43 protein-coding genes (1 of these 43 running past the window's edge) are annotated in these 57671 nt (G+C 49.2%); 26 read left to right on the top strand and 17 right to left on the bottom strand.

Annotation, left to right across the window (positions count from 1 at the left end; all coding sequences use genetic code 11):
- Window positions 1-155: 155 nt before the first annotated feature.
- Entirely contained in the window at window positions 156-3020 is a 2865-nt protein-coding gene (locus ACO4R2_RS03735) for a M16 family metallopeptidase (RefSeq protein ID WP_484769226.1), read from the bottom strand.
- Between the two features lie 793 nt (window positions 3021-3813).
- Here ACO4R2_RS03735 and ACO4R2_RS03740 point away from each other — a divergent pair.
- From ACO4R2_RS03740 to ACO4R2_RS03765, 6 genes are all read left to right on the top strand, one after another.
- Window positions 3814-5322: a GH3 auxin-responsive promoter family protein gene (locus ACO4R2_RS03740; protein WP_484769227.1), complete on the top strand. Its 1509-nt coding sequence runs from the start codon at window positions 3814-3816 to the stop codon at window positions 5320-5322.
- An 82-nt stretch (window positions 5323-5404) separates the two neighbouring features.
- Entirely contained in the window at window positions 5405-7330 is a 1926-nt protein-coding gene (locus ACO4R2_RS03745; RefSeq protein ID WP_484769228.1) for an Ig-like domain-containing protein, read from the top strand.
- A gap of 60 nt (window positions 7331-7390) precedes the next feature.
- A complete protein-coding gene (locus tag ACO4R2_RS03750) occupies window positions 7391-8209 on the top strand; it encodes a DUF3108 domain-containing protein (RefSeq protein WP_484769229.1) in 819 nt (272 codons plus the stop codon).
- 24 nt (window positions 8210-8233) lie between these two features.
- Window positions 8234-9262: a 4-phosphoerythronate dehydrogenase gene (locus ACO4R2_RS03755; protein WP_484769230.1), complete on the top strand. Its 1029-nt coding sequence runs from the start codon at window positions 8234-8236 to the stop codon at window positions 9260-9262.
- A 122-nt stretch (window positions 9263-9384) separates the two neighbouring features.
- Window positions 9385-10872, top strand: a complete 1488-nt coding sequence (gene cysS / locus ACO4R2_RS03760; protein ID WP_484769231.1) for a cysteine--tRNA ligase — start codon at window positions 9385-9387, stop codon at window positions 10870-10872.
- A gap of 128 nt (window positions 10873-11000) precedes the next feature.
- Window positions 11001-12389: a DNA/RNA non-specific endonuclease gene (locus ACO4R2_RS03765; RefSeq protein ID WP_484769232.1), complete on the top strand. Its 1389-nt coding sequence runs from the start codon at window positions 11001-11003 to the stop codon at window positions 12387-12389.
- A gap of 149 nt (window positions 12390-12538) precedes the next feature.
- Here the strand turns inward: ACO4R2_RS03765 and bamJ (ACO4R2_RS03770) are convergent, their stop codons facing one another.
- The 3 genes from bamJ (ACO4R2_RS03770) to bamJ (ACO4R2_RS03780) form a co-directional block, all read right to left on the bottom strand.
- On the bottom strand, window positions 12539-13441 hold the full coding sequence (bamJ, locus tag ACO4R2_RS03770; RefSeq protein ID WP_484769233.1) for a BamJ family beta-barrel-assembly machinery protein: 903 nt from the start codon (window positions 13439-13441) through the stop codon (window positions 12539-12541).
- Window positions 13442-13558: 117 nt separating this feature from the next.
- Window positions 13559-14449 carry a BamJ family beta-barrel-assembly machinery protein gene (bamJ, locus tag ACO4R2_RS03775; protein WP_484769234.1) on the bottom strand — a complete coding sequence of 297 codons (891 nt, stop codon included), beginning with the start codon at window positions 14447-14449 and terminating at the stop codon, window positions 13559-13561.
- An 8-nt stretch (window positions 14450-14457) separates the two neighbouring features.
- Window positions 14458-15042 carry a BamJ family beta-barrel-assembly machinery protein gene (gene bamJ, locus ACO4R2_RS03780; RefSeq protein WP_347719498.1) on the bottom strand — a complete coding sequence of 195 codons (585 nt, stop codon included), beginning with the start codon at window positions 15040-15042 and terminating at the stop codon, window positions 14458-14460.
- Between the two features lie 211 nt (window positions 15043-15253).
- On the opposite strand from bamJ (ACO4R2_RS03780), the gene ACO4R2_RS03785 reads away from it, so the two are divergent.
- Window positions 15254-15967, top strand: coding sequence for an SIR2 family NAD-dependent protein deacylase (locus tag ACO4R2_RS03785; protein WP_484769235.1), 714 nt, complete (start codon window positions 15254-15256; stop codon window positions 15965-15967).
- Window positions 15968-16640: 673 nt separating this feature from the next.
- Entirely contained in the window at window positions 16641-18455 is a 1815-nt protein-coding gene (locus ACO4R2_RS03790) for a phosphoethanolamine transferase (protein WP_484769236.1), read from the top strand.
- A gap of 74 nt (window positions 18456-18529) precedes the next feature.
- Here ACO4R2_RS03790 and ACO4R2_RS03795 read toward each other — a convergent pair whose 3' ends face one another.
- The gene (locus ACO4R2_RS03795; RefSeq protein WP_484769237.1) at window positions 18530-20884 is read right to left on the bottom strand and encodes a TonB-dependent receptor; all 2355 of its coding nucleotides are present in this window, start codon (window positions 20882-20884) and stop codon (window positions 18530-18532) included.
- Window positions 20885-21280: 396 nt separating this feature from the next.
- On the opposite strand from ACO4R2_RS03795, the gene ACO4R2_RS03800 reads away from it, so the two are divergent.
- From ACO4R2_RS03800 to ACO4R2_RS03810, 3 genes are all read left to right on the top strand, one after another.
- Entirely contained in the window at window positions 21281-21520 is a 240-nt protein-coding gene (locus tag ACO4R2_RS03800) for a hypothetical protein (RefSeq protein ID WP_484769238.1), read from the top strand.
- A gap of 62 nt (window positions 21521-21582) precedes the next feature.
- Window positions 21583-23625, top strand: a complete 2043-nt coding sequence (gene metG / locus ACO4R2_RS03805; protein ID WP_484769239.1) for a methionine--tRNA ligase — start codon at window positions 21583-21585, stop codon at window positions 23623-23625.
- Between the two features lie 210 nt (window positions 23626-23835).
- Window positions 23836-24954, top strand: a complete 1119-nt coding sequence (locus ACO4R2_RS03810) for a glycosyltransferase (RefSeq protein ID WP_484769240.1) — start codon at window positions 23836-23838, stop codon at window positions 24952-24954.
- A gap of 519 nt (window positions 24955-25473) precedes the next feature.
- Here ACO4R2_RS03810 and ACO4R2_RS03815 read toward each other — a convergent pair.
- Window positions 25474-27552 carry a GDSL-type esterase/lipase family protein gene (locus ACO4R2_RS03815; RefSeq protein ID WP_484769241.1) on the bottom strand — a complete coding sequence of 693 codons (2079 nt, stop codon included), beginning with the start codon at window positions 27550-27552 and terminating at the stop codon, window positions 25474-25476.
- A 318-nt stretch (window positions 27553-27870) separates the two neighbouring features.
- On the opposite strand from ACO4R2_RS03815, the gene ACO4R2_RS03820 reads away from it, so the two are divergent.
- The 8 genes from ACO4R2_RS03820 to ACO4R2_RS03855 all read left to right on the top strand — a co-directional run bounded on the left by ACO4R2_RS03820 (window position 27871) and on the right by ACO4R2_RS03855 (window position 37986).
- Window positions 27871-29244: a hypothetical protein gene (locus ACO4R2_RS03820; RefSeq protein ID WP_484769242.1), complete on the top strand. Its 1374-nt coding sequence runs from the start codon at window positions 27871-27873 to the stop codon at window positions 29242-29244.
- Between the two features lie 24 nt (window positions 29245-29268).
- Window positions 29269-31368: a leucine-rich repeat protein gene (locus ACO4R2_RS03825; protein ID WP_484769243.1), complete on the top strand. Its 2100-nt coding sequence runs from the start codon at window positions 29269-29271 to the stop codon at window positions 31366-31368.
- A gap of 764 nt (window positions 31369-32132) precedes the next feature.
- Window positions 32133-33440, top strand: a complete 1308-nt coding sequence (locus ACO4R2_RS03830; protein WP_484769244.1) for a Na+/H+ antiporter NhaC family protein — start codon at window positions 32133-32135, stop codon at window positions 33438-33440.
- Window positions 33441-33687: 247 nt separating this feature from the next.
- Window positions 33688-34227, top strand: a complete 540-nt coding sequence (locus tag ACO4R2_RS03835) for an Lrp/AsnC ligand binding domain-containing protein (RefSeq protein ID WP_311490835.1) — start codon at window positions 33688-33690, stop codon at window positions 34225-34227.
- A gap of 10 nt (window positions 34228-34237) precedes the next feature.
- A complete protein-coding gene (locus tag ACO4R2_RS03840) occupies window positions 34238-34525 on the top strand; it encodes a DUF4491 family protein (protein ID WP_311490836.1) in 288 nt (95 codons plus the stop codon).
- Between the two features lie 152 nt (window positions 34526-34677).
- Window positions 34678-36426, top strand: a complete 1749-nt coding sequence (locus tag ACO4R2_RS03845) for a membrane dipeptidase (RefSeq protein ID WP_484769245.1) — start codon at window positions 34678-34680, stop codon at window positions 36424-36426.
- Between the two features lie 118 nt (window positions 36427-36544).
- Window positions 36545-37528, top strand: a complete 984-nt coding sequence (locus ACO4R2_RS03850) for a M28 family peptidase (RefSeq protein ID WP_484769246.1) — start codon at window positions 36545-36547, stop codon at window positions 37526-37528.
- Between the two features lie 38 nt (window positions 37529-37566).
- The gene (locus ACO4R2_RS03855) at window positions 37567-37986 is read left to right on the top strand and encodes a SufE family protein (protein WP_347719510.1); all 420 of its coding nucleotides are present in this window, start codon (window positions 37567-37569) and stop codon (window positions 37984-37986) included.
- Between the two features lie 580 nt (window positions 37987-38566).
- Here ACO4R2_RS03855 and ACO4R2_RS03860 read toward each other — a convergent pair.
- Both ACO4R2_RS03860 and xerA read right to left on the bottom strand, forming a co-directional pair.
- Entirely contained in the window at window positions 38567-39103 is a 537-nt protein-coding gene (locus ACO4R2_RS03860; RefSeq protein WP_347719511.1) for an RNA methyltransferase, read from the bottom strand.
- A gap of 541 nt (window positions 39104-39644) precedes the next feature.
- Window positions 39645-40541: a site-specific tyrosine recombinase/integron integrase gene (gene xerA, locus ACO4R2_RS03865; RefSeq protein WP_484769247.1), complete on the bottom strand. Its 897-nt coding sequence runs from the start codon at window positions 40539-40541 to the stop codon at window positions 39645-39647.
- Between the two features lie 98 nt (window positions 40542-40639).
- Here xerA and ACO4R2_RS03870 point away from each other — a divergent pair, with 98 nt between their 5' ends.
- The 5 genes from ACO4R2_RS03870 to ACO4R2_RS03890 all read left to right on the top strand — a co-directional run bounded on the left by ACO4R2_RS03870 (window position 40640) and on the right by ACO4R2_RS03890 (window position 44912).
- Window positions 40640-41062 carry a type II 3-dehydroquinate dehydratase gene (locus tag ACO4R2_RS03870; RefSeq protein WP_484769248.1) on the top strand — a complete coding sequence of 141 codons (423 nt, stop codon included), beginning with the start codon at window positions 40640-40642 and terminating at the stop codon, window positions 41060-41062.
- A 30-nt stretch (window positions 41063-41092) separates the two neighbouring features.
- Window positions 41093-42538 carry a pyruvate kinase gene (gene pyk / locus ACO4R2_RS03875; RefSeq protein WP_484769249.1) on the top strand — a complete coding sequence of 482 codons (1446 nt, stop codon included), beginning with the start codon at window positions 41093-41095 and terminating at the stop codon, window positions 42536-42538.
- Between the two features lie 132 nt (window positions 42539-42670).
- The gene (locus ACO4R2_RS03880; protein ID WP_484769314.1) at window positions 42671-43318 is read left to right on the top strand and encodes an O-methyltransferase; all 648 of its coding nucleotides are present in this window, start codon (window positions 42671-42673) and stop codon (window positions 43316-43318) included.
- A gap of 7 nt (window positions 43319-43325) precedes the next feature.
- A complete protein-coding gene (gene rbfA, locus ACO4R2_RS03885; RefSeq protein WP_009347810.1) occupies window positions 43326-43664 on the top strand; it encodes a 30S ribosome-binding factor RbfA in 339 nt (112 codons plus the stop codon).
- A gap of 12 nt (window positions 43665-43676) precedes the next feature.
- The gene (locus tag ACO4R2_RS03890; protein WP_484769250.1) at window positions 43677-44912 is read left to right on the top strand and encodes an FtsX-like permease family protein; all 1236 of its coding nucleotides are present in this window, start codon (window positions 43677-43679) and stop codon (window positions 44910-44912) included.
- A gap of 24 nt (window positions 44913-44936) precedes the next feature.
- On the opposite strand, the gene ACO4R2_RS03895 is transcribed toward ACO4R2_RS03890, so the two are convergent.
- From ACO4R2_RS03895 to ACO4R2_RS03915, 5 genes are all read right to left on the bottom strand, one after another.
- Window positions 44937-45302 carry a hypothetical protein gene (locus ACO4R2_RS03895; RefSeq protein WP_484769251.1) on the bottom strand — a complete coding sequence of 122 codons (366 nt, stop codon included), beginning with the start codon at window positions 45300-45302 and terminating at the stop codon, window positions 44937-44939.
- A gap of 97 nt (window positions 45303-45399) precedes the next feature.
- Entirely contained in the window at window positions 45400-46002 is a 603-nt protein-coding gene (locus ACO4R2_RS03900) for a hypothetical protein (protein WP_484769252.1), read from the bottom strand.
- A 70-nt stretch (window positions 46003-46072) separates the two neighbouring features.
- The gene (locus ACO4R2_RS03905; protein WP_484769253.1) at window positions 46073-46264 is read right to left on the bottom strand and encodes a hypothetical protein; all 192 of its coding nucleotides are present in this window, start codon (window positions 46262-46264) and stop codon (window positions 46073-46075) included.
- Between the two features lie 529 nt (window positions 46265-46793).
- A complete protein-coding gene (locus tag ACO4R2_RS03910; protein WP_484769254.1) occupies window positions 46794-50555 on the bottom strand; it encodes an AAA family ATPase in 3762 nt (1253 codons plus the stop codon).
- Window positions 50556-50574: 19 nt separating this feature from the next.
- Complete coding sequence (locus ACO4R2_RS03915; RefSeq protein ID WP_484769255.1) at window positions 50575-51804, bottom strand: exonuclease SbcCD subunit D; 1230 nt, start codon at window positions 51802-51804, stop codon at window positions 50575-50577.
- A gap of 215 nt (window positions 51805-52019) precedes the next feature.
- On the opposite strand from ACO4R2_RS03915, the gene ACO4R2_RS03920 reads away from it, so the two are divergent.
- Window positions 52020-52331 (top strand): hypothetical protein, encoded by a 312-nt coding sequence (locus tag ACO4R2_RS03920; protein ID WP_484769256.1) that lies wholly within the window; start codon window positions 52020-52022, stop codon window positions 52329-52331.
- 334 nt (window positions 52332-52665) lie between these two features.
- Here ACO4R2_RS03920 and ACO4R2_RS03925 read toward each other — a convergent pair whose 3' ends face one another.
- The 4 genes from ACO4R2_RS03925 to dut are packed head-to-tail and all read right to left on the bottom strand — an operon-like array spanning window position 52666 to window position 57365.
- Complete coding sequence (locus ACO4R2_RS03925; RefSeq protein ID WP_484769257.1) at window positions 52666-54210, bottom strand: murein hydrolase activator EnvC family protein; 1545 nt, start codon at window positions 54208-54210, stop codon at window positions 52666-52668.
- A 37-nt stretch (window positions 54211-54247) separates the two neighbouring features.
- Window positions 54248-55081, bottom strand: coding sequence for a lipoprotein insertase outer membrane protein LolB1 (lolB1, locus tag ACO4R2_RS03930; protein WP_484769258.1), 834 nt, complete (start codon window positions 55079-55081; stop codon window positions 54248-54250).
- A gap of 29 nt (window positions 55082-55110) precedes the next feature.
- Window positions 55111-56934, bottom strand: coding sequence for a tetratricopeptide repeat protein (locus tag ACO4R2_RS03935; protein WP_484769259.1), 1824 nt, complete (start codon window positions 56932-56934; stop codon window positions 55111-55113).
- Complete coding sequence (gene dut / locus ACO4R2_RS03940; RefSeq protein ID WP_009347817.1) at window positions 56931-57365, bottom strand: dUTP diphosphatase; 435 nt, start codon at window positions 57363-57365, stop codon at window positions 56931-56933. The genes ACO4R2_RS03935 and dut overlap by 4 nt, the downstream gene beginning before the upstream one ends.
- 148 nt (window positions 57366-57513) lie before the next feature.
- On the opposite strand from dut, the gene dgt reads away from it, so the two are divergent.
- Window positions 57514-57671, top strand: partial view of a dGTP triphosphohydrolase gene (dgt, locus tag ACO4R2_RS03945; protein ID WP_484769260.1) — the beginning only. It continues 1174 nt past the right edge of the window; 158 of the gene's 1332 nt are visible here — the first part of the coding sequence; its start codon is at window positions 57514-57516; its stop codon lies beyond the right edge, outside the window.

The raw sequence follows: 57671 nt of genomic DNA on the forward strand, positions 1-57671 counted from the left end.
AAGTGGTAGCCGAGCACTCCCCCTCATGGGGGAGATGGAGGGGGCTTTCTCATCAATCCCTCTTCCCTCTCGTCTCTCCACACAAAAAGGCCACCCAACACTGCGTTGGATGGCCTTTGAAAAATGTAGGGCCTGATGACCCATTTGAGGTTTGCTTATTCAGTTTCGTGCAAGCTCTCCGGCATCATGATAATGGTGCACTTGTTATTCTGCTTGAGAAGCACGTTTTTAGCAAAGTTCTGAATGTCTTGGCTTGTTACGCCGTTCACTGCAGCCTCGTAGCCTGTGCGGCCGTCTTGGTTCCAGAAAGTTTTGGCAGAGATAAGACCTTGCCAGTAGCCATTATTCTTTTGGCTTTCCTGGTATTCCTTAATCTCAAACTTCTTCACCTTGTCGAGTTCTTCGGCGGTCACGCCCTTTTCTGCAATCTCCTTGATAGCCTCATTCATGAGCTGAAGCGCCTGGTCCACATTGGCAGGCTTCACAGGGCAGTAGAGCTGAACCGAATACTGCGGGCGGAAACCATAGCTTGCGTTAGCACCAGCCTGCGTACTGTAGGCGATGCTGGCCTTTTCGCGAACGCTCTGGAGTACGCGGTCGTCGAGCACAGAACCAAAGGCGTTGATGATTTGCGCCTCTTTGAGTGAGTAGGGGTGGTTACCGTGGTAGAGGATCACGATGTTAGCCTTCGGCGTTTCCATAGAGCGTACAAACTTGTTGGTCACCTGACCATTGACAAGTTCAAGCTTCGGATCGCGGCGTACTTCCTTCTTCTTAGCTGCTGGGATAGACGCGAGATAAAGTTCGCAGAACTGTTTCAGAGAATCAACATTGATGTTACCCGTAAAGAAGAACGTGAAATCAGACGGGCTGTTGAAACGCTCACGATAAATCTTCTGCATCGTCTGATAGTCATAGAGAGCGAAGTCAGCCTTTTTCTGTTCCGTCGTGCGGATGCGCGCGTCGTGACCATAAATGGTTGTGCGAATAGAGTCAGAGAAAGCCGTTTCGGGAACCTTTTCAGCGTTCTCCAACTGCGTCTTCATGCTCAGCAAGGTATTGTTGTAGGATTCGGGATCGTTACCAATAGCCGTAAACTTGAGGTAGAGCATCTCGAAGAGCGTACGCAAATCCTTCGGAGTAGAGCTTCCGCCGAGACTTTCAGTATCGTTGTTGATGGATGAGCTAAGGCTCACTTGCTTGCCAGCCAAAGCTTTTTCCAGCTCCGTCTGCTTGAAGTTGCCCAGACCCGTACCGTCCACGATGTCGGCAGCCATCTGTGCGTTGACAAGAGTCTTGGTGTCCTTGATGTTCAGTTCGTTCAAACCACCCGCACTTTGTGCGCTCATGATTATCTGGCTCTCGTTGAAGTCCGTCTTCTTGAAATAGACCACTGCACCGTTAGAGAGTGTCCATTTAGTGTAGCCGAAGTCAGCAGCCTCCTGCTTCTCCACGCTGCCAGCCTTGGGCAGTTTAGTGATGAGCGGTTCGTTCTTCACATTGTCTACATAGGCAGTAACATTTTCAGCCATACCTGCTGCAACGGCCGCCTTCATCTGTGCTTCAGTAGGCACAACAACGCCGTCCTTTTCAGGATACATAGCGAGGAACACGAAGTTCGTGTCGGTACGTGCCGTCAGTCCAGCCACCATCTCGCTAACCATAGGAGAGAGCTGCTTAGAGCTGCGGAGCTGCTGTGAAATCATCTTGTAGAGGTTATACTCTGTTTCGATGCTGGGGATAGCGTTACCCTCGAGGAAGTGGCGGTAGTACTGCGGGATGTAGTAGCTACTCTTCTGCTTGTCGCGGTTGTTGTAAACGGCCTCCAAGTTGCTAAGGAATTCATCATCTGCGCGCATCAGCTCAGTCTCTGTAATACCGAATTTGTTAGCGCGTTTGATTTCTGCCATAACAGCCTTGACAGCTTCAGCGTCCTTACCGGGCTTCGGAACGATGTAAACGGACAATGCGTCACACGTCTTGGAGAGCAGATAAGTGCCATAGTCCACTCCTGCCTGAACAAATGGGCAGTCGGGCTTTTGTGTCATTTCGCTGAAACGTTGGTTCAGAGCCGAAGTGGCCAGTGCGGTGAAATAGTTCTGCATCAGGAAATATTGTGAGCCACGCATATTGCGGTCCATCGTTTCCGTTTTGAACATGATTTCGATCACGCCCACGGTTTGTTCCTTGTCCTTGTCGATAACATAGATAGGTTCGTTGTTGTCAGGCACAGGATAGCTCTCATATTTAGCTTCGTTCTTCGGGTTGGGCAGGTCAGAGAAGAGTTTCTTAACCTTAGCCTCCATTTCAGCAGCGTCGAAGTCGCCCACCACTACTATGCCCTGCAAGTCGGGGCGATACCATTTGCGGTAGTAGGCTTTGAGCTCCTCGGGCTTAAAGTTGTCCACCACGCTCATCAAACCAATCGGCATGCGCTTGCCGTAGCGTGAACCCGGATAGAGCTTCTCGAGGTTGCGGTTCAAGATGCGCTGACTGGCGCTTGAGCGCAAACGCCACTCTTCGTGGATGATGCCGCGCTGCTTCTTGATTTCTTCCGGTGTGAGGAGCAAGTCGTGGCTCCAGTCGTGAAGAATGAGCAAGCAGCTGTCAAGGTTAGCCGGCGTCACGGGTACGTTGTCGATGTTATACACCGTTTCGTCCGTGCTGGTGTAGGCGTTGAGGTTCTCGCCAAACTTCACGCCGATTCTTTGCGTGTAGTTGATGATGCCGCTACCAGGGAAGTTGGTGGTTCCGCCAAAGGCCATGTGCTCCAAGAAGTGAGCCAGACCGCGCTGCGATTCCTCCTCCTGCACAGAACCCACCTTCTGCACGATGTAGAAGAAAGCCTGCTTCTCAGGAAGATTGTTGTGACGGATGTAATAGGTCATGCCATTGGGCAGGACACCCATGCGAACTGCCGGATCAATAGGCAGCTGCGGGATTTGCTGTGCAAAAACCTGCATCGCGGGCAAGAGAGCCAGCGTCAGCAGGAATAGCAAGGTTTTTTTGAACTGTTTCATCAGTCGTTGGATTTATGAATAAAAAAAATTGTATTGTATCTATTACAGTATTGCATTATGCAAATGTAAGACATATTCCGCATATCTACACATATTAGCCATAAATTTTAAGCAACAATAAATGCAAAGAAAAACTCACGCATCAGCACAAACGAAGCAGCCTTTTCCGTTGGCCGCGAGAAGAAAGCTATCAATAGGGGGCTTTTAGAGAAATTTATAACCGCTCATTTTATCGCCGATTTCTTTACATTCATCATTTCGCATCTACACTCTCATTCTTCATCATCTTTGAGAAACGGCCGTTTCCTTCAAAAAATATTGGCCAACGCCATCGCAAAAATTCTCCGTTTTCTCCTGCGGAGTTGTCAGTTTCTCCTTTTTACTAAAAATTTCGAGCTGATTTATGCATTTTTAGCCCAAGGAAACTCGTCGATAAAATAAGGCTATCGGTGGGCAGAATAAGGCTATCGGCCGATACAATAAGGATGCTGACGGACAGCCTTATTGCATCGACGAGCAGAAGGCACGCTCCGCTACTCACATACGGAAGCGCACTCAATTTTGAGCCACTGGCGGAGGAATAGAGTAAGAATCCATTTGACAAAAACTAAGATATTCATCCCGCTCTGTAAGCTACGGTTAAATTCCCCTAAGATGGGGGCGAGGAAGAAGGGTGGGGTTATTGCTCTGTGCAGGCTGGGGAATATTAAGTGTTACTAAAAGGGCGGAATGCTTTTGCATTCCCCGTCGTAAGGGTTATCTTTGCTTTCTTAAAGCAAGAAAATAGAACGGAATGAGTATAACAAAATTGGCGCGCCCGTTTTTCCTACACCGTTTGAAAGCGATAGCGCGCTATGCCACAGATGCGGAAGAAATCCAAAGAAAGGTGCTGGCGCGCTTGCTGCGCGAAGCGGCCCAGACAGCTTATGGGCGTGACCATGGGTTTGGCGAAATCCGTTCCTACGAGGAGTTTTCTCGCACCGTTCCAGTGAACACCTATGAGGAACTCAAAGGCTTCATCGACCGCATGCGCCATGGTGAGCGCGATGTGCTTTGGAAGGGGCGTATGGAATGGTATGCCAAATCGAGTGGTACTACCAATGACAAATCGAAGTTTATTCCTGTTTCCTCCGCAGGACTTCACGACACGCACTATGCAGGTGGCACTGATGCAGTGGCACTCTATCTGCACAGCCATCCCGAGAGCCGACTCTTTGATGGGCGCGCCCTCATCTTGGGCGGTAGCCATCAGCCGAACTATAACCTCCCCGGCTCGCTCGTTGGGGACTTGAGCGCCATTCTGATTGAGAACATCAATCCCGTGGTTAATCTTTTCCGTGTCCCCAAGAAGCGCGTGGCACTGCTCAGCGACTTTGAGGAGAAGCGCGACCTCATCGCGCGCGAGGCACTACGGAAGAACGTGACGAATTTGTCGGGTGTGCCGTCGTGGATGATGGGTGTCATCACGCGCGTCCTCGAACTCAGCGGCAAACAGTATCTCGACGAGGTGTGGCCCAATCTGGAAGTGTTCTTCCACGGCGGTATTGCCTTCACGCCCTACCGCGAGCTATACCACAGTTTGATACGCAACCCGCGGATGCAATATATGGAAACCTACAACGCCTCCGAGGGCTTCTTCGGTTTGCAAAGCGATTTGGCCGATCCAGCTATGTTGCTGATGCTCGACTACGGTGTGTTCTACGAGTTCATACCGCTGGAGGAGGTCGGGAAGGAACAGCCGCAGGTTGTGCCCCTTTGGGAGGTGGAAACAAACCGCAATTACGCCATCGTCATAACCACGAGCTGCGGCTTGTGGCGCTACCAGATTGGCGACACCGTGCGCTTCACGCAGACAAGGCCCTACAAATTCGTCATCTCTGGCCGCACCAAAAGTTTCATCAATGCCTTTGGCGAGGAACTCATTGTGGACAACGCCGAACAAGGACTGGCCGAAGCCTGCCAGCAGACAGGCGCACAGGTGAGAGAATACACGGCCGCCCCGGTCTTTATGGACGAAACGGGCAAATGCCGCCACCAGTGGGTCATAGAGTTTGCGAAGATGCCCACCAATGTTGGGGAGTTTGCCACCATACTCGACCGCACGCTTCAAAACGTGAACAGCGACTACGAAGCCAAGCGACACAAGGACATCACCCTCCAACCTCTGGAAATCATTGTGGGGCGCACAAATCTCTTCCACGACTGGCTCAGTTCGAGAGGCAAACTCGGCGGGCAGCACAAGGTGCCGCGCCTGGCCAATAACCGCGCCATCATTGAAGAAGTGATAGCGTTGAACAAGTGACCTGGAGTGTTGATTGTCTCAGGCAGCTCTGATTCATCCCACCAGTCGGCATACAGATACAAATACAAGAACCTACAAGCGTATGAATATATCGCGCAACATCCTCCCTTTCTTCCTGCTGCTCGCCTTAGCGGCAGGACTGGCCTCTTGCGCCAATCCAGGCTCAGGGCCCGATGGCGGCCCGTATGATGAGACCCCGCCCAGTGTGCTCCAAATGTCGCCACAATTAGGAGAGAGCAACGTGAAGAAAGCTAAGAAAATCACGCTGACATTCAGCGAGAATGTGAAGCTGGAAAATGCGTCCGAAAAGGTGGTAGTATCACCGCCACAGCTGGAAGTGCCAGAGATAAAAGTCAGCGGACGACAGGTGAGCATAGAACTGATGGACAAACTCCGCCCTAATACAACCTACACGGTAGATTTCTCCAATGCTATCACAGATGCCACAGAGGGCAATCCGTTAGGGCAATTCACCTACTATTTCTCTACGGGAGAAAGCGTCGACACAATGGAAGTGGGCGGCACAGTGCTTGATGCGAGCAATCTGACCCCTGTGTCGGGCATCCTCGTAGGCCTCCATTCGAATCTGAACGATACGGCTTTCACCAACACCCCATTGGAGCGCGTGGCGCGTACGGACAGCCGCGGCCGCTTCAGCATCAAAGGCGTTGCCCCCGGCACATATCGCGTCTTTGCCCTGCAAGACATGGACGGCGACTTTAAGTATACCCGTGGCGAGAAGTTGGCATTCACCACCAAGTCCTATGTGCCATCCTCCTACCCCGATGTGCGCTACGACACCGTATGGGCCGATACGATTCATTATGATTCTATCCGCACCATCAATTATACCCATTTCACGCCCGACGATATTGTTCTGCTGGCGTTTCAAGAAACGTCGGTGATTCATTCCCTTCTGAAAATGCAGCGCGATATTCCTACGCGCTTCACGGCTTATTTCACCGCGCCAAATGATAAACGTCCCGTGGTGCGCGGTTTGAACTTCGATGCCTCCAAGGCGCTCATCGAGGACCACTCCGCACACAGCGACACCATCACTTATTGGATTCAGCAACCCGATGTGGCCCACAACGACACACTCCGCTTCCTTTACAGCTACCAAGCCACGAACGACTCAACACATCAGCTCTACGAGCGGACAGACACCATGGAGATGGTGCCGCGACTGAGCAACGCTCGCCTCGATAAGGAACGGGCGGAGAAAGAAGCCCGCTGGCAAAAGCAGCTGGAGAAGAGACACAAGCGCGGAGACTACACACAGGAGCGTATGCCTGTGGAAGCGCTCAAGATGAGCACACAAACGGCGAGTCCCTTCACACCTATCGACAATGTTAACTTTTCCCTCGAAGAGCCCGTCCTATCTGTGGACTCACAGAAGTTTCATCTCTTCCAAAAAGTGGACAGCACCGAAACGGCGGTTCCCTTCCGCATAGAGCGCACAAGCTTACTGAAGTTCCGACTCATAGGAGAATGGCGACCCGGACAGAAGTATCGGCTCGCCGTAGACAGTGCCGCAGTGGTAGGTATGTCGGGCTTGGTCAATAAGTCTACTACGCTCGACATCAGCATTGCCACAGCCGAGGAGGTAGGCTCTCTCTTCATCACCATCCCCGATGCCGACAGCACGGCCATAGTGCAGTTGCTCTCCAGCGATACGAAAGTGGAGCGACAACTCAAAGTGAAAAACCACCGCGCCGACTTCTTCTATGTCCGCCCTGGCACCTACTACGTTCGCTGCTTCTTGGACAGCAACGGCAATGGTAAGTGGGACGTGGGCGAGTATGCAACGCAGCGCCAGGCCGAGGAGGTTTTCTATCTGCCCACGCCGATAACCGTTCGCGCCAATTGGGATGTTGACCAAAACTGGACACTTCGCGCACTGCCGCTCACGGAGCAGAAACCAGCAAATCTCTCCAAAGTGAAGACCGACAGCAAACGCGAATCGGCACATCAAAAAAACTTGAACAGAAAGCGGGAGACCAAATAAGTTGGCCTAACAGCGACAACGGTTTTGTCTCTCGAAATTCGTCACACATAACTAACACTTATGAAACATCTTAGAATACTCATCCTGACAATCGTTCTGAGCAGCGTTGCAGGCCTTGTCCGTGCGCAGTGCTCCGCTTCAAACACAGCTTTCCAAAGCGGAGAAACGCTCGCTTTTGATCTCTACTTCAATTGGAAGTTTATCTGGATAAAAGTGGGCAATGCCACTTGGAGCGTTTCGCAGACACAATACAACGGAAATCCCGCCTATCGCACGCGACTCATAACGCGCGGTTCGGAAAGAGCAGACAAATACTTCGTCATGCGCGACACGCTGACGGCCTACTCAAGTTTGAACCTCTCTCCGCTCTACTACGAGAAAAATGCAAAGGAGGGCGGACAGTATAGAAAAGAGCGCGTGTGGTACACATACCCCAACGGGCAGTGTCACCTAAAGATGTTCTACAAAAGAGATGACAAAACAGCACATTGGAAGCAGTTTCAGTCGAAATACTGTGCTTTCGACATGCTTAGCATGATGATGCGTGCCCGCTCCTTTAATCCAGAAAATTATAGTCCTGGTCATCGCCAGAGCTTTCTTATGGCTGAGGGTAAACGCGCGGAATGGAAAACGCTCTTATATAGAGGAAAAGACAACGTGAAGATGGAGGGACGCACCACCACCTACCGCTGCCTCGTGTTCGACTACCTGGAAAAGGAGGACGGAAAGGAGAAGCGCATCGTTACGTTCTATGTGACGGACGACGCAAACCACCTACCTGTCCGTCTGGATATGTACCTGAATTTTGGAACGGCTAAAGCCTTCCTCAGCGGCTGCCGAGGACTGCGTAATCCTATGGGAGCTTTGGTGAAGAAGTAGATATTTCGTTATTCATCTATCGCATTGAAACTTATCATTGACAACGCCATTCCTTTTATAAAGGGAGAGGCGGAGAAACTGGGCGAAACCGTGTACAAATGCGGGGCCGACATTACGGCAACCGATGTGCGCGATGCCGACGTACTGATAGTGAGGACGCGCACCCGCTGCGACCGCGCTCTGCTTGAGGGGTCGAAGGTTCGCCTTGTTGTGACGGCCACCATAGGCTTCGACCACATCGACACAGCTTGGTTGGCCGAAGCGGGCATTCGGTGGACAAATTGCCCAGGTTGCAATGCCGCGAGCGTGGGGCAGTATGTGGCGTGCTGCTTGTTAAGATTGCAGCAAGAGAAAATGCTTGAGGTGAGAAATCTCACTATTGGCGTGGTCGGTGTGGGGCACGTGGGCACAGAAGTAGTGGCAGCTGTCGAGCGATTGGGCTGTCGTGTTTTGCAGTGCGACCCTTTCCGCGCCGAAGCCGGCGAAGAAGGTTTCGTGGAGCTCAAGACCATTGCCGAACAGGCCGATGTTGTCACTTTCCACACGCCGCTGACCACGGACGGCCCTTATCCTACGCATCATTTGGCCAATGCTGATTTTTTCTCCGCTTGTCGGGCGAAGCAGCCACTCATTATCAATGCTGCACGCGGAGGAGTTGTGGATGAACAAGCCCTACTGGCGGCTATCGACCATAAGCACGTGAGGGGGGTCATTATAGATACGTGGGAACATGAGCCACAAATCGATCAACGCCTCTTGGAAAAGGCCATCTTTGCTACTCCTCACATCGCGGGCTATAGTGCCGACGGAAAGACGAACGGCACACGGATGTCGCTACAAGCCGTGGCCGATTTTTTCGGACTGGACATAGCATTCAACATCCTTCCACCTGCTCTTCCGAACAATTATCGTTACAATCCGTTCGAGCAGCCTGCCTGTGAGCAACTAAGACGCTACGATCCGTTAGTGGACAGTATGTCGCTAAAGAAGTATCCGATGCTTTTCGAGCAACTTCGTGGCAACTATCCGCTGCGCAGAGAGTGCTCGTTTTGAGCCACGAAAGAGAGATTGCAAGCCATCTCTTCATCGCTTGCAACCTCGCGCCATTCCGCCACATACTTGTGACTTTCAACACTTTCAAGTAAATTTGCAACAAAATATACACAATAAATAATATGACAGATCATAAACTTTACATCTACAATACGCTGACGCGTACCAAGGAGCTATTCAAACCTATCCATGAGGGGCGTGTCGGTATGTATGTATGCGGCCCTACCGTTTACGGCGATCCCCATTTGGGACATGCGCGTCCAGCCATCACCTTCGATATTCTGTTCCGCTATCTCAAGCACCTGGGCTACAAAGTGCGCTATGTGCGCAACATTACAGACGTAGGCCATCTCGAACACGATGCAGATGACGGTGACGACAAAATAGCTAAGAAAGCAAAGCTCGAACAACTCGAACCGATGGAAGTAGCGCAATTCTACACAAACCGCTACCATCGAGCAATGGATGTACTCAACGTGTTGCCTCCCAGTATTGAGCCGCACGCCACGGGCCACATCATCGAGCAAGAAGAACTTGTAAAGGAGATTATGAGCAATGGTTTTGCCTACGAGGCTAATGGCTCTATCTATTTCGATGTAGAAAAGTACAATCAGAAGTATCACTACGGTGTGTTGTCGGGACGTAATCTCGACGACATCATTAACCACAGTCGCGATCTGGCTGGCACTGACGAAAAGCGTAATCAAGTGGACTTCGCCCTTTGGAAGAAAGCCCAGCCCGAGCACATTATGCGCTGGCCCAGCCCTTGGAGCAATGGTTTTCCTGGTTGGCACTGTGAATGCACGGCGATGGGCCGAAAATACCTCGGCACAGAGTTCGACATACATGGAGGAGGAATGGACCTCGTGTTCCCTCACCACGAGTGCGAGATAGCGCAAGCTGTGGCTTCGCAAGGGAAGCCGATGGTTCACTACTGGATGCACAACAACATGATAACCATCGAAGGCAAGAAGATGGGGAAAAGTTTGGGCAACTTTATCACGCTGTTCGAGTTCTTTACGGGAGAACACGAGAAATTAGACCAAGCTTACAGCCCGATGACTATACGCTTCTTCATCTTGCAGGCGCAATACCGCTCCACTGTTGATTTCGGCAACGAAGCTCTCCAAGCCAGCAAGAAAGGCCTCGACCGCTTGATGGAAACTATTGCAAACTTAGAGCGCATTGAGCCAACGGCCAACGGGAGTATTACGCTGGACTACGCCAAGGAGCTGGAGGCGAAATGCTATGAGGCAATGGACGACGACCTTAATACGCCGATCGTTATCAGCCACCTGTTCGACGCTTGTCGCGTTGTGAATCAGCTCATAGATAAGAAGCAGACCATCACCCCCGATGCACTGGCCAAGCTGAAAGAGGTGTTCCACACTTTCTCCTTCGACATCCTCGGTCTGAAAGCCGAAACCGACGGCAATGCCGCACGTGAAGAGAGTTTTGGTAAGGCCATCGATCTCCTTCTTGAGGTTCGCGCCAAGGCCAAGGCTGCTAAGGATTGGAGCACCAGTGATCAGATTCGAGACGAACTTGCTGCCTACGGATTTGAAGTAAAAGACACCAAGGACGGTGCCACTTGGAAACTGAATAAATAAGTCGACAGCAGGAGACAAGGGACAAGATGCCAAACGCAGCCTTTGGGCTGAAGCGTAGAACCATCCTCCCTCGTCTCCTGTTTGTTCTATTTTTTACTCCCCAACTTGTATCTAATAACATTTTTAATATGAATAAAATTATCAGGACACTGTTGCTTCTGACCTTTATGGCAGGCTACGGCCACATGCAGGCGCAGGACGTAATGGTTATCAGCAAGACCAACGGAAAGGACGTACGCTTCAACGCAAACAATGTCGATTCCGTTTTTTATGAATCTGTCTATTCTCTTCCTTATTCTAACGCTCTGAATGGGGAACAAGGCAATTTCTCAGTGCTGAACAAAACGATGCCGGCAGGCTTCGCTTCGGTTTGGAAAGGCGACAGCAGATACGCATGTATGAAGGCGTCGGGCTATGCCAATAGTGAAAAGCACGCTACAGAAAGCTGGCTCATCTCTCCGAAAGTCGAACTGCTCAACACAACCTCTGCTACACTCACTTTCGAGCACGCAGGGAAGTATTTCCAAGACATCACGCAGGAAGTCTTTGTTTACGTCAGAGGCGACAACGGTGTGTGGGAGCAGCAGACTATCAGCACCTACCCCACGAGCTACACGTTCAAAAGAGTCTCTATCGATCTCTCCAAGTACCTTGGGCAAGCCGTAGAGGTGGCCTTTGTCTACACCAGCACCTCTGCTTCTGCTGGTACATGGGAGGTAAAGAACGTGTCGATAACGGGTTCTTCCAATCCATCAACCAATCCTGACACGCCACCAACGGGAGTTAACGGCTACGTGGAAGTACCTTTCATCACCGACACCCAGCGTGCGAAAGAAGAACTCAAATATATTCAGCACAGCTTCAACTATGGCGGTAAGGAAGTACGCTCCTATGAAATGCTCTACGATACAACGCTGAAAATGGCCTATTGGGTGGCGTATCCCCTCTGCGCTTTCTACACGAAGAAGAACGGCGAACGCACCAACGCGTGGGGCTATGATCCCAAACTTCCTGAGTCTAAACAATCAACCATGAAGAAAGGTCTCGGTCATGGTTATGATCGCGGTCACCAGATACCGAGTGCCGACCGCTTGGTTACGGAGGAATCTAACAACCAAACGTTCTACTACACCAACATGACCCCGCAATTGTCGGGTCTGAACCAAAGAACGTGGCAGCAATTAGAGACTGCGTTGCGCTCAAAGTATATGCCCACCACTGACACCCTCTACGTGGTGACTGGAGCTATGCCGACCACAGCGGAAAATACTACAATTACATATATGAAGGACAACAAAGGTGTCGATATAGCCATACCGAAGTACTACTTTAAGGCCATCTGCGCTCTCAACCGCACAACGGGCGAAGCAAAGACCTTAGCTTTCAAGATAGACCACAAAGCCACCAACGACAACTATATGAACTACGTTATCTCTGTTGCCGAATTGGAACGCCTTACGGGATTCACCTTCTTCCCCAGCATCGATCCAAAATACAAGAAATCCACTTCGTGGTAACTCATACAGAGGCTTCTCTCACCTTATGGGGAGAAGCCTCTTCTCTTTCTTCTCGTTCCAGCTCTTTGAGGCCTTGGTTGAGAAGAGCATACAAAAAAGCTGGACTCTTTAGCAGAAGTCCAGCTTTTATTATAGGAAAAAATGCGCTATTATTTGCGCGGTTTAGCAGAAGCATTGGCTTTGAGCAATTCCACCTTGAAAATCAACGTAGAGTTGGCCGGAATTTGCTGCTGATTATTGGAGCCGTAAGCGAGTTCAGCAGGGATGTAAAGTTCCAAAGTGCTGCCCTCGGGCATGTGGGTGAGAGCCTCAACCCAACCTTTGATAACTTGGTTGGCCTTAAACTGAGCCGGCTGGTTGCGGCGGTAGCTGCTGTCGAAGACAGTACCATCGATGAGCTTGCCCTCGTAGTTCACCTCCACAGTAGAAGTGTCGGCAGGCACAGCTCCCGTACCCTTCACGAGCACCTTGTATTGCAAGCCGCTCTTTGTTGTAACAACTCCCGGCTTCTTTGCGTTGGCCTGCAGCCAATCCTGGTTGGCCTGCTTGTAGACGTTCTGCGTGTAGGCAGCCTGCTGCTCGATGAGCTTCTGGGCTGAATCAACGGTCAGCGTAGTGGGCTCGCCCAACACAGCCTGCGAAAGTCCGCGTACATACTCTGCAGCATCCACATAGTTTGCATCGCTCTTACCCGCAGCTTCTTTGTTGATAGCTGGGATAATGCGATCTGTGTTCATCTTAGCAATCTTCAAACCAGCGGCATAGGCCATAGCTTTCTTAGCCTCAACAGAATTGCCGTCGGCATTGAAACCGCGAACGGCATCACTGATATATGCTGAATCAACGCCTTCGCGCTGGATGAGATAGTCCTTCAAACTACCGCCCTGAATCACACCGAAAGCATAAGAAAAGACCTTTGCATCAACAGGTTTGAGCTGTTGAGCAGGAACAAGCTGAGTTGCTTTCACAGTCTTGGGTTGTTTCTTCTTCTGAGCCACTGCCGGCACCATCAGTGCTGCCAGAGCAAGGGTAAATATGGTTCTGATTTTCATTTTCTTTGAATAATGATGGATGATTTATAAGAAACGAATTACGAGGTACGAGAGAGAAACTGCTCAACAGTAGCCTACTGCATCGCACATCTTCTCCATCGTACCTCGTAGCTATATTTACTGACCGATACCTTCAAGTTGTACCTTGAAAATCAGCGGAGAGAACGGAGGAATAGGACCTTGTCCAGCTTCGCCATAAGCCTGGTCGTAAGCGATATAGATTTCCCAGATAGAGCCTACGGGCATGTGGCTCAAAGCTGCCTTGAAACCAGGGATTGACTGGCCTACGTTCATCGGTACAGCCTTGCCGCCATTGTTGCGCGCCGTTGAGTCGAAAACTTGACCATTTGGAAGTTTGCCTTCATACTGAACGCGCACCACGGAAGTATCGGAGGGGACAGCGCCAGTTCCTTCCTTGATAACCTTATAATAAACGCCGTCGGCAAGTTTCTTAACACCCGGCTGCTTAGCCATCTTCAAGATGAAATCTTGCGCAGTTTTGCGCTGTGGGCCATACTGTTCTTCCATGGCTTTTGAACGCAAAGTTTGGAAACGCTTATTGGCATCTTCGCCAGCTTGTTCCGGACCGATTTCAACACCATTGATTTTGAGCGCAGACTTATGGCGCACACCAGCCGTGAAGCCAGCCAGATAGTTGCGCAAAGAGAGTTTCTTCGTGCTATCGTTGCCAAAGATCATTCGCTCAATACCTGGGAACATCTGGGTCTTCATCTGCACACCAGCTTGTACGCCGGCGTAGTAAGCCTGCTTCTTCTTGTCGTCGCCAGCCAGCGCACCGTCCTTCACACCACGGAGGAAGTCGTCGATATAAGCCGAGTCGATACCAGACTGTTGGAAATAGTTCTCGATGCCCGCTGTTTGGCTCAAACCAATCTCATAGCTGAGCGTGTCGACATCGTTCTTCATGCTTGCTTTCGGGCTTCCGTTGTTGCAGGAAGCAAAGAGCGTGGCTGCTGCAATAACAGCCAAGGATAAAATCTTCTTCATATAAAGAATTACATTACTTTGATTAGTTCAACATCGAAAACAAGAGCAGCGTAGGGAGGAATTGAATTGCCAGCTCCGCGCTCTCCGTAGGCCAGGTTATAGGGGATGAAGAAGCGGTACTTTGCGCCTTCCTTCATCAGCTGTACGCCTTCCGTCCAGCCGGCAATCACGCCGTTGAGGGGGAATACGGCAGGCTCACCGCGCTGGTAGCTGCTGTCGAATACAGTTTCATCTATCAAGCGGCCTTCATAGTGACACTTCACCTGATCCGTAGCCTTTGGTTGCGCACCTGTGCCTTCAGTCAGCACTGTGTACTGCAAACCGCTGGGCAACACCACAACGCCATCCTTCTTAGCGTTTTCGGCCAAGAAGTCCTCGCCTGCTTTGCGCATGAATTTGCTGCGTTCTGCTTCCTGCTTCTGCATAAACTCCTGAACGGTTGTTTGTGCTTCAATCGGCGTGAGTTCTGTGCTCTTTCCTGCAAGAACGTCAGCAACAGCCTTCGCAAAGTCGGTCGTGTCCACATTGTTTGCGCCCAAACCTTTGAGGTTTTCGGCAATCACCATACCAAGGGCATAGCTAAGTTTGTCCATACTAAATTTTCTTTTTTATTATATGTATTGATATTTCGCGCAAAAATACAACAATTTTCCATAAGTCTACCTACTTTTTTGCGCCATCTATAGGAGAATAACCTACACTTTTAGGTATTTTTGCGAAAACTACCTACTCTTTTCTCCTTCATGCTCACGGATGAAGCCCTTCCGCGCTGCCAGAAGAGGGAGAGAGCCTGATTTAAGACCTATGATTATGAAGAAGAAACTCGTTGTATTGACCGGTGCGGGCATCAGTGCCGAGAGTGGTTTTGAAACGTTCCGCGATACAGGCGGACTGTGGGAGAAATACCCCGTGGAGCAAGTGGCCACGCCCGAGGGATGGCTGCGCGACCCCGATTTGGTGACAGATTTCTACAATGATCTGCGCAAGCAGTTGCCCACGGCTCAGCCCAACGCTGGGCACTTGGTGCTGGCTGAAATGGAGCAGGACTACGATGTAACGGTGATCACGCAGAATGTGGACGACCTGCACGAGCGCGCGGGCAGTCATCGCGTCATCCATCTCCATGGTGAACTCATGCGCGTTTGTTCGAGTCGCGACCCCGATAATCCGCGCTGCTGGGAGACCCTCACTGCCGACCGCCTCGAGGTTCGCCACGGCGAGAAGGCCAAAGATGGTTCGCTGCTTCGCCCGTGGATCGTATGGTTTGGCGAAGCTGTGCCCAATCTCGACTTAGCTGCACGCGAAGTGGAGCAGGCCGATATTTTTGCGGTTATAGGCAGTTCGCTCAACGTCTACCCCGCAGCGGGCCTCATCCGCTATGCGCCGGCCGACAGTCCTATTTTCCTGATCGACCCGAAGCCGGTGCGCGTGCCCACACGCCGCGAAGTGGAGGTGATACAGGAGGTGGCATCCAAGGGAGTACCGCTCTTGCGCGACCGACTGAAACAACTGGATTGAGTCCTTATTCTCCCGACTGACATATACGGAAGCAGTGTTCAACAAACCTCATGTTGCGCACTGCTTTCTTATGCCAAAAAAGTAAGAGATTATTTTACAATCCGATTTCTCATTTTAGCGCACGAAAAGAGGGAATCTGCCAAAATTTTTCTTTAGAGAAAGATTTTGCAGGATAGTTTTGGGGAAGATTTTCCGGTTTTTCTGGTTTTTCACCTCAAAAACCGCACTTTTTCTCATTTTTCTGCTCGTTTTCGGCCTTATCCTACCCGTCAGTTTCCTTATTGTGTCGGCTGGCTTCTTTATTCTGTCAGCTGATGCAATAAGGGAATCCGCCGACAGCCTTATTGTATCGGCGCGCAGGAAGGCTGGATGGGTCGCTCTCTCCCTTTCGTGGAGGATTTTGTGGCTTTCGTGGGAGGGGGAAAGTAGGAAGATTGTTGATATTTTTAAGCCCCCTCCACCTCCCCCATGAGGGGGAGTGCTCAGCTTTGGTTCTCGGACGGGTCAGACTGGTCCGACTGGTCGGAGAACCAAAGCTGAGAAAGCGAAAATCCAAGAAGCCGTTGAAGAATCCTGCTGCAAGTGGCAGCCGAGCACTCCCCCTTATGGGGGAGATGGAGGGGGCTTTTTATTTTCATATAATCTTCTTAACTTCGCGCCAAACTCTGAAATCATGCAATACTTCTTTTTGATAACAGGTGCGCTCTTGCTGGCTTATATCGTGTATTTCTCATGCAACAAAGGTATGGCGCGGAACGCTCGCGGGCAGCAAACGCGGCGCTTGGGCGTAGCGGCTGTGCTGGCCTGTATTCCGCTGACGGTGGCGCAAGTTCCGGTGACAACTCCGAGCCTGCTGCTGGTGGCGGGGATAAGTGGGTTGTGGATGCTGACCTATCCGCTGCTCTATCATCTCACTCATCGCAAATCGTCGCCCGATTATGAAAACTATATGGATATAGATTTCGGTCTCTATCTCTTTGGCGGTCTTTCAGGTCTGCTGGCTCTGCTGACGGCTTTCTTACCGGACAGCAGGATGGTGAGCACCTTTGTGGCGACAGCTGAAGTGGTACTGGTGTTTATCCCTTTGTTTCAAATCATCTATTATTTGACCTATCGGGTATGTATCGACTCAACGGGGATGAAGACTATTCAAGAGACGGACAGGAATGAGATTATCGAATTTTTCCGCTCGTTTGCTTGGTGGCAGAACTTAGCGGCTGTTGTGCCTGTGGTGGCGGCTGTGGCGGGCGTATGCTTCGTTAATTTTGCATATCCCGTTCCCGCACCAGCGTTTGGGCGATTGGAGAATGCGGAAGCTTGGGTGCGCCTGACGATAGTGGGCGGACTGACGATTTTCTTACTCGTCTACACTTGGAAACGCCATCACGGCGTGTTTGGGCGCACGGGAATCGCCACGCTCTATGCAGATGTGAAAGAATACATTGAGGGCTATCGCCACTATGCGGCCTCTACCGAAAAGCGCGTGAGCACCCTCGAAGCGGAAGCCTTGGGACAGCCAACAGAGAAGCCGGGGACGGTGGTGCTCGTGATAGGCGAATCGGGCTGCCGCGACTTTATGAGTGCTTTTCATGAGGACTTGCCCGAGGACACAACACCGTGGCTCCGTGCGTGCAAAAAGGATAGTGAACATTTTGTGCTCTTTCCAAACGCCTACTCTTGTTCGATGCAAACAGTGCCTTCGTTGGAACGTGCCTTGACGGAGTTTAACCAATACAATGATAAGGATTTTTCAGAATCCTGTTCAGTGGTTGACATGGCCCATAAGTTGGGCTATCGCGTGCATTGGTATAGCAATCAAGGACATTTGGGCACTTTCGACACACCTATTTCCCTCGTGGCCGAGACGGCAGATGTGGCAAAATGGACGCATCAGGAAGTGGGGAAGGTGCAGTACGACGCGTCGCTACTCGACTTCCTCGATGAGGTAGATCCTACGAAGAATAATTTTGTTGTGCTCCATCTGATTGGTAGCCACTTCAATTTCATCAACCGCTACCCGCAAGAATTTACGCGCTGGGGGAAACCGGGCGTTCAGGATAATGTGGTGAACTACAAGAACTCACTGGCTTATACGGACATGGTATTGGAGAAAGTGTTCGATTATGCGCGCCAACGGCTCAACCTGCGCGCCATGGTGTATTGCAGCGACCACGCCACAGAACCTGGGCGACGCCGCAAGCCAAACTTCGACGGATTTCAGATGACACGTATTCCGCTCTTTGCTTACCTCTCATCGGAATATCGCTCGCTGCATCCTGGCCGCATGGAGGCCTTGCAGAGCAATGCGGAGAAATATGTGACCAACGACTTGCTCTATGACCTCATCTGCGGCATCTTTGATGTTCGTTCCAACTGCTTTGATGAGAGTCAGTCGCTGGCTTCTTTCAGCTATCGCTTCAAGCGCGAAGAACTGCTCACCTATGAGGGCAAAAAACACATCAAGGACGACGATGAGAGCGACAGATGAAGAGAAAAATACAGAGACTTTGGTGAACAATAAAAAAGGCGAGAACGTAAGGTTCTCGCCTTTTCTGAAAAATATCAGAAGTCGATTGGTATATTCAACTTGATATTGAATGAACGGCCCATACTGAAGATGCCGCGACGTCCCGTGACGGGATTTTCATCAGCATACTTCAGACGACTAAGATGGTTCTGGTAAGCACGATCAAAGAGATTGTGAACCGTCAGCACGAGAGAGCCGAATTTACGACCGTTGATGCGAATGTCTGTACCAGCGGAGAGATTGACAAGCGTATAGGACGGAGTGGCAGTTTCGGTGCCGCCTTCAGCATAGAAATGGTTCTGGCGCAGGTTCACCTCGCCACCAACAGCAGCATAAGCGTTGTTGAACACGCGACCGTCGCGGATAAAATCATAACGAACATCGAAATTCCAACGCGGGGCGGGCGTGAAAGGCAGATACTTGGACTCTCTGGGCTGATGGAGCTGCACACTATTGACATAAGAGAAGGTGTTGGAGATATGGAGCTGTTCGAGGGGATGAACGTCGACCATCAATTCTCCTCCCATCAAGCGAGCGTCGCCACTCTGGTGCTGATAAACTTCGTGATCGTCCTTGATGAGCGGTTTGCCCAGAGCATCGAGCTGACGTACTGAATAGACGTAGTTCTTAATGAGGAGGTTGGCAAAGAGGGAGAGCTGAGCTGAAACGATAGGGGAGGAGAAATCTGCACCCATATCGAGCTGCCAACTTGTTTCGGGCTTGAGCGAAGAGTTGCCCTTCTCGTAGCGAAGAGAACCTTCATGGACACCATTGGCAGCCAGTTCGCTGATGGTAGGAGCACGGAAACCGCGAGCTATATTGGCGCGCAGAAGGAATTGTTCGTTGGCCTTATAAGTAGCACCTACACTTCCCGAAACGCCAAAGAAGTTTTTGCGGAGAGCTTCGAAACGTTGCACGCCATCATCAACAAGGGCATCGCTACTGATATGGCGGCGGTCGATACGAAGACCACCATTCAAACTCAGACGGCCGAAGTCATGGCTCGTAGTAGCAAAGAGACCGAAATCAAAGAGACGATAGTCGGGGATTAGGAATTCTTCGCCCTTATTCTTCTCGCGCTGGAGCATACCATTGATGCCCGTCACAACTTTCCAGCCCGAAAGCTCAGGCAGCGTATAGCGTGCATCGTAGTTCAGCGTCTGCAAGAAGAGATAAAGGCCGGGAACATTGGGATGAGCCACTTCCTCGTATTCTTTACGTTGGTTCTGCTGAAGACCTAAGATAAAATTGAGCGTACCTTTGGGCAAGATGAAGAAGTTATCGCTGACGAGCTTGGTATGATAAACGTGCTGATAGGGAAGTCCGTGGCGATAAGAGAGAAAATCGTTGTGCGTAGCTTTTTTCCCGTCGGGACGAAGGAAAGAACCATCGGCCGCGCGCTCACCTTCGGCAATGTCGGGCATAATATGATAGCGTTCGAATGTCAGATGGCTGTAGCCCCAACCACGATTAAGACCCAGCATGACAGAAGCCGCACGCTCTTGGAAACCTGTACCATAGACATAGCCGTCATACTTGTTCTTGTAGTCGTGCGCATATTTATCACTGAAACGTCCGTTCCAGACAAAGCCTTTCTTATTGCCGGCAAAGTTGAGTGAATAGTTCAGCAAGCCGTTATTACTCTGGTACTCGGAAGATACTTCGGAGTGCATGGTACCTTCGGCCAATGTGGGAGCTTCATGGAAAATTACGACGCCAGCTAAAGCATCTGAGCCGTACATCAAGCTGGCCGGACCTTTAAGAACCTCGACCGAATGAACACTCTGCGGATCTATCTCGATACCATGCTCGTCGCCCCACTGTTGTCCTTCCTGGCGAATACCATCATTAACAACCACGATGCGATTATAACCCAAACCGCGAATCACTGGCTTGGAGATACCGCTACCCGTAGTGATCTGTGAAATACCTGGCTCGTGTGCCAAAGCATCTATGATGTTGGTAGAGGAAATACCGCGCAATTTGTCGTTAGAAAGGAGCGTTACAGGCGTAGAGAGTTTCTGGAGACGAGTTTCTCCCGTCACACCCGTGACAACTGCTTCGCCCAGACGAGCATCACGCTCTAAGAGAACGAAATCTTTGTGTGTGTTTTGAGTAAGATTGATTTGCTCAACGATAGTTTGGTGACCTTCGTAAGAAACTTCAATCTGTGTGCGAACACTTGGTAGACCCTCGAAGTGGTAATTACCTTCGGAATTGGTTACTGCCGAGAGTTTCAGTGCAGGAAGCTGAACGCGAACGCCAAAAAGGGGCTGTCCGTCGGGACCATCTGTCACGCGGCCGTCCAGACGGGCTGTCTTGTTCTGCGCGCTTAAGGAAGTGGCGCACAGGAGTATGAGAAATGTAAATAAGATATGTAATCTTTTCATTTTTATTTATTGTATATATGAATAGCTTGTTGCAAGACACGCAGAAGTGTCCAGCAATTTGCAAAACTTATTATTAAAAGTAGATGGAGATTTGAGATGCAGAACGATAGCCCAAAGCCAATGATCCACAACTCATAGAGACACAAAGACAGAACACATCTGTGCGAAAACACATCCGCACACAATGAGAAATACCTTGTATCTATTCAGAAAAAACTAAATGAAAACGGGCGGTGCTCTTGGGATAATAAATGACAGAACGCCCAGAGCGCGGCGTTGGTCCAACCGAGGTGTGAATAAAACAAAGAGAGCAATAGGCACTATAAAGGCTGGTGCAGCTCCCTGAAGGAAAGGCAGCGACGCTAACTCGCAAAGCAAGCACGGCTGCAATGAAAAATGCTCTGCAGACCAGTGGCCACTGTGCCGAATATGGCTGATGCAGAGTTCGCAGGAGCTGTCTACGCTCTTCACCTCTGGGTGGCGGTGGAGCATAGTGAAAGCCAGCATCGTGAGGAACAAAGTCAACAACAGACGGGCTATACGACGGCGGCGAAGGTTAATTTTACTCATCTTTCGCCTACAAAGGTAGCGAATACTTATTGTGTCGGACAAGAAAAGAAAGCAAAATTTTCATAGTTTCCTCATATTGAAGTAATTTTGCACACATAAATAGAATTATAATAAGAGAAAGAAATAATATGGAAAAGAAAGACTTCAAGCGCACCCTTGTGACGGCCGCTCTGCCCTATGCCAACGGCGGTGTTCATATCGGACACTTGGCGGGAGTTTATGTGCCGGCCGACATCTATGTGCGCTATCTGCGCCTTCGCGGACGTGATGTTCTCTTTATCTGTGGTTCCGACGAACACGGAGTACCTATCACCATCCGTGCTAAGAAAGAAGGCGTCACTCCGCAAGATGTCTGCGACCGCTACCATAAACTCATCAAAGAATCTTTTGAGAAATTCGGAATAAGCTTTAGTATTTATAGCCGTACTACTTCGGACGTACACGCAAAGACCGCGACCGAATTCTTTGAAAAGCTCTACGAAAAAGGAGAATTTATCGAGCAAGAAAGCGAACAGTACTTCGACGAGGAGGCAAAGACTTTCTTGGCCGACCGCTATATTAAAGGTGAGTGTCCCCACTGCGGAAATCCCGACGCATACGGCGACCAGTGTGAGAAGTGCGGTAAGGATCTTTCCCCCACCGAACTTATCAATCCGCACAGCACCATCAGCGGTTCAAAACCAGTATTGCGCACAACAAAGCATTGGTACTTGCCGCTCGACAAAGCCCAGCCCTGGCTGGAGAAGTGGATACTTGCTGACCACTCCGATTGGCGTTCCAACGTGGTGGGCCAATGTAAGAGTTGGTTTGATATGGGCCTGAAACCGCGCGCCGTGACCCGCGATTTGGACTGGGGCATCCCCGTACCAGTGGAAGGCGCAGAGGGAAAAGTAATGTATGTCTGGTTCGACGCCCCCATTGGGTACATCTCCAACACGCGGGAGCTGCTGCCCAACGACTGGGAGAAATGGTGGAAGAGCCAAGACACGCGCCTCGTCCACTTTATCGGAAAAGACAACATCGTATTCCACTGCATCGTTTTCCCTGCTATGCTCAAGGCTGAAGGCTCATATATTTTGCCGGACAACGTTCCTGCCAACGAGTTTCTCAATCTGGAAGACGACAAGATCTCTACCTCTCGCAACTGGGCGGTTTGGCTCCACGAATATGTGGAGGAATTCCCTGGAAAACAAGACGTGCTTCGCTACGTACTTACCGCCAATGCGCCGGAGACTAAGGACAACAACTTCACTTGGAAGGACTTCCAGGCGCGCAACAATAACGAACTCGTGGCTGTCTACGGCAATTTCGTCAACCGCGCCCTTGTGCTGACACAGAAGTACTTCGGAGGCAAAGTTCCGCCTTGCGGAGAGCTCACTGAACAGGACAAAGAAATCATTGCAGAGTTCCGCGACGTCAAGACAAAGGTGGAAGAGCTGCTTGAGAAGTTCCGCTTCCGCGACGCACAAAAGGAAGCGATGAACTTAGCCCGCATCGGCAACAAATACTTAGCCGACTCTGAGCCTTGGAAGGTCTTCAAGACCGATCCGAAGCGCGTGGAGACGATTCTGAACCTTTCGTTGCAGCTGGTGGCTAATCTGGCCATCGCTTTCGAGCCTTTCTTGCCGTTTAGCTCTGAGAAACTTCGCAACATGATAAATATGCCCGACCTCAAGTGGGACAATCTCGGTCAGACCGACCTACTTGCTGCTGGACATGAGCTGAACAAGCCAGAACTACTCTTCGAGAAAATCGAGGACGAAGTAGTGGAAGCGCAAATCAAGAAGCTCGAAGAAACGAAGAAAGCCAACGAAGCGGCCAACTACAAGGCTGCGCCCATCCGCGCAGACGTTGACATTGAAGAGTTCTCAAAGATGGATCTCCGCGTGGGCACTGTGTTGGAATGCGAAAAGGTTCCCAAGGCCGACAAGTTACTCCGATTCCTCATCGACGATGGTTTGGAGAAGCGCCAGATACTGAGCGGCATCGCTAAGTACTACAAGCCCGAGGAGCTCCTTGGGAAGCAGGTGGTTTTCATAGCCAACCTCCCCGCTCGTAAGCTCCGCGGCCTCGACAGCCAAGGTATGATTCTCAGCGCCGTTAACAACGACGGCAGTCTCTCTGTTATCACCGTCGACCGCCCTGTTAAACCCGGATCGGAAGTAGGATAAACCTACCAATAGGATAGGAAGCCCCCTCCATCTCCCCCATAAGGGGGAGTGCTCAGATGCCTCTTGCAAGCAGACAGAGCCCTCCCCTCTACGGGAGAAATAGAGGGGGCTTTTTCCGCTCCTATACGTATTATTTCTCAGAACAGTCGGCCGGCTCGCCTCTTCTGATGTTTTCTCCCTTATCCTTTATCTGTTAAACACCCCAATAATATGTCCCGCCTTCTTATCTTTCATCCTGCTCTTGCCCCTTATCGGCTCGATTTCTTCAATGCGCTGGGGAAGATTTTCGACTGTAAAGTCGTTTTCTTGCAGCGGCAGAACGACGACTTGCTCATTCAGCAGCAAGAACTGCTCAAGAATGCCACCTTCCGCTACGAATATCTCGACCAACACTTCAAACTCTTTGGGCGCGACATCAATGTGGGCTATTGGCAAACCATTCGTGCTTTCCAACCCGACGTGGTGCTTTGTTGCGAATATACTTTATCGCTCTGGGCAGCTCTGGCCTATCGCACGCTCCACCGCAGCAAATTTCGCCTATATACTATGACCGACGACAGCCAAGACATGGCCGAAGCGCGGCAAGGCGGAAAACGACACCGACAAATGTATCTGTTGCGCCACATAGATGGTCTGGTAACGATTAGTCCCGAAATGGCCGATTGGTATGAGCAGAACAGTCCGGTGCGCCGCCTATTCAGTTTTCCCATCATCCGCGACGAGGAACGTTTCCGTGCAGAACAATCGCTCATCACTCCCTTTGCCGCCACACACGTGAGCCGCTGGCAGTTGGAGGGTAAGAAGGTGTGCCTCTTTGTGGGGCGTTTCGTGGCGCTCAAAAACCTCCGGGCACTCATCGAAGCCTTTGCTGCTGTGGTCAGAAAGGAAGAGGAAAAGGACAGCCTGCGCCTGGTGCTCGTTGGGCAAGGCGAAGAAAAGGACAACTTACTGAAAACGGCTGAGGAAAACGGAGTGGCCGACAAAGTCCTGTTTCCAGGAGCTTACGGCGGGCACGAACTGATGGCTTGGTACCGCACGGCGAGCGTCTTCGTCCTTGGAAGTTGGCAGGAAGCCTTCGGAGCTGTCACCAACGAGGCTCTGCTCTCCGGTTGCCGTGTCATGGTGAGCCGCTACGCTGGTTCGCGCTCCCTCGTAACGCCCGAAAACGGCCGCGTCTTTGACAGCCTCAACGCCGACGACTTCCAACAGACCCTTGCGTCCCTCCTCGCCACGGCCACGCCCACACCTGCCGATGGTTTTGAGCGGCCAAGCCTGATGCCCGTCAGCTTTCAGGAAAGGATACGAGCCTTGTCGGAGTTTCTACAATAAAACCGCTATATTGCCGAGTAACGTTACTCGGCATTTTCTTTACACCTGACTTTTCTCTTCTACGCTCTGATTTTTCAGCATCTTTGAAAAACTGGGATTTTCCTCAAAGATTTTCTTCGTTCAAAATATAAAAACGCCTCATTTTTTCCATTAAACTCTCCGTTTTCTCCTTTTCTCTGAAATTTTGGAGCATATTTTCCATTTTTTAGGCCAAAGCTATGCGTGGATACAATAAGGCTGTCGGTCGGCATCCTTATTGCGTCAAGTGATAGCCTTATTCTGTCAGCTGACAGCCTTATTCTATCGACGAACAGAAAGCTTTCTCCCACTCACCCACCAGAGAAAGATTCAGATTCGAGCCACTCTCGATGGCGTAGAATAAGAATTTTATTGACTACAACGGCTTTATCATCTTCCCCCATATCCGAAGATAAGAACAAAGCCATACCAAAGAAATGAAAAAAGGTTCTCCGTCACAACTATGTGCAGAGAACCTTTTTTGGTTGTCAAAGGTAGCCGCTATTTGGCAGGCGCGGCCGTTGCTTCAAACGTGCTGCAAGGAAGTGCAGCACTATTGACGAGATTGGCACGCGTGAAGGGCTGCCAGGCGTAACGCACAGAGACAGGATTCTTTACGGCATTGCTCTTCACCACCACTGTTGTACCTTCGATTTGGGCCATAGCTGCATGGTAAACGCCGTCTTCTCCGGCCACCTCGAAGCCTATCAATCGTGGCCCATTAGCCGCCAATCCGTTGGCATGACTGAAACGCAGGCGGAGCGCATCGGCCTGCACACTGACACCTACACACACAGGGCCTTCGGCCTCAAGCGTGTGACCATAAGTGTGGGAGAGAGCCAAGCGCGCCAAGCGTTCGCCAACAGGTTGCTTGAGGGTGTAGTGCACATCGAGGGAGTCGCCCAAATCCGTTGTTACAGCCATCCACGTTTGAGGTAATTGCGCGGCCAAACGGCGTTGAGAGTCGCGGAAATGCGGCCAAGAGGGGCGGTTGAGACTCGAGAGTTGGACAACATAGAAAGGCAGTTGCGGACGGCCAAAGAAGTTGCGCCAACTCTTTTCTAAGAGCGGGAAAAGGCGCTCATGCAGCTCCACGTTGTGAGCATTGGACTCGCCCTGATACCAAGCCACACCGCGGAGAGCATAATTGGCCAACGGACGCATACCTGCCTCAAACATGTAGGCAGGTTCGTAGGGGTGGCGCTGCAAGGGGTTCTTGCTCTCGCCGATGTTCTGCAACGCGCGTTGGCGCGCCCAAGGCATTCCGAAATCGCCCCGATACCAGTCGCGCAAAATCAAAGGAAAGTCCCACTCCAAGGTATGTCGGTCTATCCAGGATTCAGTTGTCGTGCCGCCCACGGCATTGCAGATGATGCCCACGGGAACTTTCAAACTATCGGCCAAAGCTGCTCCAAAATGGTAGGCAACGGCCGAAAAACCTTTCAGACTTTCGCGTGAACATTTCTGCCACGGCCCGAGGCGGAGATACTGATGGCGATTGACAGAATCGCAGGCAGTGGCCGACCACTTTACGGCATTCGTGGCGTAGATAGCGGGCATATTGAAGAAGTGGAGCAGCGTTCGGCTGTCGGCTTGAGCTAAATCGGCATCTCTGCTGGACACTGAAGAAACGGGTAGTTCCATATTCGACTGCCCCGAACAGAGCCACACCTCTCCTATATATATATTGTCAATAACTATGCGGCGGCTCGGAGCGGATAAGGTTGCTTTGTAAGGGCCGCCGGCCGTTTGAGCGGGAAAGGTGAGTGCCCACTGTCCCGCGGCATCTGCCCGACAGGAAAGCGTGCGGCCGCAAAAACTAACCTTGACTTGTTCGCCAGCATTCGCCATGCCGCGAAAAACAACTGGTTCATTTCGCTGCATCACCATACCGTCCGTGTAGAGCGGCGGGAGTTGCAAACCGCCGTAATTACCCGTCAGACCGCTATATACGGTCTGAGCGATGATTGCAGCCCCTTCCGCGCTGGGATGGATGGCATCTGCAAAAAGATCGGGACGGGAATAGAGCGGCGCGTGTAGGTCAATCAGCCCAACGTTTGCAGCTTTGGCCACCTGCCGAATATGTTGCTGGATGGCTGCATGCCAATCGCGCGTTCCACTACAAAAGCGGGCGTGGCGGTCGAATATGGGCGACATCAGACATACCCATATCCGCGCTTTGGGATTGGCCGCGCGGAATTGGCTGATAAGGCGCAAATAGTCGGCGTTAAAGTCCTCGCTATAATTCGGCCAATTCCGCGGATCGGTATCATTGAGGCCGAGATGGATTACTACCATGTCGGCCTTGAAAGCTAAAGCCTCTTCATACTCTTTCTGCTTCACATAGGGCCTATGTCCTTTCTCGAGAAGCGTAGTTCCCGAATGTCCGAAGTTGCGCACCTCGTAGCCATCGCCCAGCAGGCGTTGCAATTGCGCCGGATAGCACTGAGTTTCGCGTTCGGGCAATCCGTAGCCCCACGTCACACTATTGCCCACGCACGCCACCTTTATCTTGCTCGCTGCAAAGGAGGTGAGGGTCGACAGCAATAGGCTGCACAATAATATGATTTTTCTTGTCATAAATATAAAAGATGAGTTTCTTCTCATAAAGCGCGGGCCGTTCAGCTCCCTGCTCCCCCGCGCGGCTGCAATTTTCGGAAAATTCCCCGAGATAAGCAAGCAATTCAGTACTTACATGAATAACAATCGCTTAAAAGCAGACAGTGACGGAGGGAATTATAGGAAGGAAAAATAAATATGCTATAAAACATATTTCCAACATAGTGACTCATGGAAATTATAAATCTTTCTGATTTTTTGTCATATCTATTGGTGCATCTCTCCTTTTTTCTGTAGATTAGAGGCCGACAATATGTCATCACTTAAATTATATCATCTATGAGACGAAACTTTACTGCTTTATCAGTGTGCTTCTGCTTGTGCCTACCTTTGTTGCAGGCAAGAGCACAAGTGTTGAAGAGTGTTGCGTGTAAGCCCAAAGCAGAGCTACGAGCTGCACAAGCAATCACCACAACAGATGCACAGTATGCTTTGCCAGTCCCGTTGCGAAACATTGCTACAATCAAGCAAGAGGACAATGCAGTGTGCAATCTGTTAGTTAGGCACAAAGCCATCAATGGCGGGGCTTGGCTCTTGGCTTCAAAGGAGCGAAATGTGGTTTTCAAGGATGCATCAAAAAATGGACCTACAGCGTGGAAGTGGACATTACCCGGAGCCACCGTTAGCTCCCAGCAAACTCAGGACGCCTCAGCGAAGTATGCCGTTGAAGGCCTTTTCGACTTCCCCACACTTGAGGTGACGACAAGCAAAGGCGTAAGCACTTATAAACCTGACTTGAAAATCAAAGCGGGCGGTACTGCTGAAATCACAACGATCGATATGCGCAAGTGGGGATCTACTTACCAGCTGGCCCTACTTCCCTTCAGCGAAGGACTGGAAGTAGGCGGCTGTTTGGGAGGTACTAACAACAAGGGAATTGTTGGAGTAGGAAATTTATTTATGATGGGAAGCGATGATATGTACCTCGATGGTGTCAATGTATACCTCCATCATAAACCCAAGAAATATAAGGAAGATGCCACACTTGTACTGAAAGTTTGGATGGTGAAACTTCCTGAGGGCGGCGAACTTAAGTTTACCACGCTGCCCGTTGAAGTTCAAACGATGAAGATGAAGGATATCAAAGCAGACGGCGAGGACGGCGCATGGGCACCCGTAGAGGGCGGCGCAGTAGCAGCCTTCCGTTTTGATGTACCTTTGGATCTCTATGGCAAAGGTTTGTTCTTCATATCAATAGAAGGCTTTAGCAACGACCCAAGTACAGAGGACTTCTGCATTCTGACAGACCAAATCGGCGTTCCCCTTTCTGAAGCTGACGCTAACAACCGCTTAGCGCACAATTCCTTTGCGCGACTGAAGGGCGAGACCGACTACTTGCGCCCCATCAGTATGTACGGCGGCGGCACGGGCAGCTTTGCCATTTGTCCGCTGGTTCGCGTTCCGCTCGAAACTACGGGTATCGCTTCGCTAAGAAATTCTGACAACGCTTCCTTCAAGGCTGTTGTTGCCCACGACCAACTTCAAATCACAACATCTCAAGCAGGTCGCGTGAGAGTATTGGACTTAGCGGGGAAAACCATTAAGAGCCTCACGGTAAAAGCTGGTATGACCTCACTTCCTATAAGCCAACTGAACCGCGGCCTATACATCGTGGAAGGTCCGCGCGGCGAAAGTTGCAAAGTTATATTCTAATTTATCAGCAAAACATTTAGAGTCATGAATACATTTATCAAAGGTACGTTGGCGTCTTTATGCGCAATGTTTTTCATTGGTGGAGCGAACGCTCAAACCCACCAATGGCAGTTTGTCACTACTGGCGAGGGCAGCACATACGCTATTGAGAAAGACGGCTCCCTTTGGGCCTGGGGCTGGAACGAGAGTGGCCAGCTGGGCATAGGAGGTGGCGCACAAAAGGTATCCGTGCCCACACAGGTAGGTACTGAAAACACATGGAAATATGCCGTGGCCGGACAATCATACGCCTTCTTCATCAAAGCAGACGGCACACTCTGGGCCGTAGGAGATAACACCAAAGGCGTACAAGGCGTGGGCGACGGAATGGGACATAAGACGCCCATCCAAGTAGGCACAGATACCAATTGGAAAAGCGTTTCTGTTTCGCGCTTTTTTGGACATACCGCCATCGGTCTTAAGACTGACGGTACGCTCTGGGGTTGGGGCGAAGGAGAATTAGGAACTCTTGGTTTGGGCAACTATAAGAACCAAACCACTCCTAAACAAATCGGTACCGACACGGATTGGGCGCAAGTGACCGTGGGAGATAACACGACGCTTGCCTTGAAGACCGACGGCTCCCTTTGGGGCTGGGGTTGGAATGATAATGGTACGCTGTGCGACCTGCCTAAGAAGACAAAGACTCCTACTCGTATTGGTACGGACAACGATTGGGTGCAAGTGTATTCAGTTTCTACAACTGCCTACGGTATTAAAGCCGACGGCTCGCTTTGGGTTTGGGGCTCTGCCGATAATAACATTCTCGGACTCAACGATGAAAACATTACAAAGGTGCAGCAACCTCTCAAGATTAATGCTTTCAAAGAACCGGTAGCCTTCATCTCTGGCTACAGAAACGGTAGAGTCGTGGGTATAGGTTCGGGCGGCGTAGCCACAAAACTATACGCTTGGGGAACAAATGAGGATGGCGCATTGGGCAACGGCACAGGCGTGGCAGTAGATAACCCCACCGGTGGAATTACCTATACAGGCACACCAGTAGAAGTGAAGTTGCCGGCCAACACGAAGGTAACTCAGCTCACTTCGGGCGAGGGCTATTCTATCGTACTTACCGACAAGGGACAGCTCTATGGCTGGGGCAAAAACAGAGGTGGACAATTGGGAGACCACGCCACAGAGAGCCAGATGACTTTCTCCAGTATGCCAATCGTTGCAGGGGAGAAAGCTGAGGAAATTCAAACTACGTTCACGTTTGATGCCGAGAATATTCCTGCATCTCTCAAAGAAGCCAAGGTGCTGATCCTAACTGGCGCGTGGGGCACTGAAGATTTCGCTAAACTCACGGCAGCTATCGGTAACAACTCGGGATTCCCACCAGTGGGCAATACTACGATTGAAAAAGTGGATATGAGTCAGGCCACCATCAAGGCTAAGACCTATCTCTATGTTACTTATGGTGTGAACAACGTGGGTACTTTCCAGGGCTGCAAGGCTCTCAAGGAAGTGGTTATGCCTGCTGATGCTGAGGCCGCTAATTTCGTAAGTTTCCGCTCGGCATTCCAGAATTGCCGCGTGCTGGAAAGCATCGACATGAAGGGATGTAGCAGTGTACGCAACCTGACGGACGCTTTCTTCGGCTGCGAAAAACTGAAGCGCTGCGACCTCTCAGCTGCCGCTAACATTACGATGACGGAGAGCATGTTTGATCAATGTTCAGAGCTGGAAGAGGTAATCCTGCCCGGAAGTATTGCATTGCAGAAATATGCTTTTGGAAACTGCTTGAAATTGAAGAAAATCGATTGGAGCAGGTTTACAGGCAAGAAAGCTCCTGTATTTGCTAAAGATCTCTTCCAATATATTACCGACTACAAGGCTATCACACTCATCGTTCCTGAAGCTGCCTACGAATGGTTTACTGCTCACGCTGATTGGAGCAAACTTAACATCGTGAAGGCTACTACTACTGGTCTCTCCACCTTGCAGCCAAGCACCCCCGCTTATGCTGGAAAAGTGTATGACCTGCAAGGTCGCTATCTGACTACTGTTGCCAACGAATCAGAGCTGAACCGTCTGCCTGTAGGTATGTATATCTGCAATGGTAAGAAAGTACTGGTGAAATAAGGAATAAGGCTTAATGGGAGCCCCTCCATCTCAATGGGGAGCCCCCTCCATCTCCCCCATGAGGGGGAGTGCTCGGCTACCACTTGTAGCAGGATTCTTCAACGGCTTATTGGATTTCTGCTTTCCCGCATTTGGTTCTCCGACGGGTCGGACTAGTCAGACCAGTCAGATATTCAGTCCTCCGACCAGTCGGACCAGTCGGACTAGTCCGAGAACCAAAGCTGAGCACTCCCCCTTATGGGGGAGGTGGAGGGGGCTTAAAAATATCAATAGAATTCTCACTTTCCCCCTCCCACGAAAGCCACAAATCCTCGCACGAAAGGGAGAGAGCACCCCATCCAGCCTTCTTGAGCGCGGATACAATAAGGCTGTCGGCGGATTTCCTTATTGCATCGGCTGACAGAATAAGGAAGCCAGCCGATACAATAAGGAAACTGACGGGTGGGATAAGGCTGCAAACGAGCAGAAAAATGAAAAAAAGCAGTTTTTTTGAGGTGAAAAACTATAAAAACCGGAAAATCTCACCCAAAACTATCCTGCAAAATCCTCCGACAAAGAAAAAATTTGGCCGCTCCACTCTTTTCTCGCGCTAAAAGGAGAAATGGGTTTGTAAAATAATAAGGCGGTTAAGCAGCATAAAGATAAGAAATCAGAGAAAGGAGATGTAGATTAGAACTATTTTCTTATTTTAGAGGATAACTACGATTATATTTTGGCAAATCTGTATTTATCTGTAATTTTGTGCCACTTTACAAAATTTATTTATGCTTTTTCCACTCAATAGTAAGCACACAAAGAGAAAAAAGAATGGGCCGTTAGCACTCAGCCCTATGTTGTTCATGGTAGGAATGTTTGTGCTCCTATCTTTCATTTGCGGAGGCTTCTCCAAAGTGCCTCTACTCATCGTTTTCATCACTACATCCATCTTCTCCCTTTTCACGCTGCGCCACACGCCCTTTGAGGAGCGTCTGACGATATACAGCAAGGGCGCGGGGCAGGATAACCTGCTCTTGATGATATGGATTTTTATTTTGGCAGGTGCTTTTGCTGCCACAGCGCGACAGATGGGAGCAGTGGATGCTACCGTCAATCTGTGTATGCAATTATTGCCTCCGTCGATGCTCCTTCCCGGACTTTTCCTGGCTTCTTGCTTCATCTCGATGAGTATAGGCACAAGCGTTGGGACAATTGTTGCCCTCGTGCCCATCGCCGTCGGAATGGCCGGTCCATCAGGACTGACAGAGCCCATGATGGTGGCCAGCTGCGTGGGCGGTGCTTTCTTTGGCGACAACCTTAGTTTCATCAGCGACACCACTGTGGTGGCCACTCGCACGCAAGGGGTGAAGATGAGCGATAAGTTCCGAACCAACTTTGCAGTGGCTCTGCCGGCCGCTCTCCTCACGTTCGCGCTCTATATGTACTTAGGGTGGGGCACTACGAGCCATATAGTCGTGGGTGCAGTGGACTATTGGAAGATTCTGCCCTATGTGGCGGTCATCATCACAGCCATTCTGGGGCTCAACGTGCTGATAGTGCTCACGGGCGGTATTCTGCTCACGGGTATCATTGGTATCTGGGAGGGCTGCTATGATGTTGCCAGTTGGCTTTCTTCTATCTGCGAAGGCATTGGCGGCATGAGCGAACTGATACTTATATCTATGATGGCGGGCGGACTGCTTGCCGTGATTCGCGCAGGCGGAGGTATCACTTGGCTAATCCATAACCTGACGAGACAAGTGAAGAGTGTGCGCGGCGGCGAACTGGGCATTGCCACCCTCGTTAGTCTCACCAATCTCTGCACGGCAAACAATACCGTGGCCATCCTTTCCGTGGGTCCGTTGGCCAAAGCCATCAGTCAGCGCTTCGGCGTAAGTCCGCGCCGCGCAGCAAGTATTCTCGACACCTTCTCATGTATTGTTCAAGGCATCATACCCTATGGCGCGCAACTCCTCATGGCCGGCGGTTTAGCATCGCTTGCGCCCACGAGCATCATGCCTTTTCTCTTCTATCCCTATATCCTGGCTTTCGCTATGCTTATGAGCATCCTTGTTAGAAGAAAACAAGTAGGTTGATGATATAGAAGGACATATTTTCAAATCAAAGATAGGAAGTAAGAAAACTGTACTTTCGGAAGATAAAAGCAAGGAAAAAACGTTCTTTCTGCTATTTTTTATACAGTTTTCTTACTTCATCAATCAAAAAAAAAGACAAAAGATAATATTTCCTCTAATTTTCTCTACATTTATATTATAATATCCATCAGAAAAAGATTAACTTTGCTAACGGTTTAAGAACGCATAAATAAATTATATTATATAAATGGAGAAGATAGATAATCTAGATTTGCATATCTTAGGTGTTATTACTGAGAATGCTCGAGTTCCTTTCAAGGACGTTGCAGCTGTTTGTGGAGTTTCCAGAGCTGCCATTCATCAACGCGTACAGCGTCTCATCGAAGCTGGTATTATCGTTGGTTCTGGTTATAATGTAAATCCAAAGGCCATAGGCTATAGCACCTGCACTTATGTTGGTATTCGCTTAGAGCGCGGCTCTATGTACAGAGATGTAGCCACAAAACTCGACAAGATACCTGAAATCGTGGAGTGCCACTTCACAACGGGCAACTACACTATGCTGGTGAAACTTTATAGCCACGACAATGAGCATCTCATGGAGCTACTCAACCATAAGATTCAGGAAATCCCCGGCGTAATATCTACGGAGACTCTCATCAGCCTCGAACAAACCATCAACCGCGAGATACCTATCCCTACAATAAACATTGTGGAGAAGAAACCTCGCAAACCTCGCACTCCCCGCAAGAAAATAGAAGTTGCGGATATGGAAGACATCGACTAAATAAAGGGCTATGTACTTCGAAGGTATCCTGATAGGATTTTGTACCTTTCTGATTATCGGCGCCTTTCATCCAGTGGTCATCAAGACAGAGTACTATTTCGGTACACGCCCTTGGTGGATTTTTCTCCTGCTCGGACTCGCTGGCACAATAGGTGCGATATTCATTGAAAGTACTTTCTGGAGCTGCCTCTCTGCAATCACTGGTTTCTCTCTACTTTGGTCCATTCTGGAACTCTTTGAGCAGAAAGAACGTGTTAAGAAAGGCTGGTTCCCGAAGAATCCTAAACGAAAATACTAAGCTGATGGATGAGAGCCCGAAGTTCTCATTCATCAGTCTTTCTTTTCTGACATTCATCACATCTCGCCCCACAATCGGCATCTGCTTGGCAAACCAGTGCCAACAAAAGACGCGAATAGCGAGATGCCTACAACTTATATACACATATAATTATGTCCTTCAATATCAACTTAGATTACGACAGCGTAACAGATCATTACCCCAACCACCAAGCTCGGCCCATCATCGGAATTACGGGAAATTTCGGTGAGAATGGTTGTACGCTCGGCGAAGGATATTATAAGAGTCTGGAGGCGGCAGGTGCTATTCCAGTTGTCCTACCTCCTACGCAGAACATTACAGAAATTCTCACGCTCCTTGATCGTGTTGACGGAATTCTCTTAAGTGGCGGTGCCGACATCAATCCGCTCTATCTGGACACTGATCCTATCCCCGAATTACATAGTATCAATCCCGAACGCGACCGCTTCGAGTTGTTGCTCACTCGGTTTGCGTTCGACCGCCAAATACCTATGCTGGGCATTTGTCGCGGTATGCAGATGCTTGCAGCTGCACTCGGTGGCAGCCTTCATCAAGATATCCGTGTGGCCCTGCCTGATGCTCCACTCTTGAAACACTCCCAAGATGCTCCCCGATACTTGCCCACACATTTTGTTGAGGCAGCAGCGGACAGCACCATAAGCAACCTGCTGGGTTCGCGCTTTGCGGTAAATAGTTTCCACCACCAAGCCGTCAACGAAGCAGGACCTCATCTCCGCGTAGTGGCTCGCAGCACCGACGGCGTAGTAGAAGCCGTGGAAAGCAACGAGGAGAAAAGTATCATAGGTGTACAATGGCATCCCGAATGCTTTATTCAGAACGGCGATGAAAGTATGCTGCCGCTCTTCCGCTGGTTCATGACGCAGGCCGAGTCCTTCCGCCGCGCTCGCAAAGTACACCAACAGATTCTTACCCTTGACTCACACACCGACACCCCTATGTTTTTCGAGCAAGGCGTCAACTTCGACCACCGCGACCCAAAGGTGCTCGTCGATCTCCATAAGCTACACGAAGGCATGATTGATTCTGTCATCATGGTGGCTTATCTAAAACAAGAAGGGCGCAGCACAAGCGAACTTGAAGCAGCCACCTGCAAGGCGCAGCGCATATTGCAAGAAATCAGAGATATGGTAGAAAATGTGCGCGGAGCTGAGATAGCCTACACTCCGAAGGATGCCCACCGCCTCAAATCCATCGGACGGAAAGCTATCTTCCTCGGAATTGAGAACGGCTACGCTATAGGCCGCGATTTAACAAACGTAGCGCGCTTTCGCAATGAGGGAGTGGTCTATATGACCCTTTGCCACAACGGCGATAACGACATCTGCGACGCCGCATCCCGTTCGAACAACGAACACAACGGCTTGAGCGATTTCGGCAAGCAGGTTGTCGACGAAATGAACCGCGTGGGCATGATGGTAGACCTTTCGCACGCTGGCGAAAAGAGTTTCTACGACGTCTTATCCTATAGTCAGTTGCCGCCCGTCTGCTCCCATTCATCGAGCCGCGCCCTTTGCAATCATCCGCGTAACCTCACGGACGATCAGCTGCGGGCTTTGGCCGACAAGGGAGGCGTTGCGCAAGTCACCTTCTACCACGGATTCCTCCGCGAAGACGGTCAAGCCACAATTAGCGACGTTGTAGCCCACCTGCTCCATATGATAGACGTGGCTGGCATTGACCACGTCGGCATCGGAAGCGACTTCGATGGCGACGGAGGCGTTCCAGGCTTGGCTTCAGAGGCTGAAATGCTCAACCTCACCCGCCGACTCATCAACGAAGGCCTTACAAACGCACAGCTCCGCAAGATATGGGGCGGTAACTTCCTTCGAGTGATGAATCAGTGGCAGAAAACATACTAAACAAAAGTTCCCTTTATCTTCTTCATAAAGAGAAACGTTCGGATATGGCTCATCTGAGCCGACAGAACCTAACTATCTATGAAGAAGATAAAGGGATTTTTCAATAACTTATATCTATATGAAACTTTCTTTCAAATTCCTCACAACAGCTTTAGCCGTCGGACTGGTAGGTCTGACAAGTTGCAAAAGCAAACAGCAGAACGACGCGGTAAAACCCGACGCTGAACTGGCAAAAGTGCAATTCAACGCCGACAGTGCCTATCAGTACATCGTGAATCAATGTGATTTCGGAGCACGTGTCCCAAATAGCGAAGCCCACGACCGTTGTGCTGATTACATCGTCAAAGCTTTCAAGCGATTCGGACTGACCGTCAACGAACAGAAAACTACTGTCAAAGGATGGGATGGAAAAATGCTCCAGTGCAATAATATCACTGCCAGCTATAAACCCGAACTCCGTGAGCGCATCGTGATTTGTTCCCATTGGGATAGTCGTCCCTGGGCCGATGCTGATCCTGATTCTTCAAAACACCATGAGCCGGTTATGGCTGCCAATGATGGCGCGAGCGGTGTGGCTGTTATGATGGAATTGGCGCGTCAGATTCATCAGCTCAACCCTTCTGTTGGTGTCGACTTCGTATGTTTCGACTCAGAGGATTATGGCGCTCCCTACTGGGGTCCACAAACCAAGGACGAGAACGATTGGTGTCTCGGCAGTCAGTATTGGGCCAATAACTTACCTAAGGACTACAAACCGCGCTACGGCATTCTCCTCGATATGGTAGGCGGCGACGATGCACAATTTAAGTTTGAATACTACAGCATGCAGTATGCGCAAAACGTTGTGGCAAAGGTGTGGAGCGCAGCACAAAGTGTGGGGGCTGACAACTACTTTTTGCAGCAAGACGGAACGGCAGTCACTGACGACCACATCCCCATGAATCGTATTGCAAATATCCCCACAATCGACATCATCTCCGACAACGGAAACGGTTTCTCCCGCACCTGGCACACCACCATGGACACGCCGCAGAACATCTCTCGCGAGACGCTCAAAGCCGTAGGACAAACGCTCGTGCAAACGCTTTTTGAAGAAAAATAAAAAGCTTTTATTTATCAATCATCGTAACTTCAGAAACAATGACAATAGAAGAATCACAGCAAGAAATTATTGAAGAGTTCAGCGAAATGGACGACTGGATGGATCGCTACCAGCTGCTCATCGACATGGGGGAGGAACAAGCCCCTCTGCCTGCTGAAGAGAAAAACGAAAGTAACCTCATCGATGGTTGCCAAAGTCGCGTATGGATTGTGTGCAACGAACAAAACGGTCGGCTGCACTTCCGCGCTGAGAGCGATGCGCTGATTGTGAAGGGCATTATCGCGCTCCTCATCCGCGTTATCAACGACCACACGCCGCAGGAGATTCTCGATGCCAAACTCCATTTCATCGACGACATAGGCCTTCGCGAGCATCTCTCGCCTACGCGCTCCAATGGTTTGCTGGCCATGATCAAACAAATCAACTTCTATGCCTTGGCCTACAAGGCAAAAGGATAACACCACAGAAGGCTCACCTCATCACAAAACAAGGTGAGCCTTCATTGTATCCGTTCGAAAAATCGACACACGGGATACTATGAAGAATAACTCCTTTCTTGTAAACTCTTTTCGCATTCTATACGACTGAGAATCGCGCGAAATCCAACTCAGAATTATCCAACCGAAACAACGCAACTATGGAGCGTTCGGCTTCCTTATTGGACAGATAGTTTTATGCCGAATTTCTCATTTTTCTCTTTATTCTGACAAACAGAATAAGGATAACAGGGATGAAGAATATAGAAACCACCGCAGATAGAATAAGGATATTTGAAAATAGAATAAGGCTATCGGCTGACTTCCTTATTGTATCCGCCAACGCAATAAGGAAAACAATGAAAAGGTATATTTTAGAAGAAAACAAGCTTATTGCGTGATACAATAAGCTTGCTATATTGAAAAACTAAATTGACAAGAAAAAAGACAGAAACTATTTGTTCGAAATCAGAAGGGAGAGGGGATTTTTTTTAATTCTCCGACTCGTCCGACTAGTCCGACCCGTCCGAAAATCAAACAATTCTGCTCTTCCTCTCCTCAACTATTTTGTAAAACCCAATTGTCGGGCAAATTCCCACATCACGATGCCGGCGGTAACGCTCACGTTGAGCGAGTGCTTAGTGCCGAACTGCGGAATTTCAATACAAGCATCCGAAGCATCTACCACTTGCTGCTGAACGCCCTTTACCTCATTGCCCATCACCAGAGCATAGCGACCATTGGATGGCAGGGAGATTTCGTCGAGCTTGAGGCTTCCCTCCACCTGCTCGATGCTGTAGATGGTGTAGCCTTCAGCACGCAATGCCGCCAAGGCCTCTTCTGTTGTGGGATAGTATTGCCAGTCCACACTGTCTTCTGCCCCGAGTGCCGTCTTATGTATCTCCTGCTGAGGAGGACATCCCGTGATGCCACAAAGACAAACGCGCTGCAAGCGGAAAGCATCGGCCGTCCGAAAAACACTCCCCACATTGTGAAGACTCCGAATGTTGTCGAGCACCATCACTACAGGCAATTTCTCGGCCGCCTTAAACTCGGCCACTTCCAAACGCCCCATTTCTTCCACTCTCAGTTTGTGCATGATTTCTATCTTTAAGAGGGCAATGCCCAAAACTATTCTGTTCGTCGGTAGATGCCCAAATTGTTGGCTGCAAAGTTAAGTTATTCCTGTTGATAAGTAGTGGAAAAGCCGTTGAAAACTGGTGGAAACACGGCTAATAACCTACTGCCGACAGAAGAGTTAAAGCTATTGACAGTTTTCCACTATATACCACTGTTTTACTCCTATTTTACGCAGCTTTTCCAACGGAAATTGACCGACAGAAAAGACCTTTTTTCAGCCGTTCAAAACTTATCCACAGGCTGTGTAAAACCCTCTATAAAAGGGATTGTAACTATTTAAGAACAGATACTTATAGTTTGTTTTCAGGTGTGGATATCGGCGTGGAAAAGTAAGCTTTCTTTGTGGATTACATTATTTCCAAATTTTATACAAAAAACTTATCCACCGTTTCCACAGGCAATTATCATCAACATAACTTTCTTTTCTTTTTCTAAGAATAAAAAAAGAAAAAAGAATATATAGAAAATGTTTTGCGTGGTGGATGGTGGAAAACGAGAAATCAATTCTTCTGATTTCTCGGAAAGTGTTGCAGAATCTGATCCCGAAGAAAGCGGCGATCAATGTGGGTATAGATTTCGGTAGTACTGATGCTTTCGTGCCCCAGCATGGTTTGAATGGCGCGCAGGTTGGCTCCGCCCTCCAGCAGGTGGGTGGCAAAGCTGTGTCGGAAAGTGTGGGGCGAGATGGTCTTTTGGATGCCCGCTTGTTCGGCGTAGACCTTGATGTTGTGGAATACAGTGATGCGCGACAGGTGCTTCTTGCGCGCCGCACTGATAAAGACGTAATCTTCTTCGCCAGGTTTGATGTTGATGGAATTGCGGAAAGCGAACCACGACTTTAGTTCGCGAATGGCGCGCTCAGAGATGGGCACTAACCGCTGCTTGTTGCCCTTTCCCGTGACGCGCAGAAAACCCTCGTCGAGGAAGAGATCGGAGAGCAGGAGGTTGCAAAGCTCGCTCACACGCAAGCCGCAGGAATATAGCATCTCAATGGCCGCGCGGTCGCGTTGCCCTTCCGGTGTGCTCACATCGATCACTCCTTCGATAGCATCAATCTCCTCCACGCTAAGCACCTCGGGCAAGTGTTTTCCTATTTTGGGCGATTCGAGAAGTTCCGTAGGGTCTTGTTCCAGATAGCCATCTAGAACAAGAAATTTATAGAACGAGCGTACACCTGAAAGAATCCGCGCAATGGAACGTTCGCCGATGCCGACATCCATAAGGGCCGCTGCAAAAGAATGGAAATGTTCGAGCTCTACCTTTAGAAAATCAATCTTTTCATCTTCAAAATACGCAAAGAGTTTCTCTACATCGTGGAGATAAGCCTCACGCGTGTTGTTGGAAAGTCCTTGTTCGAGCGTGATATAGCTCTTGTATTTTTTCAGAATACTGTTCATGGATGAAAAGAACGTTGGTGGGCGGCAAAGATACGGATAAATCGTGCGGCAAAGCGAAAAAAATGAAGTAACTTTGTAGCCTAATAATATATAGGCCTATGAAGATACTAATTATGAATGGTCCGAATCTCAACTTGTTGGGACAGCGCGAACCGAGCATATACGGCACGGGAACAATGGAAACCTATATGGCTGAACTTCAAAAGCTCTATCCAGCAGTTGAGTTGGAGTATTTTCAAAGCAATGTAGAAGGCCTCATGATTGATCGCCTACAAGCCACTCTCAGAGATGGTACAAACGGTGTGGTTCTCAATGCGGGTGCCTATACGCATACGAGTATTGCACTGGGAGATTGCATCCGCTCGCTGGCATGTCCCGTTGTGGAGGTGCATATCTCTAATGTGTACCAGCGCGAAGAGTATCGCCACCGTTCCATGATTAGTGCAGCCTGTAAAGGTATTATTGCTGGCTTCGGCCTTCATAGTTATCGCTTAGGTATCGAGGCTCTGCTGAGAAATTAAAATTGTTTCAGAAAAAACAAGATAAGGAAGATGAAATACAAGAAGACCAAGATTGTTGCTACCATTAGTGACGCACGTTGCGACGTATCGCTGATACAGAAACTCTATGATGAAGGCATGAACGTAGTACGCCTGAACACGGCTCACCAAGGGCCGGAAGGTATGAAACGCGTAATTGATAATGTGCGCGAGGTTTCCAGCCACATCGCCCTGCTGGTGGATACGAAAGGACCTGAAGTGCGCACAACGGTTTGTGACGCCCCCATCACATTCAAAGCTGGCGAAACAGTGAAGATTGCTGGACTGCCGGAGGAGAAGACCACGAAGGAGCGCATCTGCGTAAGCTACCCCGAATTTGTGCGGGATGTGGCTGTGGGTTCGCAAATCTTGATTGACGATGGTGACCTCGGACTGCGCGTTACAGAAAAGAACGCTGATTGTGTGACTTGCACCGTGGAGAACGAAGCCACGCTGGGAGCGCGCAAGAGTGTCAATGTGCCGGGTGTGCGTATCAACCTGCCCGCTCTGACGGAGAAGGACCGCAGCAACATACTCTTTGCCATCGACTACGATGTCGATTTCATCGCCCACAGCTTTGTGCGCTCGAAAGAAGATGTTTTGGAAATTCGCAAGATACTCGAAGAGAAAAATAGCGATATTAAAATCATCGCTAAGATTGAGAACCAAGAGGGCGTAGACAATATAGAAGAAATTTTGGAAGTAGCCGACGGCGTGATGGTGGCTCGTGGCGACTTGGGTATCGAAGTGCCGCAAGAATACATCCCTGGCATTCAGCGTCGCATAATTGCAGCCTGCATCCGCGCCCATAAGCCCGTTATCGTGGCTACGCAGATGCTTCAGAGCATGATTCGCAACCCACGCCCCACGCGTACGGAAGTGACCGACATTGCCAATGCTGTTTACAGTCGCGCCGATGCTGTCATGCTGAGTGGTGAGACTGCTTACGGCGACTACCCTGTTGAGGCTGTCCACGTTATGTCTACCGTGGCACGCCAGGCAGAACTCGATAATCTGGACGGAGTGACAGCCGACATTGACGTACCTCTCTCTCAGTATCCTACTGTGACGGAATTTTTCGCCAAAGAAGCAGTGATGGCCACTAAGACTATGCAGCTCCATGGTATTATCATGGATAGTTTCACGGGTCGCACAGCGCGCTACGTTTCTTCCTTCCGTGGTCGCAATACGGTGTTTGCCCTTTGCTATAAACCCAAGACAGTGCGCCATTTGGCACTGAGTTTCGGCGTTTATCCCATCTATCTGCCGATGAATACCTTTGGTCACGCCTTCCTTCTTGTAGCGTTGAAGAAACTGATTGCTGAAGGATTGCTCCATTATGAGGATCGCATTTGTTATCTTGGTTCTCACTGCAAAGAACAAAGCACAAGTTTTATGGAGATGAACATCGTGCGCAACCTGCTGGACGAAGAAGAGAAGGAAGTGTATAGAAACTAACATTTGAGGAATGAGTGGCGAGGTATAAGCCTATTTTTTCGGAGCTTATGTCTCGCAACTTACAACTCGTGTGTAGTAAGAAATAACTCAACTGTGCAACATCACCACACAAATGGAGCAACGCAAATACCGCTGGCAGAAACTGACAGCGTAGAACTGTTGTACGACTACTTGGAGGCTCATTGCACTCCGGAGGATGAATACATGCACCGCCTTTATCGAGCCACCAACACACAGCTCGTGCGGCCGCGCATGGCCAGCGGACACATGCAGGGAATACTCCTGCGGATGATTGCACAAATGGTGCGCCCACAAACCGTACTCGAAATCGGCACTTATTCAGGTTATTCCGCTCTGTGTCTGGCTTCGGGGATGGAAAAAGGTACTAAAATCTATACTTTCGAGGTGAATGATGAACAAGAGGACTTTACCAAACCGTGGTTTGATAATTCTCCCTATCCGGCCGATATAGAAATGATCATCGGCGATGTTCTGAAGTTGCTTCCCGATATGGATCTTCGTTTCGACCTCGTTTTTATCGATGCCAACAAAAGGGACTACCGCGCCTACTACGACCTTGTCTTTCCACGCCTCAATCCTGGCGGTGTGATTCTGGCGGATAATACGCTCTGGGATAATCACGTTATCGATCCGGCTTATGATGACGATGTGCAGACAAAGGCTATTAAAGATTTCAATGATTATGTGGTGCAGGACAGCCGTGTGGAGAAAATCATTCTCCCGCTGCGCGACGGACTCACTATGATTCGTAAAAAATAAGACCAATATGGAAACTACCCGTCAACAGAAAATAGACCGCCTGATACAGAAAGAGCTCGGCGAAATGTTTCAACGCCAAACTCAAGCTATGCGAGGCGTACTTGTGAGTGTAAGTAATGTGCGCGTGAGCCCAGATCTCAGTGTGTGCAACGTTTATGTCAGTGTTTTTCCTTCAGAAAAGGCCGATGAGATAGTAAAAAATCTCAACGACAACGTTCGCAGCATTCGCTACGACCTCGGACAACGCGTGAGACATCAGCTCCGAATCATCCCCGAACTAAAGTTCTTCAAGGATGACACCCTCGACTACATCGAGCACATTGATGAACTTTTGGGTAACAAATAAGTAGCGACAACTATGTCGTTTCCATTCTACATTGCGCGCCGCTATCTTTTTTCTAAGAAGCAGCACAACGTTATCAACCTTATTAGCGGCATCTCCGTGGTAGGGGTAGCACTGGCTACACTTGCCATGGTTTGCGTTATGTCTGGCTTCAATGGTTTTCAAGACCTCATTGGCAATCTCTTCACTGCCTTCGATCCGCAGTTGGAATTGGTTCCAACGCAGGGCAAGGTAATGGCGGAGGACGATCCCTCGCTCGTGGCAGTGAGGCGCAATAACAAAGTGGCAGCGGCCACAAACAGCTATGAGGACAACGCCCTCATACTTTTCAAAGGACGCCCTTTGGTGATCATGCTAAAGGGTGTGGACGACAATTTCACAAAGACGTCCGAAATCAAGAATATTCTTTACGGACAAGGGCAGTATTTGCTTCGTCGTGGCAATTTGAATTACGGTATCCCAGGTTATAATCTCGCTCTGCAAATGGGAGGTTTGAATTTCGGGACGCTGCAAATTTGTGTGCCCAAAAAGGGAGAGCAAATCAATCTGGCTAATCCGATAGAAAACATCAATGTTGACGATTTGACGGCTTCAGGAATCTGCTTCCAGGTTAATCAACAGAAGTACGACGACAATCTAATGCTTTGTTCTCTGCCCTTTGTTCAAGGGCTTTATAATCAAGAGGGCTGCATCACTAAGTTGGAACTCAAACTCAAAGATGGCGTTGACGAACAAACGGCCAAAAAGGAATTGCAACAACTGGCGGGGCCACGATTCAGAGTGCTCGATCGCTATGAGCAACACGAGGAAACGTTCAACGTAATGCAGATAGAAAAACTCTTCGCCTTTGCTTTTCTCACCTTCATAGTCCTCGTGGCTTGCTTCAATATCATAGGTAGCGTTTCGATGCTAATTATTGACAAAACAAAGGATATATCTACGCTTCGTCACCTCGGAGCCACCAACAAGCAGATAGTGCACATTTTCCTCTTTGAGGGATGGCTCATTTCCTTTATGGGAGCGATCATCGGCATTGTTCTCGGTCTCATTTTATGCCTTTTGCAGCAGCAGTTTGGCCTGCTAAAGCTCGAGCCAACAGGCGGCGGCAACTTTATCGTGGATGCGTACCCCATCAGCGTTCATGCGCTCGACATTGTGATAATCTTCTTCACCGTCATCATTGTTGGCTTCCTCAGCGTGTGGTATCCGGTGAACTATCTGAGCCGCAAAAGCATGGATTCGCAAGCATAAGCCAATGTTTAGACTTATTGAATCCTATTGTCTAACTCCCCATATTTTTGAATATAAGCACTTGTCTTTGGTGCGTACTTCGTAAATATATCTACCGCTAAATTTAACTGTAGAAGAAAGTATAGCATCTTCTGCTTCTTTGCAAGATTTTAGAATGGCAGCAGGCGATGTACCAGGAGCAAAGTATTGACTATTACAGTTTAGTCCATTTTGTTTGTAAGAGTCATAGTATGCGTTCTTTATTATTTCAACTTCTTTATTATCACTTGATATTGCTGAAGTTAAACCACAATAATAAATTTCAGGTTCTTCATTATGGCTGCATGAATATATAAGGCAGGATAATAATATAGATAATGCGATGAGTAGATAGTTTATGTTCTTCGACATAATTGATTATTTTAATATTACTTTATGTATTAATAAGCTGTAATACAAGATTATTTCAATAAGTATAAAAGTAATTTGTAGCAATTAAAACACAAAATCATTTTATTATATGATTTGGCAATAATGGTAAATCTAATTCATTCATTAAACTATCTGATAACCATTTATCTTCTTTTTTAACATAAGGATTTTTCAGCCAGTTCTTAAATGCTGTGTTAAAGAGTGTGCGGTGTTCACATACTACATAATATTTGTCTAGAATAAGCATGCATGTCGATGATGAAAGCTTTCCCTTTTTAACTTCAGATATTAGCATTTCTCTTAAATGTTTATTTAAACGTCTCGGATTATGAAGAAAAATCACTAATAATGATGCATTTATAGATTCTTTATTTGAATACGTTTTACCAAGAACTTTTCCATCGATCCATCCATATTTTTCTATAATTTCTGTTGCCCGTTGAAAATTAATAGAATCTACAGAGATGAGAAATGCCCTTACATCCTCCTTTTTCATAAATTGGTGTAATGAAGAGTCTCTAACCCCTTGGTCTAATCCGTATATTTCAGAAAGGACTAAGGCTATACTATCTGTAGGAAAATTGGAGTAAGATGTAATAGACACTTTGGGAGAGAGGGAGTAAGAGCAAAAGAGTATTGTAAAAAATAAAAGAGTAGCAATTTTTTTTATTCTTTTCATATATTTTTTTATTATTTCTTAGTAAAAATAGTAAAAGGAAATTCCTATTACAATATGGGTTACTTATTACTTAATAAGCTCCCTTTGAAGATGAATTTATCAGACTATCACCTGGCTCAGGAATTGAAATAACAATAGGTTCTCCTTTTCCCACCTGACCTTTAGGATATTCATTCTCTATAATAACTCCGACTTCTATCATTTCTGTAGTTGTTGTTCCTCCTACAATTTGGGACATTTTAGCTTTCTTTATTTCTTTCATTTGGAAAAGATATGACTTAAATGGCTACTTCTTAATATGATAGTTCTTGCTTTTCCTATTTGTTAGGGCAGATAGTATACAAAAATATTATTAAATAATTATATATAACTTAATTAAAATATTTATTAATAATAATTAACTGATAGAATACTTTTATAATGCTACTCCTACCAGCAAAAACATATTTTTTGTTGTCACGTTGTCACGGAAGTGTAAACGCGTTGATAGATAGCTGTTTATAAGCGTGACAGCAGTGTGACAACAAAATTTTATTGTCACCTTGTTGTCACGCCTATAATATGTACGTTATCAGATAGTTAAGACCAAAGTGTGACAACGTGACGACGTGACGATGAAAAAACAAAATGTAGGGAGTAGAGAGAGCATGTATAGATATGGCTTTCTTTGTTCTGTGCTCCACTACTATAAGGGTGCTGACTGACGCAATAAGGATGTCAGCTGACAGAATAAGGCTATCAACTGACACGCTTATTGTATCTGCTGATAGCCTTATTTTATTTGTGGCTATTTAGACAATAGTGATGTGGCTCTGCCCGCTGCTGGGGAGTTTCTCTACCCGAATTTGTGGGCTGATTTGGTTGCGGATTTGGTCGGTATGACTAATGACACCTACCTTTCGTCCCTGCGAGTCTTCGAGGCTTGAGAGAGCTTGCATCACCAGTTCGAGGCTTTCGTGATCGAGGTTGCCGAAACCTTCGTCAATGAAAAGTGAACCGATGTTTAGACCGCTGGACGAGAGATTGGCCAGACCGAGGGCTAACGCTAAGGAAACGACGAACGTCTCCCCACCACTGAGCGAGGTGACATAGCGTTTTTGGTCGAACATATCGCGGTCGATGATTTCGAGCATCAGCGTGCCAGGCATGTTTTGCAGGCGATAGCGCGGGCAGAACTTCTCCAGCTGTACATTGGCGTGGTTGACGAGGAAACGGAATGTGTAGCTCTGCGCCAGTTCGCGGAATTTCTTTCCATCGGCCGAACCGAGCAAGTGGTCCAATCGCTGCCATTCGGCTGCGTTGTCTTTTGCTTTTTGGAACTCTTCTTTTCGTTCTTGGGATTGAGCTATGCTGTTGTTGTGTGCTTGTAGGCGTGTGCGCAAGCCCACAATCGCTTCGTTGAGTTGTGCTTGCTGTTCGATGAGTGCCTGCTGCTGTTCGATGAGCTGTTGGCGCGTGTTGTCGTCAGTATTGGCAGGACGATTGCTTTCAGCCTGTAGTTGGAGCAGTGCTTTGCGCACCTGTTCCACTTGGTGCGCTGCGAGCGTTGCTGCCTTCTTGCGCGCATCGAGATTGGTGCGTAGCTCGTTCCAGTTGCGTGTGTCGGAGAAAATCTGCTTTAGCTCCGTCATTTGTATAGGCGCGTGCGTTCCGTTGAACTTGAGAATCCACAAGTCCATTTGGGACATTCCGTCGCTGTATTCCTCTTGTTTTTGTAGGCGCGTTTTCTCCAAATTTTTATGTTGCCCCTCCAGCCGGTTAAGTTCGTTGTTGGTGCGGTCGAAAGCCTCCTGTGCTTTCTGCTGTGCTTGCAACATACCGGCGATATACTTCTTGAGGCGTTCCTCCTCGAGGCTGGGCGAAGATTCGCCAAAGAGGCGGCGCATTTCCTCGCGTTTGTCGTTGAGTCGCTGAAGGGCAGCATCCTTTTCGTCGCGCGCCTGCACCAGTTGGCGGTTGGCTTCTGTTTCGTTATCCTTCATGGTCTTCACTTCTTCGCGCAGGATATTGATTTTGCCGTTCAGATCCTCCAGGCTGTTATTGGTGCGGTTCCAATCCTCGAAGAGATTGTTGAGGCGCAGGCGGAAGTTGTCCGAGTTCTTTTGCCATTCTGTCAGCCAGCTTGAGAGCGTAATCATGCTGTCAAGGTCGCGGTAGAGTTCGCTGCAAACGCGGTCGCTTCTGTGGAGGTTTTGTTGCAGTCGCTCAATGTCGGACTGCTTTATCTTCAAGTCAGAGCGGAACGTGTTTACTTGGTTTTCGTTGTTCTGAATACGCGTATTGAATTGCTCAATCTTCTCCGTGATTTCGTTGATGAGATTCTGGTGCTGATTGAAGGTGTCCATTTCTTTTGTAGACTCCTCACAACTCTTCATTGCGTTGTCGATGAGCATACCAAAGAGGGTGAAACGCGCACTGCGGTTGGTGGTTGGTGAGCAGTCGGTGAACGAAGGATCGAGGTAGACATAGTTTTGCCATTCTGTTTCGTCCGCCGCTTGACTTTGTTCGAGTTCTTGCAGGTAAGTCTTATCCGCTTTCAGCTCAGCTTCATCGGCCGCCAACTTATTAGAGAGTTCCGAAAATTTCTGCTCCGAAGTTTTGAGGAGTTCCTCCGCCTCTTCGAAGTCCTTACTGAGGTTTTCGATGAGATTGCCCAATTCGCGTTGTGTCTCCGTGTGGTAAGGATGATGTGTGGCACCGCAAACGGGGCAAGCCGTACCTTCTTTGAGACTTTTGCGTAACCGCTGAATGTTCTCACTATTGGAGAGCATATAGCTCTCGCGCTTTCGTTCGACATCCTCTTTGCGCACCGCCATCTCCAGTCTTGTTCGTTCCAAGTCCTTACGCGTTTGTTCGAGATTTCCCGTGTCGCGCGCAATTTTTGCTCGGCGTTCGTCGATACGTTCATAGCCCGTCACGATACGTTTCCAGAGTTCGCGTGCAGGTTTGAGCCCTTGCAGGCGATTGCGTAGTTGCGAGAGGCGCAGTTGGAGCTCGTCGCCGTTGTGTCCTTGATTGGCTTGGCGATGAATGAGCAATTCCGATTTTAGTCTGTTGAGTTGTGCTTGATCCTCCTGCTGTTTTTTCTCCAAACGCTCCAAAGTGTCGGAGATATTCTTGTGTTCGGATTGTTTCGTTTTCAGTTCGTTGTTGTCCTGCGCATTCTGTGTGGATTCCGTTCGGAAACTCGCCAGTTTGTCCTTGACAAGTTCGAATTTATCGAACATGATGCGGTGCACATTCAGTGTCTGTCGGTGGAGTTCCTTTTCTTTGATTTCCTCCTCCGTTTTTTCCATCACGGCGAGTTTCTCACGATAGCGCGTTTGCCTATCTATGAGTGTGTCCTGCGCTTGTTTGAGTTGCTGCAAGAGCTTTGTCACCTGATTTTCCGCTTCTGAAATTTCGCCCGATAGCTTATTTCCTTGATTGATAGCCGGCTGCCAACGCATTTGTTCGTTCTCGGCATCGGCCGTCTGCTCTTTGCTGGTGTCGAGAGCCGAAGTAGCCTGTTTCAGGCGCAGTCTGCAATCTGATAGCTGGCTTATGATCTCTTCGTCCTGGGCTTTGAGCTGCTCTATGTCGTTGGCGCGCACCTCTATCTTTTGGAAAAGCGGCAACACCTCCTGCACAGAGTCATAGCGTTCCAGTTTGAGCTGTTCGCCTCTCATTTCAACCACGCGCTTCTGGGCTTCCATGTTGTGGTTTTCGGCAGCTTCCAGTTGGGTTTTGGTTTGTGTATAATTATTGAACCACAGTAGTTGCTCATCAATGCTTTTCTGTTTTTCGCCCACAAACTTATGGGTAGCGGTCTTCTGATGAATCTCGTTGTTGAGTTCGTCGAGTTCTTCAGGCGTCAGGCAGTAGCTGAGCAAACCTTTGATATTGCTATCCAGTTCCAGCACCTGCTTTTCAGCATCAGCGTGTAGTTCGTGGATTTTCTGCGAGATACGGCCGTAGATGTCCGTACCTGTGAGTTTCTCCAATAGCGACGACTTATCGCTCTTCTTAGCTTGCAGAAAAGTGGCAAAACTGTTCTGCGCCAGCATCACGGTGCGCGAAAATTGCGTATAATCGAGTCCGATGATTTCCGTGATTTTCTGTTGTATTTCACTATTGCGACCGTTGAAAGTAGTCTTCTTTGGCGCGAGCTGACGGAAGGAGCGTTGCACATCGTCATAGTTGCCCGTGCGCTTCATGCGGCAGCTCCAGCCAGCCTCATAGCGCGCTCCGTCGGGCATAGTGAATTCTACCCGTGCATAAGCTTCTTTCTTTCCTCGGCGCAAGAGATTTCGCGTGTCGTAGGTCTGAAGATTTTTCACCACGCTGTCGTCCTGCGATAGCATTTCTTTGTTCAGCCGTTCTGCGTTGTCGAGGCGTGGGGCTTCATCGTAGAGCGCCAAACAGATGGCATCGAGCAGTGTGGATTTGCCCGCGCCCGTATCGCCACAAATAGCGAAGAGACCAGCCGAACGCAGCGGTTCGGCTGTGAAGTCAATGACCTGTTCTCCTTCAAAGGAGGTGAGGTTGGAGAGGATTATCTTATCTATTTTCACCGTAGTATATTCTGCTCAGTTAAATATCGGTACATTCCTTTTCTGCTTGTTCGAAACGCAGGCGGAGGGAGTCGGGCATTTCGCTGCCGTAGCGACTGTCGAACACCATTTGAGCCATTTCCATGGGGGTCAGACTGCGTATGGTTTCGATGCTTTCTGTTGTTGCGGAAGTAGGAGAACTCGTTTTCGGTGTTTCGCGCGTCATGCGGCAGAAGAGTACTGCTTTTGTGCTCAAGGCTTCCGTCACCTCATGGAGGAAGTTTGGTTCTGGTTGTTCCTCCAGTACGCGTAGTTCCAGATAGGGCCATGCTTCGCCATTGTCCTTCTTTTCGCGCTCCGGCAGTTTGCAGATTTCGTCCATAATAGTGGCCGGAGTGGCAGAGCCTTTGGCCGGAATGGTGAGCAAATGGCGCAAAGGGTTGTATTCAAGATGGCTCACAACAGTTTCGCCGTCTTCACCGATTTCCACCATTTCCACGCCGTGATGATAGAACCTTTCGCTGAAACTCATTGGGAGAGCCGAACCGGCATAGTAGGTGTTGCTGCTCACTTGCTGGGCTTTGTGGATATGGCCCAAAGCTACATAACTGAATCCTTCACCCATGATGTCGGCATCTACGCGGTCCTGACCGCCCACCACGAGGCGTTCGCTGTGTTCTTCGGCATTGATGTCGGCCCCTGCGGCATAGTAGTGAGCACAAGCCACAGTGGGCAATGCCTTAAAGGGCGATTTGCGAAAATGCTTCTGCAAACCATTGAGGAAATAGTGCAAACCTTCTTCCACGGACATTCCTGCTGGATAGTCGCCGCTGCGCAGATAGGGAATGGCGAAGCAAACCACGCGCGCTTCGGCATCATCGCGCAAACTCAAAGGGAGGAGATACTCGTCGAAGTCTATCTCTCCTTCCTCGTTGCGGTGTATCAGTCCGCGCACATAGATGTTGTGAGTTTTCAACAAGGCTTGCGGAGCTTCCAATCGGCCTGCTGAATCGTGATTACCAGCTGTGATGACGATTTGAATACCTGGAACGGTCTCCGTAGCATCGTTGAGAAACTGATAGAACATTTCTTCCGCACGGGCCGAGGGATTGGCCGAATCGAACACGTCGCCGCTGATGAGCAACGCGTCGGGCTGCTGCTGGCGGAGCGTTTCGAGCATCCAGCGCAAGAAATGGGTGAATTCCCCCTCACGATCGTGTCGGTGGAAACTATTGCCCAAGTGCCAGTCGGCAGTATGAATGAGTTTCATTTTCTTCTGTTTATATTATGATACAAAAGTAATGATAAGCGCGAAAATAGAAAACGCCACGCGTGGAATTATTCGTGGCGTTTAGCAAATGAGGGCTCAGAAACTGACGGGATTGCATCTACTTTGGAACAATCCCCTCCGCTGCTTCTTGGGGTATATACTTAAATAAGAATCTGAAAAAGTTGCTGATTTATTGATAAAATATTTTCAGCAACATGATGCTGAAAATGGAGAATCTACCCCTTCTGCATCAATTTTTGCCCACTTTTTGGTGTGACAGATTTGATAAAATGGTGGAGAAAGTAGCAGGTAGTGCTGTTTTTCATAGTTTTTCCTTCTTTTTCGGTCATATTTTTCCTAAAAAGAGTCTGTACCTCTTCGTCAATTTCCTTATTGTGTCTGCTGGCTTCCTTATTCTGTTGGCCGGCGCAATAAGGAAATCCGCCGACAGCCTTATTGTATCGGCGCGCAGGAAGGCTGGATGGGTCGCTCTCTCCCTTTCGTGGAGGATTTTGTGGCGTTTGTGAGAGGGAAAAAGTAAGAAGATTATTGACTGAATTTAGCCCACGAATTTTCACGAAAGGGGCGAAGAATCACGAATAAGGAAGCCTCCTTCACCTCCCCCATAAGGGGGAGTGCTCAGCTTTGGTTCTCGGACGGGTCGGACTAGTCCGACTTGTCGGAGATTCAGTCCTCGGACCAGTCCGACTAGTCCGACCAGTCAGAAAACCAAAGCTGAGAAATTAGAAATCTAATAAGTCATCAAAGAATCCTGCGATAAGTGGTAGCCGAGCACTCCCCCTCATGGGGGAGATGGAGGGGGCTCCCCCATGAGGGGGAAAGGCTCTTAATTTTCTCCCATCACCTCAACCACGCTTGCGGGTTGAGAGTAGCGGTTTCTTTACGAATTTGGAAATGGAGGGTGCAGTTGCCCGAACCGTCGGGAGCTACAGCGCCGAGAGTTTGACCTCCGTTTACTTGTTGCCCATTATGGACAGAGACAGAAGAGAGGTTGCAATAAACGGTCATGTATTCGCCGTGGCGGACAATGACATTGTACATACCTCCGAGGGAGAAGATGGATGTCACCTGACCTCTGTAGACAGCGCGCGCCTGTGCACCAGGATGTCCCGTAATGTTGATACCCTTGTTGTCAAGACGAATTCCGTTTAGGCCGTTTACGTTGTAAGAGCCATAGCGTGCGGTGACGGCAAAACTACCTGTGATAGGCATTGGCAGGCGACCGCGGTTGGCTGCAAAGCCACCACTGATGGCGCGGTCCATATTGTCGGCTGCAGAGAAGGTCGGTGTGGGTTCTGGCGTATCGTAGCGGTTAGGAGCATTCTTAGCTGCTTCAGCCTTTTTAGCTTCGGCTGCTTTTGTTGCAGCAGCCTGAGCTGCTGCGCGAGCTTGCTGTGCTTTCTCAGCTGCTGCTTTCTTGGCTGCAGCAGTCTTTGCAGCTGCCGCTTTGGCCGCTGCTGCCTTTGCTTCGGCGGCAGCTTTTTCGGCGGCCTTCTTAGCTTCGGCGGCTTTGGCTGCAGCCGCTTTTGCCGCTGCGGCACGGCGTGCTTCTTCTTCCTGCTTCTTCTTGCGGGCCGCTGCTTCAGCGGCAGCTTTGCGCGCCTTCTCGGCAGCCGCTTTTCGGGCGGCTTCTTCAGCAGCACGGCGGCGAGCTGCTGCGGCAATTTCGGCCTGGATGAGGCGATCTATCTGCGCGTTGAGAGAAGCGTACTTCTGGCGTTGCTGCGCTATGGAAGTTTGCAACTCCTTTTGTTTCTGGTTCAGCTCGTTTACCACTTGCTGCTGCTGCACTCTTTTGCCATGGAGCGCTTGCTGTTGTTGGCGTCCCTCAACGAGCAGTTGGTTTTTCTCCGTCTTGATGCCGAGAATCTGGTTCTTCTTCTTCTGAATGGCTTCTTCCTTCTCGCGGATGATTTCGCCCTGCACCTTTTGGTATTTGCTGTAGTTGTTCACATAGCGCATACGGCGGTACATATCGTTAAAACTACGAGCGTTGAGGATGAAGAGCCACTTGTTGTTGAGCAACTTATTGCGGAAGGTGTAGAGAACTGCGCGGTGGTATTTTTGCTTAACGATATTGAGCTCTTGTTGCAATACGCTGAGTTCTTTCTCCAGTACGCTGAGGTTGTTGGTAAGAACAACCATTTCGTTCTGTATGCCTTCAACATATTTCTGCTGTTCGCCAATCTGCGTGTTAAGGACGAGCAGGTTGTTGAGCTGCGAACGGACATCTTTCTTTGTGGTGTTGAGGAGTTGTTCTGATTCGTTGATTTTTTTCTGCATGACAGTGCGTTCCACCTTCAGGCGATTAATTTTTTTCGTCTGCGCGTGGATGGTCAGAGGCAACATGAGAACAAACAGGAGGAATACGAGATATTTTCGCATAGGAGATAGTTTTCTTCTTGCGGCAGAAGCCGTGCTACTAATTCATTTGAATGAGTCGGCCGAGTATGTCGTCGGCTGAGCGTTGCTTGTAAGTGTCTTTCACAGTAGTGCGAGTTTCCCAGTCGCTATTGTTGTTGGGGCCGGTGAGTTCGATATCGAGCTGAGCGTCCTTTCCAAGTCCCGTTATATTAAGAGTGATGGATTTTGGGAATGGTTTTCCGCCCACATTGGTGAAGGCAGCGTATTTACACACCAGTTGTCCTTTCTGCCCCGCTTGTTTGCTCTGCACGGTGATGCGGTCGAGCAAAGCAGTGCTGGTTTGTGTCAGAAACTGGTAGTCGAGTTTCGGTGCGTCGGGTAGGGATAGCAACGTGTGGTCGCCTGCCGACGAAAGATGGAAGCGGTTGAGGGAATTGTTAGCATTGTGTTGTCCTGGAATGAAAATCTCGTTCCAGAAGATAGCTTGCAGCGAATAGAAATCAATATTAGCTTGCTGGAGGAAGCGAACCTCGTTGTAGTTGCCACGACAATACTGCTTGTTGATACGATCAATAAGCAGAACGTTTTGCGGCGTGAATTCGAGGCGGCCTACTTCAAAGCCGAGGAAAGAAAGGGAGAGTTGGATGACATCATTGCGCTTCATATTGAGCCGCCCGTTGCAGCTAATGTTTTTTCCCGCAGCGTTGATGTTTACCTTGACGCGGCTGGTGAGATAATTAGCAGTCTGTGCGTTCTGAACGACCTTTCTTTTGTAAGCTGCCTCGGCGTTGTCGATAGCTTTGGTGTGTTCGGTCGTGTTCTGAATGTTTTTAGTGGTATGACAAGCCGACAAAAGGAGGGCTGCCAGAGGAAGTATTTTCAGAATGTTCATATTCTTGAGCTTGATAATGGTGCTGGCGCTTAGGGGCGGCGGCGCTGAATTTTTCGCCGCAGCTGTGCGCGCTGTTTTTTATCGGAAGAAACGTTGAGAGCCTTGCGCCAAAAGGCAAGAGCCGAACGGCGATCACCACAACGATAGTATATGTCGCCAGCATGGAGGTAGAGCGTAGCACTTACCTCGTCGTTGGGAGTATGTTTGAGGGTTTGGTCAATATAAATACGCGCCTGCTGATAGCGACGGTTCTGGTAGAGAATCCAAGCATAGGTGTCGAGATAAGTAGCGTTCTGCGGCTCGGCATCTACTGTCTTTTTGCTCATAGCTTCGGCCTGGTCGAGATTACGACGTTCAAGGCTGAGAAAATAAGCGTAATTATTGAGGCAAAGAAGGTTGTTTGGATTGAGATCTGCCGCCTGTTTATAAAGCGAAAAGGCTTTTTCGTGGCGGCCCTTTTCGTGTTCGATGTCAGCCAGCATGCTGAGCATATCAGAAGCCGTTTCTTTGTCGCTCTCATTATCAATTCTGCTGATACCTTCATAGAGAACTTTCAGCGCCTCCTCTGTGCGGTCTTGCTGAAGGAGTGTAGCACCCTCGTAGTAGTAGAAAACGATTTCCGAAGGGGAGTAGTTGATGCCTTCGCGGCAGAGACGCAACACTTCCTTTTGGTTCTGATGATTTATAGCTATCTGAAGCAGTTGCAAACGGGCTTGCTTGTAGTCTGGCTCTACTTCCAGAATTTTGTTCATTATAGGTGCGAGCGAATCGACAGGCATATCGAGTGCCGCAACATAATAGGCGCAAAGTTCAGCCAAGGACCTATCTGCCTGCGGCTGGTCTAAAGCTTCGCGGAAGAGGGGGAGAGCAGCGAGCGAGTCCCCTTTTTGAGTCGTTGTTCCAATGTAGCCACGCATGGCCTCTACTTTAGCGTCGCTTTGCGTTTGCGGATTGAGCACCACCTCTCGAACCATCTGTTGATAGAGCGAATCTTGGTGCGTCTGGTTGTAGTATGCCAGCATGGAGATTTGAGCAAACGCGTTGTCGGGTTCAGAAGTCAGTACGTCGCGATATACCATCGCTGCCTGCTCGGGATGCCCGTTTTGAAAATACAGGTCGCCCAGAAGAACGCGATACTTGAGTTCGTTGGGATATTCGGCGCAGAGATCCTCAATCGTTTTGTAGGCGTGGTCATCATCCTTCTGACCGATGTACATCTGAAACTTCTCGAGCGCTAAGTCCTCGTTGGGGCCCACTATGTCCTCTAAGCGGTTGATTGTTTGTATAGCTCCTTGAAAGTTTCCGGTTTGCTCGTATAGTTTCATCAAAGTGCCGAGCGTTTCCTCCGAAGGCTCCACGGCAGCAAGTTCTTCGTAGAGCTGCGTAGCTCCTTTGAAATCGGCGCGGCGAATGAGTTCGTTGGCGAGTGTTTCTTTATAGAAACGATTTGCTGGGGCTAAATCCACAGCACGCCGTAGTAACGAATCGCCTTCATTAACAAGTGTTGTGTCAAATGCCCCACCTTGGGCAATCTTTAGGAGGGCCATATCGAAAACAGCCTCGGAGGCATCAGGATTCAGTTCCAAAGCCCCAGTAAGTAAGTCGTAAGAAGCATCATAATTGTTCTTTTCACGCTGACGTACCGCCTCGAGATAGAGATCATTGAAGCGTCGCTGCTGCTCATAAGAAAGCGTGCGGTGAGACACTTCATGCTGTGCCGCATCCTTATTTTGTCCAGCAGTCTGCGGCGCAGAACAACCAACAGAAAGTAGCAGCACAACCAGCAAGCAGCTGTGCACCCACATCTGATATTTCCAACTATTCTTCACTTTATACGTATCTTTCAATATCATTTTTCTCCGCTGTGTCCGAAGCCACCTGCGCCACGCTCGGTCTCGTTGAGCTGTTCAACAGGTGTCCACTCCACCGTTTCGTGGTGGGCTACAACCATCTGTGCAATGCGGTCGCCGTCGTTGATAGTAAAGGCGTCGCGCGAAAGATTGATGAGGATGACGCCTATCTCACCTCTATAGTCGGCGTCGATAGTTCCCGGCGTGTTTAGGCAAGTGATACCTTTCTTTATAGCCAGTCCTGAGCGTGGCCGCACTTGAGCTTCGTAGCCCTCGGGTAGAGCTATGAAAAGTCCCGTGGGAACGATGCAACGCTCCAAAGGTTGCAGCGTGATGGAAGTATCGAGGTTGGCACGCAAATCCATGCCCGCACTGAGCGGCGTCTCATACTTAGGCAGCGCGTGGTGGGAGCGGTTGACAATTTCTATCTTCATGGAAATTCTCTTGTTTGGAATAGGGAACAAAATTACTGAAAAGCGTTTACATACTTCCATATTTTATGGAAAATCAGCGGGCTGCATAGTTTTTTACCGTATTTTTGCATTTCCCCTTCCTTATGGGAGGGACAAAAAGAAGTATAGTATGGATTGGAAGCAACTTATCTCCTACAAGCGTTTTGGTAAGGAAGATGAATACCGCGTAGTGAATGAACGACGCACCGAATTTCAGCGCGACTACGACCGTCTTATCTTTTCATCGGCCTTTCGCCGCATGCAGAACAAGACACAAGTTTTTCCCTT

The sequence above is a fragment of the Alloprevotella sp. genome, assembly GCF_057240785.1.

What these genes read in the sequence shown, in the direction of transcription:
- ACO4R2_RS03735 (WP_484769226.1), bottom strand. Translation starts at nt 3,020, where the DNA reads ATGAAACAGTTCAAAAAAACCTTGCTATTCCTGCTGACGCTGGCTCTC.
- ACO4R2_RS03740 (WP_484769227.1), top strand. Translation starts at nt 3,814, where the DNA reads ATGAGTATAACAAAATTGGCGCGCCCGTTTTTCCTACACCGTTTGAAA.
- ACO4R2_RS03745 (WP_484769228.1), top strand. Translation starts at nt 5,405, where the DNA reads ATGAATATATCGCGCAACATCCTCCCTTTCTTCCTGCTGCTCGCCTTA.
- ACO4R2_RS03750 (WP_484769229.1), top strand. Translation starts at nt 7,391, where the DNA reads ATGAAACATCTTAGAATACTCATCCTGACAATCGTTCTGAGCAGCGTT.
- cysS (WP_484769231.1), top strand. Translation starts at nt 9,385, where the DNA reads ATGACAGATCATAAACTTTACATCTACAATACGCTGACGCGTACCAAG.
- ACO4R2_RS03765 (WP_484769232.1), top strand. Translation starts at nt 11,001, where the DNA reads ATGAATAAAATTATCAGGACACTGTTGCTTCTGACCTTTATGGCAGGC.
- bamJ (WP_484769233.1), bottom strand. Translation starts at nt 13,441, where the DNA reads ATGAAAATCAGAACCATATTTACCCTTGCTCTGGCAGCACTGATGGTG.
- bamJ (WP_484769234.1), bottom strand. Translation starts at nt 14,449, where the DNA reads ATGAAGAAGATTTTATCCTTGGCTGTTATTGCAGCAGCCACGCTCTTT.
- bamJ (WP_347719498.1), bottom strand. Translation starts at nt 15,042, where the DNA reads ATGGACAAACTTAGCTATGCCCTTGGTATGGTGATTGCCGAAAACCTC.
- ACO4R2_RS03785 (WP_484769235.1), top strand. Translation starts at nt 15,254, where the DNA reads ATGATTATGAAGAAGAAACTCGTTGTATTGACCGGTGCGGGCATCAGT.
- ACO4R2_RS03790 (WP_484769236.1), top strand. Translation starts at nt 16,641, where the DNA reads ATGCAATACTTCTTTTTGATAACAGGTGCGCTCTTGCTGGCTTATATC.
- ACO4R2_RS03795 (WP_484769237.1), bottom strand. Translation starts at nt 20,884, where the DNA reads ATGAAAAGATTACATATCTTATTTACATTTCTCATACTCCTGTGCGCC.
- ACO4R2_RS03800 (WP_484769238.1), top strand. Translation starts at nt 21,281, where the DNA reads ATGCTCTGCAGACCAGTGGCCACTGTGCCGAATATGGCTGATGCAGAG.
- metG (WP_484769239.1), top strand. Translation starts at nt 21,583, where the DNA reads ATGGAAAAGAAAGACTTCAAGCGCACCCTTGTGACGGCCGCTCTGCCC.
- ACO4R2_RS03810 (WP_484769240.1), top strand. Translation starts at nt 23,836, where the DNA reads ATGTCCCGCCTTCTTATCTTTCATCCTGCTCTTGCCCCTTATCGGCTC.
- ACO4R2_RS03815 (WP_484769241.1), bottom strand. Translation starts at nt 27,552, where the DNA reads ATGACAAGAAAAATCATATTATTGTGCAGCCTATTGCTGTCGACCCTC.
- ACO4R2_RS03820 (WP_484769242.1), top strand. Translation starts at nt 27,871, where the DNA reads ATGAGACGAAACTTTACTGCTTTATCAGTGTGCTTCTGCTTGTGCCTA.
- ACO4R2_RS03825 (WP_484769243.1), top strand. Translation starts at nt 29,269, where the DNA reads ATGAATACATTTATCAAAGGTACGTTGGCGTCTTTATGCGCAATGTTT.
- ACO4R2_RS03830 (WP_484769244.1), top strand. Translation starts at nt 32,133, where the DNA reads ATGCTTTTTCCACTCAATAGTAAGCACACAAAGAGAAAAAAGAATGGG.
- ACO4R2_RS03835 (WP_311490835.1), top strand. Translation starts at nt 33,688, where the DNA reads ATGGAGAAGATAGATAATCTAGATTTGCATATCTTAGGTGTTATTACT.
- ACO4R2_RS03840 (WP_311490836.1), top strand. Translation starts at nt 34,238, where the DNA reads ATGTACTTCGAAGGTATCCTGATAGGATTTTGTACCTTTCTGATTATC.
- ACO4R2_RS03845 (WP_484769245.1), top strand. Translation starts at nt 34,678, where the DNA reads ATGTCCTTCAATATCAACTTAGATTACGACAGCGTAACAGATCATTAC.
- ACO4R2_RS03850 (WP_484769246.1), top strand. Translation starts at nt 36,545, where the DNA reads ATGAAACTTTCTTTCAAATTCCTCACAACAGCTTTAGCCGTCGGACTG.
- ACO4R2_RS03855 (WP_347719510.1), top strand. Translation starts at nt 37,567, where the DNA reads ATGACAATAGAAGAATCACAGCAAGAAATTATTGAAGAGTTCAGCGAA.
- ACO4R2_RS03860 (WP_347719511.1), bottom strand. Translation starts at nt 39,103, where the DNA reads ATGCACAAACTGAGAGTGGAAGAAATGGGGCGTTTGGAAGTGGCCGAG.
- xerA (WP_484769247.1), bottom strand. Translation starts at nt 40,541, where the DNA reads ATGAACAGTATTCTGAAAAAATACAAGAGCTATATCACGCTCGAACAA.
- ACO4R2_RS03870 (WP_484769248.1), top strand. Translation starts at nt 40,640, where the DNA reads ATGAAGATACTAATTATGAATGGTCCGAATCTCAACTTGTTGGGACAG.
- pyk (WP_484769249.1), top strand. Translation starts at nt 41,093, where the DNA reads ATGAAATACAAGAAGACCAAGATTGTTGCTACCATTAGTGACGCACGT.
- rbfA (WP_009347810.1), top strand. Translation starts at nt 43,326, where the DNA reads ATGGAAACTACCCGTCAACAGAAAATAGACCGCCTGATACAGAAAGAG.
- ACO4R2_RS03890 (WP_484769250.1), top strand. Translation starts at nt 43,677, where the DNA reads ATGTCGTTTCCATTCTACATTGCGCGCCGCTATCTTTTTTCTAAGAAG.
- ACO4R2_RS03895 (WP_484769251.1), bottom strand. Translation starts at nt 45,302, where the DNA reads ATGTCGAAGAACATAAACTATCTACTCATCGCATTATCTATATTATTA.
- ACO4R2_RS03900 (WP_484769252.1), bottom strand. Translation starts at nt 46,002, where the DNA reads ATGAAAAGAATAAAAAAAATTGCTACTCTTTTATTTTTTACAATACTC.
- ACO4R2_RS03905 (WP_484769253.1), bottom strand. Translation starts at nt 46,264, where the DNA reads ATGAAAGAAATAAAGAAAGCTAAAATGTCCCAAATTGTAGGAGGAACA.
- ACO4R2_RS03915 (WP_484769255.1), bottom strand. Translation starts at nt 51,804, where the DNA reads ATGAAACTCATTCATACTGCCGACTGGCACTTGGGCAATAGTTTCCAC.
- ACO4R2_RS03920 (WP_484769256.1), top strand. Translation starts at nt 52,020, where the DNA reads ATGATGCTGAAAATGGAGAATCTACCCCTTCTGCATCAATTTTTGCCC.
- ACO4R2_RS03925 (WP_484769257.1), bottom strand. Translation starts at nt 54,210, where the DNA reads ATGCGAAAATATCTCGTATTCCTCCTGTTTGTTCTCATGTTGCCTCTG.
- lolB1 (WP_484769258.1), bottom strand. Translation starts at nt 55,081, where the DNA reads ATGAACATTCTGAAAATACTTCCTCTGGCAGCCCTCCTTTTGTCGGCT.
- ACO4R2_RS03935 (WP_484769259.1), bottom strand. Translation starts at nt 56,934, where the DNA reads ATGATATTGAAAGATACGTATAAAGTGAAGAATAGTTGGAAATATCAG.
- dut (WP_009347817.1), bottom strand. Translation starts at nt 57,365, where the DNA reads ATGAAGATAGAAATTGTCAACCGCTCCCACCACGCGCTGCCTAAGTAT.